The organism is Paraprevotella xylaniphila YIT 11841 (assembly GCF_900683745.1).
Classification (GTDB): domain Bacteria; phylum Bacteroidota; class Bacteroidia; order Bacteroidales; family Bacteroidaceae; genus Paraprevotella; species Paraprevotella xylaniphila.
In genome coordinates this window covers 1,954,718-2,012,388 of sequence record NZ_LR215980.1, presented here as the reverse complement: position 1 = coordinate 2,012,388, position 57,671 = coordinate 1,954,718, and the positions used below count along the sequence as shown (strand labels likewise).

Here is a 57,671-nt window from a genome sequence, read left to right as displayed (position 1 = left end):
TTCACGGGTTATGCGCTGTTGCTCACCCTTTTGGGCATACAGGTTTGCATTCGATGCCATCATGGCTACAATAAGCACAACTACTTTAATGATGTTCTTCATTTCTTTTGTCTTTATTCATTCATAAACAGATCATACTGATAGGTCGTAAACAGGTAATCCTGATCGCTGCTGCTCAGATTCGCAAATGCTTCTTCCACATCTTCGAACGATTTCTTCGTCTGTGTATGGAAGGGGGCAAATACAATCACCAGTGCGATGCTGGCAGCTACCAAACCTCCCGCCAGTGAATACCACAGCTGCAAGTTGCGTTTGGGTTTTAAGGGACGCACCTCCTGTTTGATGCACTGCATGATGCTGTTCTCCATATCGTCGAAGAATCCGTCTGGAGTGGTATAGGGCATTCGCTTTCCTATGCGGTCAAAATCAAATTTTTCTTTCATACACTTAATTATTAGCATTCATAAACTTAATAATCTTCTCTTTGGCAATATGATAGCTGGATTTTACTCCGTCTGCCGTAGAACCGATGATGGCGGCAATCTCATCATATCCCAACTCATTATAGTATCTTAGGTTAAAAGCCAGCTGCTGCTTGGTTGGCAAGGATAAAATGGCTTTTTGCAGTCTGACAGCCTCCAAATCGCTGTAATCCACGTACTCATCAGCCATCAGACCTCCCCACTCACCAGATGATTCATCCAGCGAAACCTGCTCGTCTTTGTAACGGCTGAGCAGCCGCAAGGCCTCGTTGGTAGCAATCCGGTAAATCCACGAACGCAATGAACACTCGCCTTTGAAATCGGACAAGGACCGGAACACCCTGACAAATGTTTCCTGGGTTGCGTCCTGTGCATCCTCATGTGCTACGACCAGCCTGCGTATATGCCAGTAAACGGCTTCCTTGTATTTCTTCATCAGACAGCGGAAGCCGGTTTCCGAGTCTTTGACTATCAACCTCACCAGTTCCTTGTCATCCATTACGTTCATAATTTATCGCAGGTTCTATTGTAGTATAAGCAGCAGACGCATTAAATGAGGCATTACCTATGTTCTGTTGGTAATAAAGCATACAATGTCTGTGATGGTGGTGATGGCGGGCTTTGCGCACAACCACACATGATTGCATCAAAAGCAGAACTGTCGCTCCAAATATCCATAATTTCCAGTTTCTCTTTTTCTTCATATTCTATTGCCTTTTGATATACACTTTCTTTTTTCCTCTGATTACAAGTCGTATCGGCTTTTTCTTATCTATAGCAAAAGCGTCAAGTTCCGCTTCCGCTGATGCCATGCTAAGTTGCGTCATTTTTGCATATTGCCTGATGGTAAGGTGCTCATGCGTTTCCAAATAAGCTATAGCCATTGCCAAACGCTCCTTTTGATTGAAACGGTTACTGACATGAGATACCACATTTGGTTGAACTACAACGGTAACAACCCGATTGGGGCGATAATACCGATGCCAATGTTGTGCATTTGCAGATCCGCAAACCAATATCATTGCGATTGCCAGTATTCCGGCTTTCCAGTTTCTTGTTGTACACATAGTATTTCTATTATTTCGTTATACTTTCATATTTCACGTACCTTTCGTGAGCTCATTTTAATGGACGTTCTGTAATAAAGACCTTCTGAAACCATAAATGTAAAATCAGACGGATATTTTTTTTCAATGCTCATTGTTTTAGGCATTTGGATGGCTTATCACATAATATCTTAATCCAAGGAGACAATGAATGTAGATTAACAGTAATAGAATCTTTTATCCTTGATACCTTAGTATTAGTGTTGGACAAAACAAAAGTATCTATATGCGAATATAGTAAGAACTTGCCTATTATGCTATCATGCTATTAGAGTCATGTGATTTGTAGAATCAAATATTGTAGGATACAGGAGTTGAGGAACTGTTCGTTTTTTTTAAAACGTCCTCTTTCGCAAAGCGAAACAGCGATTAATCGCTCCACTGCGGTAGCAGTCGGCAAGTCACTTTTGAGGGGGCAAAACGAATTTTGTACCCACAAAAGTACAACTTGCTTAACAAATCCTGCAAGCCTAAATTGACTACTAAAGGATAGTTTACCAGCCTGATTCTTCAGGCTTTTACCAAGGTGTAATAGACTCAGAAACTTGTTTCCCTCTTGTTGTTGACACCTTTGCTTGCTGATACCATGGTCGTGGCAACTTTGCGTATTGGGATGCTCAGTCAATCATGGCGAGCGTTCAATATACAAGAGTGCCATGCACTTTGTGTTCGAGTTATGTAAGTCTTAGGATAGTCTTGTATATGGGTTCGGAGTTCTGAAGGCTGATGGTTATCAAGATAAGGATTTTTTGTGTGTAGTTCCTGGTACATGGGAAACACAAGCTTTGTGCACAAAGAAACGGAAATCTATGATACTTGGTGTTTATGGTAAATTGAATTTTGAATCATCGGATTACTGTAAGATCTGAAAAGTAGACAATCTGGGAAAATCCCGAAAAGTGGTCGACGGCTATACGGGGAGGCGATAGCCTATTTTGCAGACAGAGCCAAGCAAGTTGTACCCTTGTCATTACAAAACGAGTTTGTCCTCACAAGGGTAACTTGCCGATTTCTGCGCAACGGAGCGAATAAATTCGTTGTTTCGCTTCGCGAAAGAGGGAGAATCAATGAATGTTGAATCTGTAAACTTAACTCTTTGGGGACTTCGGTCCTACGATGCAATGAACGGATAAAAAACTGCTTGATAAACCGGATGTCATCCGTTCAAAGTTCTGCCTTTATTTGTTGCAGCAGACAATAATTCAAGTTCTTTATGTTAGACGGAACATTAGATTTCGGGTAGATGAACCGGTGTTTGCCGTATTGAACGTAGAGTGTAAGCTGATCAATTGAGGTTATGGCAGACAAGAAAAGGAAATGGAGCAATTAGGAAATGTCTGGATATGGAATGGGAATATCATGATGAAAGGAAGCTATGGTTCATACTCTATTAGAATAATGAACTGAAATATTCCGGTCAGTGGTTTGCGTGTTCAGGGGAAGTGAATACGAGCATCATTGGAAAGGGTCAAAAGGTCAAAAAGTTCAATAGAGTTTATACAGAATAAGGAACATGGCTATTGGTTATCAGTGCACTAAAACCTTATTCGATATAATGTCTAATAAGGTCAAAGTGTCATCGTGTCATTGGGGTTATTGTGTTTTCTTTGTTTATGATGCACGTTCAAGGTGGTGTGTCTAATTTACGGGATTGTGCTTCTATGATGCTTTCGGAACGAGAGGGAAAAGAATGTACTACGAATAAGAAGGGTGTGAGTGCTGGCCTTTTTTTTATTGGCGCTTTAATCGGTTTGAAGATTAAAAGGAAGTCTTTAATGGTATTTAATCAAGGCGATTTAAACAGTTTCAGATGATTACCTTATAGGTAACTTTATAGGTAACTCAGCGCTATCTGCTAAAACGAAAAACTCCGAAACGCTTGATAATGAAGCATTTCGGAGTTTTGCAGGTGGTGCCACCAGGAATCGAACCGGGGACACAAGGATTTTCAGTCCTTTGCTCTACCAACTGAGCTATGGCACCGACTTACTTCGGTTTTGCGAGTGCAAAGGTAAGGCAAAAAGAGGTTCAAACAAAATATTCCAAGAAAAAACTACGAATATTTTTTTGTTTCAGAAAAAAACTCTATCTTTGCACTCGCAAAACGGAAAGTAGCGCAGTTGGTAGCGCACTACGTTCGGGACGTAGGGGTCGGGCGTTCGAATCGCCTCTTTCCGACATGAAGGCTTAATTCGTTAGGATTAAGCCTTTTTTGCTGATTTCCTAAAAGCTGAAATTGACACCTCCCATAAAAGTGGCTTTGGGCATCGGGTAGCCGGATATGATTTCGTAATGTTGCGCTAGTAAGTTTTCTCCACGAAGCCAAAGGGCAAGGTTGCGAGTGGCCTGGAACATTCCGCGAATATTCCACAAAACAAAATTTTCTGAGGTCTCATCGCCTTTCCCGTTTACCTTCACGTTCGTATAAAGACCTTGTATATATTGTACGCCGGAGGACAACAGCCATTTCTTTTTTGAAAAGGAAATGCCGACATATAACTTGTTTTCCGGTGCCGTTACGACAGGATGTTCCATGTGCAGGTAACTGTAGTTGGCGTCGGCCGACCATGTTTTGGATATACGGTATGCCATTTGTATTTCAAATCCGGCATTCTTGATTTTTCCCGTATTTACGTTCATCATGCGATGGTCAATGGAAGCCGTGGTAATCATGTTTTTACCGTTGATGTAGAAAAGGTTGAAGCCATAGGACAGGCGATTGTCAAGCAACCGTTGGTTGAATGCAAGTTCATAGTTCCACATGCTTTCTGCTTTCAAATCCGGGTTGGCTGTTCCCCACATGAACATTTCGCGGATGAGCGGATAACGGAAACCTTTGCTGGCTGTAAGTTTGATTTCAGCGTTTTTCGGAACTTGAAAGGCCAGGCCAGTTTGCGGAATCCATTCGGTTCCCGCCTGACTATGGTGGTCTATGCGGAGGCCGGCATTCCACGTCATCCACGAGCCGATTCTCTGGCGAAAGTCTATATAACCGGCGATTTCATCCTGTTGCTTGTCTACGATGTCCTTACGTTCTCCTTTTTGCGGACCTTCTATGAACTTGTTCCATGCTTCTCCACCAAAGTGGTACCAGTCTATTCCGGTGGTCAGCAGGTTGCCTCGGAAAAGCTGTGAATTTTGATACCACGATACCCCCATCATATTGTCACGGGAGTGGAAACGGTAAGGCAATTGGCTTTCTCCTTCGCTCGGGGCATAGCCGTCATTGATTTTATGACGTCCCCAGTTGTAGAAGAAACTCAATCTCCCGGAAGTCTTTTCATAATGGTTCTCCAAAGCGAAAGACGTCATTCCCCGCGTGATGTTTTGGTCGGCGTCCAGTAACGGTTGGCTGACTTCACCCGGTTGTGAAGCATTAAAGTGGGTGATGTTCACGTCCGCTTCGGCTTTCCACTTTGAGGACAGCTCATATCCGAGTTTGGCATACCCGCCATATTGCTCGAAACCCATGTCTGCACGGTGTCCGTCGGTACGATTGTACAATCCGCTGACGATGCTGGTGAATCGTCCTTTACGGATACGGTTGGTGGCTTCCGTTTGGAGCGTGTTGTAGGAACCGTAACCGACGTGGGCATGGGTGCTTATGCCTTCTGTCTGCATTTTCCGGGTGATGACATTGATAACCCCTCCCATTGCATTCGAACCGTATAGGACAGAAGCCGGGCCGCGCAGGATTTCCACTTTTTCTGCCATGAGGGATTGGTAGGCGTCGGCTATGGGGTGTCCCATTAGGCCCATGTACTGAGGATGTCCGTCTATCAAGACCATCAGCCTGCCGGAACTTCCGCTGATGCCTCTCAAATTTATTTCTCCGGCAGCTCCGCCTGATACGCCGTATCCCATGATTCCGCGTGAGGAGACGAAAAGCCCCGGAACTTGCTCCGTCAGTATCGGAAGCAGCGAGGGCGTGTTGGCCTGTTCTATTTGTTTACGGTCTATGACGGAAACCGTAGCAGGGAGTTGTGCGGCATCGGTCTCATTTCGCGTGCCTGTCACTACGACTTCGTCCAAGGAACGGTCCTTTGGGGCGTTGCCCGTTTCTATTTGTGCTGCTGCGAATGGGGAATATAACATTCCTCCGGCCAGCAGGGATATGGCGAATGGCCTTTTCATAACTTTTTGATTTTTAGATGAAGCAAAGTTAACCGGAACTATTGGATAATGTATTACCTCAGCCACGGATAGAACAACCATTTTTACCTTGTGGGATATGGTTTTGTCGTTTTGCTGAGGAGCGTATATATGCGGAGCGGATGGTCGTGGACGCATATACGCTCTTACCAGTCTATTTCTTGAATCCCGTTGCTTTTTAAATAGGCATTGGCTTTGCTGAAGTGCTTGCAGCCTAAAAAGCCATGTTCGGCAGAACGCGGTGAGGGATGTGCGGCTTCCAATATCAGATGTTTTTTCCCGTCAATCAGGTTCTTTTTGGCTTTTGCATAGTTTCCCCATAGCATGAAAACCAGATGTTCCCGTTCCTCGCTGAGCTTGCGGATGACGGCATCGGTGAACGTTTCCCATCCTACGTTGCGGTGGGAACCGGTTTTGTATGCCCTTACCGTCAGTACGGAGTTCAAGGAGAACACGCCCTGTTCGACCCAACGGTCTAAGTTGCCGGAAGCCGGGACGGGTTTTCCTAAATCCTGATGGATTTCCTGGAAGATGTTGGCTAAAGAGCCGGGGATGGGGATTCCGTCCGGGACGGAAAAGCAGACGCCATAATATTGCCCGGGAGTGGGGTAAGGGTCTTGCCCGAGTATGACAACCTTCACCTTTTCGAAAGGACAGGCATTAAAAATGTAAAAGATACGGGAGCCCGGAGGCAGCACATGGGCATGGGCATATTCGTTCCGCACGAAAGCGGTGAGTCTTTCGAAATAAGGCTTGTCGAACTCTTCCTGCAAGCGTAGCCGCCAACTTTCTTCAATTTTCACTTTCATAGTACGATGTGAGTTTGCTTGTTTCGGGCAAAGATAAGCAAAAATGTGTGTTTTCCTTGGTTTGTTTTTTAAAAAGAATGAAAATGATTCCATACGTTTTGCCAATGTGCCCTTTTTCCGTTAAATTAGAAGAATGAAACGGTTGTTTCGTTTTTTGTGTGTAACCCTAAAATAGAATATGTATGAAGCAAAAGAATAAAGCGGTTACCCTGCATGAGGTCAGGCTGTTATTCGAAAATAAATTTCCAGAATTGCTCGCCAGGGCTGTAGACAGCCCGGACGAGGCCTCTTTCCGTCAAAAGATAGACGCTTATTTGTCGGATGCGTCGTGGAATGCGGAAGGGGTGCGGGTGGTAAGGCGTTTGTTGGAGTATGACGGCCGGGTCGTTCATGAACTTTCGGTCGGGGAAGACGTGAAGGTGGAGAGCCTTGACTTGTTGTGGCGTTTCTTGTCCGGGCGTATGGAGGGAGAGGAGATTTCTCCGGATTTTGCACTCGAATTGTACCACCAGTTTTCCAGATTGCATGACGCCCCTTCCGGAGTGCCGGAGAAAGAGGATGTGCTCCGGTGGATGCGTCGTTGGCCGGACGGGCTGAATGAACAGGTGAGGGCCATCCGTGAGGCGAACAAAGAGAGGATTATGGCGTTGTTGGTCCGGAAGATAGAACATCGTCCGGCTTCTTCCGGACGCTATGTGTTTCCGGAAGGGTGTGGCGAGGCGGAAAAGCTCGGATGGGTGCGCCAGTGGTGGGGCGAAGCCCGTTTCCATTTGGCTATGGCCGTAAAAAGCGCCGCCGAACTGAACCGGATGTTGGGCGGTACGCTTTCTGGCGAGACGATGCGCGTTTACCAACAGGCGCAGGAAAAAGGGATTCCCGTTTTTGTTACGCCTTATTACCTTTCCTTGTTGAATCCTACCGGGAAAGGCTACGACGACGCGGCCATCCGCAGCTATGTCATTTATTCGTCCCGCCTGGTCGAGACGTTCGGTGGCATCCGCGCATGGGAACGTGAGGACATCGTCGAGGAAGGCAAGCCGAACGTGGCCGGTTGGTTGCTGCCCGGCGGGCATAACATCCACCGCCGTTATCCCGAAGTGGCCATCTTAATCCCCGACACGATGGGGCGGGCCTGCGGAGGCTTGTGTGCTTCCTGCCAACGGATGTACGACTTCCAAAGCCGGCGGCTGAATTTCGAGTTGGAGAAGTTGAAGCCGAAAGAGAATTGGAACACCCGCCTTCGGAAGCTGATGGACTATTTCGAACACGACACGCAGATACGCGACATCCTGATAACGGGAGGAGACGCGCTGATGAGCCGCAATGCCACGTTGCGCAACATCTTGGATGCCGTCTGCAAGATGGCCGTCCGCAAACGGCAGGCCAACCTGTCCCGTCCCGACGGCGAGAAGTATGCGGAATTGCAACGTGTCCGTCTGGGGACGCGCTTGCCGGTGTACTTGCCGATGCGTGTGGACGACGAACTGTTGGACATCCTGCGCGATTTCAGGCAGAAAGCCGCAGAGGCGGGCATCACCCAACTTTTCGTGCAGACGCATTTCCAGTCGCCTTTGGAGGTCACGCCCGAGTCGCGGGAGGCCATCCGGAGGATACTGTCTACCGGATGGGCGGTCACGAACCAGTTGGTCTACAACGTGGCGGCTTCGCGCCGGGGGCATACGGCAAAACTGCGGAAGGTGCTGAACAGCCTGGGCGTGATTTGTTATTACACGTTCACCGTGAAAGGCTTTGAGGAGAATTATGAGGTCTTTGCCCCGAATGCCCGTTCCTTGCAGGAAAGTGCCGAGGAGAAAGCATGGGGGCGTCTGGCACCGGAGGCTGAGCACGACTTTCTGGAAAGCCTGGGCGGCGCACCGAACAAGGCCGTGGCCGTCCGGCAGTTTTGTGTCGCGCACGACGTGCCTTTCCTGGCTACGGATCGTAGTGTGCTCAATCTGCCCGGCATCGGCAAAAGCATGTCTTTCGCTTTGGTGGGAGTGGACGCCAAGGGACGCCGCATCTTGCGGTTCGACCACGACCGCACCCGTAGGCACAGCCCGATAATCGACCGTGTCCGCGAAGTGTATATCCGGGAGAACAAGCCGGTCTACCGTTACTTGTTGCAGTTGCAGGACATGGGAGAAGATATGGGTGAGTATGAAACGCTTTGGGCATATACCGAAGGCGAGACCGAGCGTCGCTTCCCGTTTTTTGAATATCCGGTTCCGGATTTCAGCGTGACGAGCCGTTATACGAATCTGGATGTGGGGGAAGGCGAGGTCCGGGATCTACGGCCTGACAGGTAAGCAACCTCATTTTGTTCGAATCTTTTATTCTTTCGCGTATGGATGCCTAACTTGTTGTAAATCTGCACGGAAGATACTGCGGAGATTGATTTGGCGGCCTCCTGAGGCCCCGTTTTGTCCGACTTTGATACTTTGGCTTCGTGCCTGTAAACAAGCGTCCATGCCTCTTCGCCTTCGTAACCAGAAAGGCGAAAGGGCATGGACGCTTGATATGTTGCCGGATAGGCCGGAGCCGTAGGTTTACAAATCCTTAATCTCGTCCAGGTTATGCTGGATGTCTTCGTCTTTCAGTTCGTAGTTGGTCAGGTTTCCGGCCAGATACTGGTCGTAAGCGGCCATATCTATGAGGCCGTGTCCGGACAGGTTGAACAGGATGACTTTTTCTTCCCCGCTCTCCTTGCACGCCTTGGCTTCGTTGATGGCGGCAGCGATGGCATGACAGGATTCCGGTGCCGGAATGATGCCTTCGGCCTTGGCGAACAAGCAGCCCGCGTCGAAGGATTCCAGTTGCTGGATGTCGGTGGCCTCCATCAGTCCGTCTTTCAGGAGTTGGGAGACGATGACGCCCGCGCCGTGGTAACGCAGTCCGCCCGCGTGGATGTTGGCCGGGGCGAAGTTGTGTCCCAGGGTGAACATCGGCAGCAGGGGGGTATAACCCGCTTCGTCCCCAAAGTCGTATTGGAAATGCCCGCGCGTCAGTTTCGGGCACGATGCCGGTTCGGCTGCGATGTAACGTGTCTTTTTCCCTTCCTTGATGCTATGGCGCATGAACGGGAAACAGATGCCGCCGAAGTTGGAGCCGCCTCCGAAACAGCCGATGATGATGTCCGGATATTCACCCGCCATTTCCATCTGTTTCTCGGCTTCCAGGCCGATGATGGTCTGATGCAGGGTGACGTGGCTCAATACTGACCCGAGCGTGTATTTGCAATTCGGGGTCGTGCGTGCCAGTTCGATGGCTTCCGAGATGGCCGTGCCCAAAGAACCTTGGTAGTTTGGGTTCTTGGTCAGGATGTCCTTGCCCGCACGGGTGGACATGGAGGGAGAAGCGGTGACTTGTGCGCCGAACGTCTGCATGATGCTGCGGCGGTAGGGCTTCTGCTCGTAACTGATTTTGACTTGGTATACAGCCGCTTCCAACCCGAACACCTTGGCGGCATAGGAGAGGGCCGCTCCCCATTGGCCCGCTCCGGTTTCTGTCGTTACGTTCGTCACGCCCTCCTTCTTGCAGTAATAAGCTTGTGCCAATGCCGAGTTCAGTTTGTGCGAGCCGATGGGGCTGACGCTTTCATTCTTGAAGTATATATGGGCCGGTGTCCCCAGAGCCTTTTCCAATCCGTAGGCCCTTACGAGCGGTGTGCTCCGGTAGTATTTGTACATTTCGCGCACTTCCTCGGGAATCTCTATCCACGCGTCCGTCTGGTTCAGCTCTTGCCGGCTCAGTTCTTCCGCAAAGATCGGATACAAGTCTTCCGGTTTCAACGGCTGTTTGGTGGCCGGATTGAGTGGCGGCATGGGTTTGTTTACCATGTCGGCCTGGATGTTATACCAATAACGGGGGATGTCCTCTTCTGCCAGGAAATATCTTTTTTTCTTTTCCATAATGCTTGTTGTATTCGATGTGTTTATTGAATTTCTTGTTCTTTAGTTGCAAACTTACGCAAAAAGTTTGGAATATATGACGATTTGCAGGAAAATATGTAGGACATGCTTGATAAAAGTATTGGAAGTATGGTCGTGGCATACGGTATGGGGGTGGCGTGGGATGGTGTGGTCGTGTTGCATAAATATGCAGGAAAATCCGGGTCATTCAACTCTTCTTTCTTTTGGTAATAAGCGGAATATGATTTGTTTTGAATAAAAATAAGAAAATATCTGTATATTATGCATGCGGTGAGGCTTAAAATACATATCTTTGCATCGAAGTAATAAAGGATAGGGATTTATGAGGAATAAGGACAGCCGTTTGGAAGCCATTAAGATGGTCGTGTCTGCACAGGATATTTCAAGCCAAGAGGAATTGTTGCGCGAGTTGAAAAAGATGGGTTTCATACTGACTCAGGCTACGCTTTCCCGTGATTTGAAACAACTGAAAGTGGCCAAGGCGACGAATGCCTCTGGTAAATATGTATATGTATTGCCGGCTTCGCCTCTTTACAGAAGGGTCTCGGACACTCACCTGACCGCTTCTGCCGTACATCAGGCCGGTGCTTTGTCCGTGAAATTTTCAGGTAATCTGGCTGTGGTCCATACTTTGCCCGGTCATGCAAGTCATATCGCATACGATATAGACAACAAAAGGTTTGAAGAAATATTGGGGACATTGGCCGGAGACGATACCATCATACTGGTGTTGGCAGAAGGAGTTTCCTCCGAACTGGCCCTGCGGCGGTTGGCCGAAGTGATTCCCGACATACAATGAATATAAAGAACGTAGAAAATCGCGAGTAAGCGAGCGCAGACGGAGCTTGCTCCAGGTCTGCCGAGCGGGAGCGGTTTATGTAAACAGTATATAGTTTAAGAAAGAAGTGGAATACAACGATGGAATCAGAGTGGTTGTGGCAGATGCCAGCCACGAAAAGTATGTAGATGTTATTCTTGCGACCATAACGGATTCTGCGAAAAAGAGAGGCTCCGGGATAGCTTCCCGTACGCATGAATATCTGGCCACGAAGATGAAGGAACGCAAGGCGGTCATAGCTTTGGCCGGTGAAGGCGATGAAGAGGAGTTTGCCGGGTTCTGTTATATCGAAAGTTGGGGAAATAAGGAGTATGTGGCCAATTCGGGACTGATTGTCGTAGAGAAGTTCCGGCGTCATCATCTGGCTACCCGTATCAAACAGACGGCCTTCACGCTTTCGCGCCTGCGGTGGCCCCATGCCAAATTGTTCGGGTTGACGAGCCAGAGTGCCGTGATGAAGATCAATACGGCGTTGGGTTACGTGCCGGTCACTTTTGCCGAGCTGACGGACGACGAGGCGTATTGGAAAGGTTGCGGCACGCCGGAGCATCCGTGTTGCGTCAATTATGACATCCTGCAGCGCACAGGGCGGCGGTATTGCGTGTGTACGGCCATGTTGTATGACCCTGCCGCGCATCCGAACGAGAAACTTCCGGTGGAACTGCCGGAGGATGTGGTGAAGATGGCCCGCGAGGCGGCTGCAAAAAATCTGCGTTAATTGGAATAGACAAAATAAAAGGAATATTATGGCAAAAAAAGTAGTAGTGGCATTCAGCGGAGGTTTGGACACCTCTTATACGGTGATGTATCTGGCCAAGGAAAAGGGGTACGAAGTGTATGCGGCTTGTGCCAACACGGGCGGTTTCAGTGCCGAGCAACTGAAGGCCAACGAGGAAAATGCTTATAAGTTGGGCGCCAAGGAATACGTCACGTTGGACGTGACGAAGGAGTATTATGAAAAGAGCCTGCGTTACATGATATATGGCAACGTGTTGCGCAACAACTGCTACCCGATTTCGGTGTCGTCCGAGCGTATTTTTCAGGCCATCGCCATCGCACGTTATGCCAACGAGGTGGGGGCCGATGCGATAGCCCATGGCTCGACCGGGGCAGGCAACGACCAGATTCGTTTCGACATGACTTTCCTGGTGATGGCACCGGGGATGGAGATCATCACACTCACGCGTGACAGCAACCTGAGCCGCCAGGAGGAAGTGGATTATCTGAACCAGCACGGTTATTATGCCGATTTCACGAAGTTGAAGTATTCCTACAACGTAGGTATCTGGGGCACGTCGATTTGTGGCGGCGAGATTCTGGACAGCAATCAGGGGTTGCCTGAGAGCGCTTATCTGAAACATCCCACGAAGACGGGGACGGAGCTGTTGAAGCTCGGTTTCAAGAAAGGGGAGATTTGTAGCGTGAACGGTGTGGAGTATGACGACAAGATCAAGGCCATACAGGAGATAGAAAAGATAGGTGCTGCCTATGCCATTGGCCGCGACTGCCATGTGGGCGACACCATCATCGGTATCAAGGGGCGTGTAGGTTTCGAGGCGGCAGCTCCGATGCTGATTATCGGTGCGCACCGTTTCTTGGAAAAATACACGCTGAGCAAGTGGCAGCAATATTGGAAGGAACAAGTGGCCAACTGGTATGGCATGTTCCTGCACGAAAGCCAGTATCTGGAGCCGGTCATGCCGGACATCGAGGCCATGCTGACCAGTTCGCAGCGCAACGTGAACGGCGTGGTGACATTGGAGCTTCGTCCTTACGGCTTCACGACGGTCGGTGTGGATTCTCCGGACGACTTGGTGAAGAACAAGTTCGGCGAGTATGGCGAGACGCAGAAGGGTTGGACGGCAGAGGATGCCAAAGGCTTTATCAAAGTGACTTCCACTCCGCTCCGCCTGTATTATGCGAACCATAAGGACGAGGAACGAATCAAGTAAACCATGGCGGCGGAAGATAAAAAAAACAGATATTTCAAATGATAAGAGTTGGAATCATAGGAGGGGCAGGATATACGGCCGGAGAACTTTGCCGCATCCTGCTGAACCATCCCGAAGCGGAGATAAAGTTTATCAATAGTTCCAGTAATGCAGGGAATAAGATTACCGACGTGCACGAAGGACTGTACGGGGAAACCGATTTGGTGTTTACGGACCAGTTGCCTTTCGACGAGGTGGACGTGATATTTTTCTGTTTCGGGCATGGCAAGAGCGTGGAGTTCTTGCAGGCTCACGATGTGCCTTCCCGGGTGAAGATCATCGACTTGGCGCAGGATTTCCGTCTGGCGGCTCCGGGCAATGACTACGTGTACGGTCTGCCAGAATTGGACAAGGCGGCCATTGCCGGGGCGCAGCATGTGGCCAATCCCGGTTGTTTTGCCACTTGCATCCAGTTGGGGTTGTTGCCTTTGGCTGCCCACGGCCTGTTGAGTGGCGACGTGTCGGTGAATGCCATCACGGGAAGTACCGGTGCCGGTGTGAAGCCCGGTGCGACCACGCACTTCAGTTGGCGCAACAACAACATGAGCATATACAAGGCTTTCAACCATCAGCATGTGCCGGAAATTTGCCAGTCTCTCCGTGCCTTGCAGTCGGACTTCGACGGAGCGATAGATTTCATTCCCTATCGCGGCGACTTTGCCCGAGGAATTTTTGCCACCGAGGTGGTTCGTGTGGACGCGTCGGTCGATGCCGGGTATTTTGCCGGACTTTACAAGGAGTATTACAAGGACGCGGCCTTCACGCATTACGTGGACAAGGTCATCGACATGAAGCAAGTGGTCAATACCAACAAGGCTTTGGTGCATGTGGACAAGTTCGGCGATAAATTGTTGGTCACGGCCACGATAGACAATTTGCTCAAAGGCGCAAGCGGGCAAGCCGTGCAGAACATGAACCTCATGTTCGGGTTGGACGAAACGTCCGGTTTGCGCCTGAAACCGTCTGCATTCTAAACGGGGTGCGGCGGAATGTCATATTTAAAAAAGGAGGAATAAAATGAATCTGTTCGACGTATATCCGCTTTTCGATGTGAACATCGTAAAAGGGAAAGGATGCCATGTCTGGGACGACAAGGGGCAGGAGTATCTTGACTTGTATGGCGGCCATGCCGTAATCAGTGTCGGTCACTGCCATCCGCATTATATAGAGAAGCTGGCACGGCAACTTGGCCGGTTGGGTTTCTACAGCAATTCCGTGGTCAACAAGTTGCAGGTGGAACTGGCGGAGCGTTTGGGCAAGGCCTGCGGTTATGAGGACTATCAGCTCTTTCTGATTAATTCCGGTGCGGAAGCCAATGAGAATGCGTTGAAGTTGGCCAGTTTCTACAATGGCCGCAAGCGCGTGTTGTCCCTTTCAAAAGCGTTCCATGGGCGTACGTCTTTGGCCGTGGAGACAACGGACAATCCTAAAATCATAGCTCCCATCAACGCCAACGGGCATGTGACTTACTTGCCTTTGAATGATTTGGACGCTTTCAAGGCGGAGTTGGCCAAAGGCGATGTGTGTGCCGTGATTGTGGAGTGTATTCAAGGGGTCGGAGGTATCCGGTTGGCCACAGCCGAGTTCATGCAAGGCGTGCGGCAGGCATGTGACGAAACGGATACGGTGTTGATTTGCGATGAAATCCAGTGTGGTTACGGCCGTTCGGGCAAGTTCTTCGCCCACCAGCATTTGGGGGTGAAGCCGGACTTGATTACGGTGGCCAAAGGCATCGGCAACGGTTTCCCCATGGGGGCGGTGCTGATTTCGCCCAAGTTTACTCCGGTGTACGGCCAGTTGGGCACGACTTTCGGTGGAAACCATTTGGCTTGTGCCGCCGCCTTGGCCGTGTTGGACATCATGGAAGAGGAGCATCTGGTGGAAAATGCCGCCAAGGTCGGAAATTTCCTGATGGAAGGCATAAAGGCTTTGCACCTGCCTCATGTGGTGGATGTCAGAGGGCGCGGCCTGATGATAGGCGTGGAGTTGGACGTGCCTTACAAGGAAATCAGGAACAAGTTGCTCTTTGAGGAGCATTGCTTTACGGGATGCAGTGGCACGAATGTGCTGAGGCTCTTGCCGCCGCTTTGTCTGAGTGAGGTGGAAGCGGCTGATTTCTTGAAACGGTTGGAACGTGTAGTGAATAATTAATGAATAATCAAGCGGAGATAAACCGGTCGCAGGCGTATGCCGGAGACCGGTTTGTCTGCTTTTAAGGAGGAGAGTGACAATGAAGATTGCAATTATCGGTGCGGGCAATATGGGAGGAGCCGTTGCCCGTGGTTTGGCAAAGGGAAGCTTGGTCAAGACATCGGATATCACGGTGTCCAATCCCAGTCGGGGTAAGTTGGAGGCATTGAAGGTTGAGTTTCCGGAGTTGAACATCACTTGTGAGAATTCCCAGGCGGCGACAGGGGCTGATGTGGTTATATTAGCTGTGAAACCTTGGAAGATACAAGAGGTGATAGAGGAAATCAAAGGTGGTTTGGATTATGACAATCAGGCGATAGCCTCTATGGCAGGTGGGATTGGCACGGCGCAACTTTGTACTTATTTGGATCGTGGTGACGGAGAATACCCCGGAGTGTACTATTTGATACCGAATACGGCCATTGCGGTTATGAGCGGTATGACTTTTATGACTTCCGTTTGTTCCACGCCGGAATTGGACGCCCAAATGCTGGCGATGTTTAAGGAGATGGGGGATGCCATGTTGGTTGAGGAACGCTTGATGGACGCGGGAATGGCTTTGGCTTCCTGTGGCATAGCCTATGTGATGCGTTACATCCGTGCGGCTACCGAAGGTGGTGTGGAATTGGGCTTTTATGCCAAGGATGCGCAGCGCGTCATCATGCAGACCATGAAAGGGGCCGTGGATTTGTTGGAGGCCGGAGGATTGCATCCGGAAATGGAGATTGATAAAGTGACGACGCCCGGAGGCTTGACCATCCGTGGGCTGAATGCGATGGAGGAGGCCGGGTTCACCCAAAGCGTCATCAAAGGATTGAGGGCTTCGGTGAAGAAATAAGGAAAGGAGTGTCTTTATGTCACAACAATATAAACGCATAGCCGTCAAGATAGGAAGTAACGTTCTGACCCGTAAGGACGGGGCTTTGGACGTGACACGCATGTCGGCTTTGGTGGACCAGATTGCCGAACTGCGGGAAAACGGTATCGAAGTCATATTGATTTCTTCCGGTGCCGTGGCCAGCGGGAGAGGCGAGCTGAAAGAGGCCGTCTCGCGCAAGATGGACAGCGTGGACCAACGGCAACTGTTTTCCGCAGTGGGGCAGGCCAAGCTCATCAACCGCTATTACGAACTGTTCCGCGAGCACCGCTTGCCGGTGGGGCAGGTGCTGACGATGAAAGAGAGTTTCAGTACGCGCCGCCATTACCTGAACCAACGGAACTGTATGATGGTGATGTTGGAAAACGGGGTTATTCCGATTGTGAACGAGAATGACACAGTCAGCGTGACGGAGCTGATGTTTACGGATAACGACGAACTGTCCGGTTTGATTGCCACGATGATGGACGTGCAGGCTTTAATCATATTGAGCAATGTGGACGGCATATACAACGGCCTTCCCGGCGAACCGGGCGTGGAGGTTATCCGTGAGGTGGAACCGGAACGGGATTTGCAGGAGTATATCCGTACGGAGAAATCCGGTTTCGGACGCGGCGGGATGATGACCAAATGCTCCATAGCCCGCAAGGTGGCCGACGAAGGCATCGAGGTCATCATTGCCAACGGCAAACGCGACGACGTGCTTACGGACTTGGTTTTACGTCCCGGCAGCCGGGTGTGTACCCGTTTTGCTCCGCGTGAAGGCAATGTTTCGAGCGTGAAGAAATGGGTGGCTCACAGCACAGGGTTCACGAAAGGGAAGGTTTACCTGAACGACAAGGCGGTGGAAGCCGTTTGCGGCGACCGTGCCGTGAGTATCCTGCCGGTAGGAGTCACGCGTGTGGAAGGCGATTTTGAAAAAGGCGACTTGGTACGTATCATGTCGCCCGAGGGGCAGAATCTGGGAGTGGGGCGCACGGCATATAGCTGCGAGGAGGCCGTCCGGGTCATCGGGCAGCACGACTGCAAGCCTTTGGTGCATTATGATTATTTGTATTTGGAGTGAATCCATGCTTTCCGGTGTGGGGCGCACGTGTCCGGTGCCGGACGTGGAACCGTGTAGATGAAAAATCAATGAAAACAATAATAAAAGGAAAACTATGGATTTGACTTCTCTGTTTGAACGGGCAAGAGCAGCCGGCCGCGAGTTGCTGCAATTGCCGGTAGAACGTGTGGATGAGATACTGCGTGCGGTAGCGGATGAAGCTCTGGCACAGTCGGAATACATCCTGTCGGAAAATGCGCGCGATTTGGAGCGCATGTCTCCCGATAACCCGATGTACGACCGCCTGAAACTTACATCGGCGCGTTTGGAAGGTATTGCCGCCGACACGCGTCATGTGGCGGATTTGCCTTCTCCTTTGGGAAGGGTGCTGAAGCATACCGTGTTGCCCAACGGATTGGACTTGAAACGGGTGAGTGTGCCGTTCGGCGTGATAGGGGTAATTTATGAGGCACGCCCCAACGTGAGCTTCGATGTCTTTTCGCTCTGCCTCAAGGCCGGGAGTGCCTGCGTGTTGAAGGGCGGAAGCGACGCCGACTTTTCCAATCGTGCCATTGTGAAAGTAATCCACGGCGTATTGGAGCGTTTCGGTGTGAATCCAGATGTCGTTGTCTTATTACCGGCCGAACGTGAGGCCACGGCGGCTTTGCTGCAGGCACGCGGTTATGTGGATTTGTTGATTCCGCGTGGCAGTAGTGCTTTGATTCAATATGTGCGCGAGAATGCCCGTATTCCGGTCATCGAGACCGGAGCCGGAGTTTGCCATGCTTATTTTGACGTGGATGGGGATGTGCGGAAAGGTGCCGCGATTGTCAACAATGCCAAGACGCGCCGGGTGAGCGTATGCAATGCGTTGGATAGCGTGCTGGTTCATGCCTCCCGTTTGTCCGACCTGCCGCAATTGTGCGCTCCGTTGCAGGAGAGTCGTGTGCGCATTTATGCCGACAGCCGCGCCTTGGCCGCCCTACAGGGGCATTATCCGGCGGATCTGTTGGAAGCGGCTACGGAGAAACATTTCGGCACTGAGTTTATGGATTACAAAATGGCCGTGAAGACGGTGGACTCTATGGACGAGGCGTTGGCCCATATCGCCCGTTTCGGGTCGGGACATAGCGAGTGTATCATTACCGAGAACGCCGATGCAGCCGAAAAGTTCTTGCAGTTGGTGGATGCCGCCTGCGTGTATGCCAATGCGCCGACCTCGTTTACCGACGGGGCGCAGTTCGGACTTGGAGCCGAGATAGGCATCAGTACCCAGAAGCTGCATGCCCGCGGCCCGATGGCGTTGGAAGAAATCACGACCTACAAATGGTTCGTGCAGGGCGACGGACAGGTACGCCCGAAGTAGTCCGATTATCAATCATTAAACAACAATCTTATGAGAGTATTTCAAAACGTAGAAGACTTAGGCGATTTGAAAGCCGCCTTGCGCGAGGCTTTCGAGGTAAAGAAGAATCGTTTTCAATATCAGGAACTGGGGAGGAACAAGACTGCCCTCCTCATCTTCTTCAACAACAGCCTGCGCACACGGTTGAGTACGCAAAAGGCTGCCATGAATCTTGGCATGAACGTCATCGTGCTCGACGTGAACCAAGGGGCATGGAAACTGGAGACGGAGCGCGGCGTGATTATGGATGGCGACAAGAGCGAACATTTGTTGGAAGCCATTCCCGTGATGGGATGCTATTGCGACCTTATCGGAGTACGTTCGTTTGCCACCTTCGAAAGCCGTAAGGACGATTATGAGGAAAAGATACTGAACCAGTTTATCCGTTACTCCGACAAGCCCGTATTCTTTATGGAGAGTGCCACGGTGCATCCCTTGCAGAGCTTTGCTGATTTGATTACCATCGAAGAGTATAAACGGACGGCGCGCCCCAAGGTGGTGCTCTCGTGGGCTCCTCATCCCAAGGCGTTGCCGCAGGCCGTACCCAACAGTTTCGCCCAATGGATGAACGCCGCCGATGTGGATTTTGTCGTGACGCATCCTGAAGGTTATGAACTCGATCCGAAGTTCGTAGGTGACGCCCGTGTGGAGTACGACCAACTGAAAGCCTTCGAAGGAGCCGACTTCATCTACGCCAAGAACTGGAGCTGTCCCGGTGTGACCCGTCCGGCGGACTACGGAAAGGTGTTGAACAAGGACATGAGTTGGACGGTGGATGCCGCTCACATGGCTGTGACGAACAACGCTTTCTTCATGCATTGCCTGCCTGTGCGCCGCAATATGATTGTGACGGACGATGTGATAGAAAGCCCGCAATCGTTGGTCATCCCCGAGGCTGCCAATCGTGAGATTTCAGCCACAGTAGTGCTTAAACGAATGCTTGAGGCATTATAGCCTTGACACATCTGGCCGGCAAGCGTAGGGTGTCCTTGTTTGCCGGTCAGGTTAAAAGGAATACAAAGGAAAGCCAAGGTCTTTTTATGAAGACTATTTGGGCGTGAAGTACTAAAAGCCGAACTGCCACGTTTTCCGCCCGTCGAAAGTCAGAACCGTGAAGGCGATGCTGTCACCTTCTTGTAGGCCGAGAGGAAGAAGGGGGAGGCTGGCATATACCGTGGTGGAATATGAATACGGGTCGCCGGGCTGTCGGTGATAAAGTGACAAGTGGTAAATTGTTCCGGTGTAGGAAGAACGGGTGGAATCCGTCCGGTATCCCCATTCCTGCCTGCCACCTTGTGTTTTAGGTGCGAGGTGAAGGTTGAGGTAATCTCCTCCATGCCATATACTGTTGATTGCCAATGGAGCGTCATCGTCCGACGGTTCTTCTTTCGGTTTCAAGAGGTTGACCGTCTCGGCTGTATAGACTTTAGCCACAGGATGCCCTTCTTGGTAGTCGGCTGTCACTTCGTAGCCGTATACGAGACGGTAGGCGGCATCAGGCTGCAAGCCTTGTATAGGGCTATTGATGGCATATATTTTACCGTCGTCGGTGACAAAATGCGTGCCGTTGCCTCTTGCATCGGTGTAAACCTCGACGAATTCCGTCAGAAGTGAGGGATATACGTATCCGTCTTCTTCATCGTCACTACATGCTGTACAGCACAGGCAGCCTATAAGAAACAGACAGGCTTTCCCCCTTTCCGGCAGGAACCGGAAAAGCGGAAAGCCTGTTTTTAATCCCCAATGCCTTTTCATATCCTTATTTCTGATGGGTGGCCATATAATTAAACACCGGATTGGCATACATCGTGAGCAGGCGTTCGCGTAAGAAAGCCGTGTCAGGGTTGGGTAAGGTTACTTTTTCCAGACGGTTTTCGAGGTAAGTTTCAAAACGCGCTTTTTCATCAGGAGTGTAATGTGCTGCAAACTCTTGTGTGCCCCGTAGCAAGTCGGCAGCCACATAATTTCCGGCGTATAACTTGTAATTGCGGTGAATCTCCTTGTCGATATGAGATGCCACGGCCGTGAACAGTTCCGTCTTGGGCATATCGGCGGGTAATGTGCCCAACCAATCGTTCAGCGGGCCTGCCATCCGGAAGCATATCCTTCCTTTGTATCCGAAAATCCCGGTCTGCATGTTCACCAGGTCGTCTTTCGGACTCTTCTTGAAACCTTCAATGTCGCGCTTCTGTTGGAATTCCTGTGCTTTCAAATAATCACAAGGGTCGTATTCGTACGAAAGTGCAGTCGGTACGAGATTCAACTGCTTCAGGCGGTCGATGGTGCTTCCTTCTCCTCCCATGGCCATCATTTTGAGGATGGAATCCTGCGTGCGGTCGTTTGAATCCTTGGCGCGTCCTTCCCGTTGGGCAATCCAGATGTTCTCATGTTTTGTAGCGATGGCATAGTGCATGTAGCGGCTCAACCGTGTGCTGGAAGCTAGCATTTGGCGCAGGCTCACAGAGCGTTGCACGATGAATGCCTTGTCCACCCTTACCAGTTTTTTAATCCATGGGCGTATCAACAGATTGTCGCCGATGGCAATTTCCATAGTGTTGCCGAAACCGTTGTCCAAGAGACTGATGGAAAGGAAAGCAGAGTCCATCACGATGTCGCGGTGGTTGGTGATGAAAGTATGCGGTACACTTTTGTCTACCGACTGGCTGTTCTCCAACACCAGGCCGTCGCTGCATTTGCCGACAATACCGTGAAGCAAAGGGTAGAAGAAAGTCTGTTGCACTTCTAAGTTTGTCCGGCAACGGCGAAGACGGTTGCATGCCACTTCGTAAGGTACTTCGGGCAAGACCTGTTCGGTGGCGGCGCGGAATTCCGGGTCGGCTATCAGTTCTTCAAAAACGGCCGGGAGTTCTTCCGGGTCGTATGGACGGATTTCGTCGAATTCTTCAGGCGTACGCATAAGCGGATAATTGAGTTATGACAGTTTGTTTTCGATGATGTCGGTCAACACGTCTTTCATGTCCATTCCGGCAGCCCGTACCTGTTGGGGAATGAAACTGGTGGCGGTCATGCCCGGTGTGGTGTTGACTTCCAACATGTTGATTCTTTCTTTCTCTTTGCCGTTTTCGTCGGTGGTGTGCGTGATGATATAGTCCACCCGGATGATACCGTTGCATCCCAATATGTCATATATCATGGAGGTGATGAGGCTTACGCGCTCGGCGGTTTCCTCTTTCAGGCGTGCCGGCGTGATTTCCCTGACCTGTCCGTTGTACTTGGCGTTGTAATCGAAAAACTCGTTGTCGCTCACTACTTCGGTGGCGGGCAGCACCACTTCTTTTTCTTGTGTCTTGTAGCAACCTTGGCTGATTTCCGTTCCTTCCATGAACGCTTCCACCATGACTTCGTCACTTTCGTGCATGGCTTTCAGGATGGCTTCGTGTATTTGGTCTGCACTTTTTACTTTCGTCACACCGAAACTGGAACCGCCCGCATTGGGCTTCACGAAACAGGGTAGGCCTATTTTCTCTATGATTTCGTCGTCGGTGACCAAATGCTCGAACCCTTTACGGACGATGAGGCTTTCGCTGACACAGACACCGAATCCTTTCAGGTACTGGTTCAGGGTGAATTTATTGAACGTCATGGCCTCCACGAGCACGTCTGATGTGGAGTAAGGCAAATGGATGAGGTCGAAATATCCTTGCAGGATGCCGTTCTCGCCCGGAGTGCCGTGTATGGTGATGTAGGCGAAATCAGGCCGGATACGCTTGCCGCCTTCCATGAAACTGAAATCGTTGCGGTCCACGTTCGAACGGCTCCCGTCTTTCAGGTGAGCCTCCCATGCCATGCCTTTGATTTCGATGATATAAACTTCATATCTTTCCTTGTCGAGAAAGGAATAGATACCTTCGGCGCTCCGAAGGGAAACGTCGTGTTCGGAGGAATCCCCTCCGGCTACAATCGCGATTGTTTTTTTCATTTTTTGCCGATATTATAAAAGCTTATGTTCTTGTTTATTCCATACCCCTATGCGCGGTGTAACTACGCCACCGTTCCAATAGTGCCGTCATGTCTGCCGGGAGTTCCGAAGTGAAATACATCTCCTGTCCGCTGCGCGGATGTATGAATCCCAACGTCCGGGCATGGAGTGCCTGACGCGGACATACGGCAAAGCAGTTCTGTATGAATTGCTTATATTTGCTGAATTGTGTGCCGCGCAGGATCTCGTTCCCGCCATAACGTTCGTCGTTGAAAAGCGGATGGCCGATATGCTTCATGTGGGCACGGATTTGATGGGTACGTCCGGTTTCCAACCTGCATTCCACGAGCGTGACATAATTGAAATTCTCCAGTACGCGATAGTGGGTGACGGCATGTTTCCCGATTCCGCTGTCCGGTGGAAATACTGCCATCTGCATCCGGTCTTTCGGGTGACGGGCGATGTTGCCTTCGATACGTCCTTCTTCATCCTGAAAGCTTCCCCAGACCAAAGCATTGTACAGCCTTTGGGTGGTTTTGTTGAAGAACTGCCGCCCCAGATGCGTTTTGGCATCGGCATTTTTGGCCACTACGAGAAGTCCGGAGGTGTCCTTGTCTATGCGGTGTACCAACCCTACAGTCGGGTCGTTCGGGTCATAGTCCGGATTGTCTTTCAGATGCCAGGCGATGGCATTGACCAACGTGCCGGTATAATTCCCACAGCCGGGATGTACCACCAATCCCGCAGGTTTGTCCACCACCATCAGGTCTTCGTCTTCATACACGATGTCGAGGGGAATGTCTTCCGGGATGATTTCATTTTCATATTTAGGCCGGTCCAGGAGAATGACGATTTCATCGAGCGGTTTCACCTTATAGCTGCTTTTCACCGGCCGTCCGTTTACGAGGATGAATTCCTGCTCGGCAGCCCGTTGCAGCCGGTTGCGCGACGTATTGTATAGATGTTCCATAAGGAATTTGTCTATTCTCATCGGCTTTTGTCCGCTGTCCGCTGTCAGGCGGTGGTGTTCGTACACCGATACGCCTTCTTCGTCTGGTTCTTCGTCCGTGAACGGAATGCCGTTCAATGGTAGCCTGTCTTTGTCGTTGCTACAGTCCGTATTCATTGTGTCATGAGGGAACGTGTGTTAAAAATCATCCGGGGCCGTGACATCCCGGTCTTCGTCATAAAGCTCTTCTTCCGTGACGGGAATAGAGTCGTTGCCGGAAACGTAGAGCGAATCGTCGCCAAAGCTTCCGCTTCCTACCTGTAGGGTCAATTCGGCATCAATAGGGATACGGTCGCCCCCGAAGATATTCTTTCCACGGTATTTCACACCGTACACCCAATCTCTTTCACCGTCTACGTATTCACACGGGCTGAGTTTGAATCCCATGGCCGTCAACCGCGCTTCCGCCTCGCGCAGGGAGCTGTTGTCGGCAATGTCCGGCATCGGGAGGGTGGGAGTGCGTGTCGTATTGATGGTCAGGTAGATTTCCCGCCCGGGTTTCACTTGGCTGTTGTTGGCCGGAGTCTGTTCCAATACCGTACCGGAAGGCAGCGTCTTGTTATATCCGGAATCCGTGACGACAGCCACTAACCCTTGCCTTTCCAAAGTCTGGCGTGCGTCGTACACACGCATGCCTTTCACGTTCGGCACGGTGATTTCCACCCCATGCATGGTGTAGCGTTCCAGTCCGATCCAGATGCCGGCAGCGATGGCTACTATGATTAGGAACATCGCCAGCAGATTCACCCAAATGATTTTGCTAGTCAGTTTGCCGAAGAATTCTTTTATGGTCATTGCGAGTACCTGTGTATGTTCGGGGGACAAAGGTACTAATAAAAAAGAAAAAAGAAGTAAGGGCTTCCTTACTTCTTTCAATTTCTTTCGGAAAAAGATGGCTATAACTTATTTACCGTGTCTTTCGTCGGATACGGAAAGTTTCTTACGGCCTTTGGCACGGCGTGAAGCCAATACTTTGCGACCGTTTTTCGTAGTCATTCTTTCACGGAAACCATGCTTGTTCTTTCTCTTTCTGTTGTGGGGTTGAAATGTTCTTTTCATTGTTATATTCTGTTTTTATTTGTTTCTTATCGGGTTCGGGGTGCAAAATTAGGCACTTTTTTTAAATTAAGCAAGAGATAAGTCATTTTCTACCAAAACTTTTGTGTTTTTTTTCTTTTTTCCATTAACTTTGCAGCGCAAACGGAAGTGTGCATTGATTATATACATTTAAAATAGAATACAAAGCAAGATTTTTATGATTAACGCTCAAGACATTAAAAAAGGTACTTGCATTCGTATGGATGGCAAGTTGTATTTCTGTATCGATTTCCTGCATGTGAAACCGGGTAAGGGCAATACCTTCATGCGTACGAAGTTGAAAGACGTGGTCAACGGTTATGTGCTCGAACGTCGTTTCAACATCGGCGAAGCCTTGGAAGACGTGCGTGTGGAGCGTCGCCCCTACCAGTATCTTTATCAGGAGGGCGAAGATTATATTTTCATGAACCAGGAAACTTTTGAGCAGATACCTATCGCCAAAGGACTGATTAACGGTGTGGATTTCATGAAGGAAGGCGAAGTCGTGGATGTGGTTTCGGATGCTTCTACCGAGACGGTGCTTTACGCTGATGTGCCGACCAAGGTGGTATTGAAGATAACCTATACGGAACCGGGACTGAAAGGCGATACGGCCACCAATACCCTGAAGCCTGCCACGGTGGAGACTGGTGCGACGGTGCGTGTGCCTTTGTTCGTGAACGAGGGTGAGATGATAGAAGTCGATACTCGCGACGGTTCGTATTTGGGCCGTGTGAAGTAACGGAAGATATTTTAGTTTTTAATGACGGAAAGTGAATAATAAGGTGTTTTGCACCTTGTTGTTCACTTTTTTTTGTTACATTTGCCTGACGATGCCGTGGCGCGTCCCGTCGTGGCTCGTTTGGAAGATAGGATGTCCAATGAGGGTTAGTCTCTCGTAGCGTGAGTTGAAACAATGAAATATTCTCTGATTATACCGGTTTATAATCGTCCTGATGAGGTGGATGAACTGTTGGAAAGCCTTACCGGGCAGACGTTTACGGACTTTGAAACGGTCGTGGTGGAGGACGGTTCTTCCCGCCCGTGCCGCGATGTGGTGGAGAAATACGCCGGACGTCTGTCGGTGAAGTATTATGACAAACCTAACTCTGGGCCGGGCCAGACCCGTAACTACGGGGCGGAACGCAGCAGCGGCGAGTACCTGATAGTGTTGGATTCGGACTGTGTGCTTCCGGCGGGATATTTGCAGGCCGTAGATGACGAGTTGAGGAGCGAGCCTGCCGATGCTTTCGGCGGTCCCGACCGGGCACATGAATCTTTCACGGACGTGCAAAAGGCCATCAGCTATGCCATGACCTCGTTTTTCACTACGGGAGGCATCCGGGGGGGGAAGAAGAAAATGGATAAGTTTTATCCGCGTTCCTTCAACATGGGAGTGCGGGCGGAAGTCTACCGTCGGTTGGGAGGCTTCTCCAGAATGCGTTTCGGCGAGGATATAGATTTCAGCATCCGGATATTCAAGGCCGGGTGCAGTTGCCGTTTGTTTCCCTCTGCCTGGGTATGGCACAAGCGGCGCACGGACATGAAGAAGTTTTTCAAGCAAGTGCATAATTCCGGCATTGCGCGTATCAATCTGTATAAGAAATATCCCGAATCGCTGAAGTTGGTGCATCTGTTGCCCATGGTGTTTACCGTGGGGGCATGCTGCCTGCTGTTGGCCGCTCTTGTGGGATGGGTAGGTTCGGTTTGGATTTTCCAGATGGCCCACCGTTACGTCTATGCCGTGGAGATGCCGGGCTTGGTGCAGCATGCGGCTGTGTTCCATGCCTTGTCGTGGATACCCTTGTTGCCCTTGTTGTTGTTCGCCCTGTTGATTTGCACGGATGCCACGGTGGCCAACCGCAGTTTGAAAATCGGCGTACAGGCCGTGGGGGCTTCTTTTGTCCAACTGGCGGGTTACGGTACGGGATTCCTCCGTGCATGGTGGCAGCGGTGTGTGCGCGGTAAGGATGAGTTTTCGGCTTTCGAGAAGAATTTCTATAAATAAAGCTATGGAGACGGCGAAACTGAACATCAAGCAATGGGCCGAAGACGACCGTCCGCGTGAAAAATTGATGCAGAAGGGGCCTTCGGCGCTGAGCAATGCCGAGCTGTTGGCCATCCTTATCGGTTCGGGCACAGTGGAGGAATCTGCCGTGGGCTTGATGAAACGTGTCATGGCCGATTGCGACAACCGTTTGAAGGCGTTGGGGCGCATGTCGCTCGAAGAACTGACTGGGAATGTAGAGGTATGGGACAAGGAGACCGGGAAGAAAAAGAGGGTGCGCCGTTACAAAGGGTTGGGCGAAGCCAAGGCCGTGGCTATCATGGCGGCTTGCGAACTGGGACGCCGCCGGATGGAGGAAGATGCTGCGGAGCTGCCTTCCATCCGTTCCAGTGTGGACTTGTACCATTATTTCCTGCCGCAGATGCAGGATTTGTTCCACGAGGAATGTTATGTGCTTCTGATGAACCAGGCTTGCCGCATTTTGGATAAGATACTCGTAAGTAAAGGCGGGTTGACGGAGACGGCGGTCGACATCCGCCTGATTTTGCGCGAAGCCCTGTTGCACCGTGCGCCTGTCATTGCGCTTTGCCACAACCACCCGTCGGGGCAGGTGCGCCCCAGCATGGAGGACGACCGGCTGACCGACCGGCTCCAGAAGGCTTGCCGGATGATGAATATCCGTCTGTTGGACCACATCATCGTGGCCGAAGGCGGTTTTTACAGTTATTGTGAAGAAGGTAAATTAGTATAACAAGATAAATAAAGATCGATATATGGAAGAGGAAAAGAAAATGCCGGAGAAATTGCAGGTGGAAGAGAAAGTGATCGAGATGCTCAAGACGGTGTACGACCCTGAGATACCGGTGAATGTGTACGACCTCGGATTGATATATAAGATAGACTTGGCAGACGATTATGCCCTGAGCGTGGACATGACGCTTACGGCTCCGAACTGCCCGGCTGCGGATTTCATCGTGGAGGACGTGCGCCAGAAGTTGGAGAGTATAGAGCAGGTAAGGTCGGTGGAGGTCAATCTGGTGTTTGAACCCGAGTGGGACAAGGACATGATGACCGAGGAAGCCAAAATGGAATTGGGATTCTTGTGATGAAAAGCGTATATTTTCTTTCGGATGCCCATCTGGGATGCCGTTCCATCCCGCATGACCGTACGCGGGAACGCCGGTTGGTGCGCTTTCTGGACGGCATCAAGGATAAGGCTTCGGCGGTTTACCTGTTGGGGGACATCTTTGATTTCTGGTATGAATATAAGACGGTGGTGCCCCGTGGCTATACCCGTTTCCTCGGGAAGCTCAGCGAATTGGCCGACCGGGGAGTGGAGGTACACTTCTTTACGGGCAACCACGACATCTGGTGCGGCGATTACTTGGTGAAGGAATGCGGCGTGACGCTGCACACCGAGCCGATGACGGTGGAGATGGGCGACAAGGTGTTCATGTTGGCGCACGGTGACGGTTTGGGCGACCCCGACCGCAAGTTCCGTTTCCTGCGTGCCGTGTTCCGCAACCGCCTTTGCCAACGCATGTTTTCCTGCATCCATCCCCGTTGGGCTGTGGATTTCGGCCTGTCGTGGGCGGCGCACAGCCGCCTGAAGCATGGCGTGGAAGGCGGTGACCCTCCGTATCTGGGTGAGGACAAGGAGTATCTCGTCCGTTTTGCCAAGGAATACCTGAAAGCCCATTCCGAAATCAACTATTTCATTTTCGGCCATCGCCACATCGAGCTGGACCTGATGCTGACCCGTTCGAGCCGTGTCCTGATTCTGGGCGACTGGATTACGCAGTTCACTTACGCCGTGTTCGACGGGGAGAACCTGTTTATGGAGAACTATGTAGAGGGCGACACTTGCCTGTAACCTTTGTAGCGTGTCTGTCGCTGTTTCCGCCGGACGGTTTGCGGAAATGAAAGTTCTGTAAAATACATGACAGAATCTGCTCTGTGCTGTCCGGAAAATCAATCTCCGCAGAACGGAAAATCAGTCTCAGCCGATTGAAAAATCAATCTCAGCCGAACGATTTCCCGTTCTGCGGAGATTGATTTTGTTTTGTATTTTATTGAAAATTAGCGGATTGCTTTTTGGTGCAGAAAAGTAAGATGTTTTGTCACCACCACACCTGTCTTCCCTGCTCGTAGGTGAAGATGCGTTCTTCCTTTCCTTTGGACAGGTCGCGCAGCCAGTACAGCCCGCCGGACGGGACGTTGCGGAACCGCAGGCAGATGTTCGCGGCTTCCTGTTTGCCCAAAGAACTCCATCCCTGCCCGTTCCAGTAGAACAGCTCGTAAGTGTCGCCGATGTCTATCGTGTTGCCGTCGCCCCGTGCGGTGTAGATGATGCGTTCCAAGGCCACGGGGCGGCCAAAGTCCATGCCGGCCCATGCCCCGGCCGGGAGGGGCGCGTCGAAGAACGTGAGCAGGTCGTCGTCGAACACCTTGTCCTTCGTGCCCTCCGGGTTCCCCTCCCAATGGCCGTCCGTGCCGATGATTTTGCCCTTTATCTGTTTGTGGCTTCCCCTTTCATAAAAACGGATGTCGGCGATGTTGCAGTATGAGCCTTCCTTGGGTTGGTAGAACCGCCAGTAGCGGTAGGGGCGTACGGTGTCGGACAACAGGATTTCCTTTCCTGTGGCCGAGCAGTCCGTCACGCGATGGAGTACGGTTTTCTCCTTGAAACGGGCTTCGTTGGAGGCTTGGAACTCCCCGCTGTCGATACGCATGATGACTTCCTGTACATGGGGCAGGACGGGATATTTGCGCCACAGCACGAGGTCGGTACGTCGCGTCGTGTCGGCTATGACGGGACGTACCTTGCCGCCGTAGGCAAAAAGGAACGGGGCGGCCAAAGGTTTCATTTTTCCTCCTTCCTCATAACATACGGGCAGGTAGACCGTGTTCATTCCCACTTTATGGAATGTGGCTTTCCCGTCTTCCATCCGTGCAAAGTCCACCGGTACCCATTCCTTGTTGTCGAACACCGTGAGGAAGGCGTAATGCCCTTCTTTTCCTTCCGGTGCGGGGACGACCGCATCCCGGCAGTCTATGTATTCTTCCGTCACGTCCCTGACGAACGGGTTGCGGAACACGTCCGGCACGTATTCTTCCGTTTGGAGCATCCGGCGGAGTTCCGGGTTCATGGCGTATGTGCGCCGGAACACCTTGGGCATGCGTTCGCCCAACTTGTGGGGCTGTCCGGGGTTGCTGCATGCACCGCTGAATGGGATGTGCCGCCCGTCCTCGGCCAATAGGGCGTTCCAGGAATGTCCCAAGCTGCGGAAAGCCCATTGCGGAGTGAAATCCATTACCACGGGGATTCCCTGGCTCCGGAATACGGACGTGGCTATGGTGCCGTAATCCGCACAAGTACCGATGGGAAGCCTCAGGCGGGTACGCCAACGATGGACGGGCAGCAGGATGGTTTCGTCCGTGATGCCCGGTTTCATGTAATACCACAGGTTGTCGTTCAGCTTGATGGCTGCCTGCAGGGCGGAATTCCTGTACAGGTCGCAATAGGCCAGTTCGTCGAGATGGTCGGGGTGGAACGAGCGCAGATTCGTGCGCCAACCGTCCAAAGGCTGAAGTTCCTCGGCCTTGTAAGGTAGCAGGTATTCACAGAAATCCTCAAAGTCCAGATGCCGTGCCCATGGTCCTTCCTTCCATTGTACGAACGCGCTGTCTATGTTTTGGATGAGGAAACCGGCGGTGACGATTTTCACGTCCTGCATTTTTTGTGGACGCAAATGGCCGAACCTCCGGCTGAGGGCTACCAGAGAGTCCCGCACCACCCATTTGTCCGTCGTGTCCTTCATGGCCGTGAGCAGGGAGTCCACGGCGTCATAATACGGCGTGAATGCCGCCGTGTCGGTTTGCGAGTAATGCCCCGGCATGTGCCGGATGAGGTATTTGGCGGCCTCCAGTTTCAGGGAGTCACCGGCATAATGCGCCAGCACTTTTTCCAGTTCCGTGCGGTTTTCCCCGGCCATTTCCAAGGCTTCCTCAAGCAGGGGGGCGTGCGTGCGGTCGCAGGCCGGGAATGCCATGCCGCATGTGATGGCCGCAAAAAGGATGTATCTTCTCATAAGGCTTTGTCTTTTCTATGTGTTTTTGGAGTGTGGGTTTGCCGGAGCAGTCCTTCCGCTTCTTCTTTCATTTTCCGTACGGCAGGCGAATCCACCTTGGCACGGAAGGCTACTATCCGCCGCGCCATGTCCCGTGCCTTTCCACCTTCGCCCGTGGCTTCGTACAGCTTCATGAGGCGGTAGAGGGGATAGGCGCGGTCGGGCAACAGGCTGAAAGCCTTGCGATAGGCCGTTTCGGCCTCACGGGCGGCTCCGAGGTCAAGGTAATTGTTCCCCATCATGACATGGAACATGGGGTCGCAACTTACGAGCGTGCCTTGTCGCAGGGTGGCGTTACTGTCGTTATACCGCCCCAGTTCGCGCAGGGCCTTGCCGTAGGTGAACAGGTACTCGGGCCGGTTTTCCAACAGATTGTAATTCTTTCGGAAATCATCCACGAAGGCGGCATCCTGTATGCCGGAGAGGGCACGGTATTCCCTGTAGGCTTCCACCCGTGTCCTTGTTCCTGCCGTCCACCATGCGGCAGGTACGGCCAACGATACGGCCACGACGGCTCCTGCGGCCTTTTTCCACCAGACGGTCCCCATGCCGGTTCCGGCCTGCAGGCTTACGGCGTAGGCCGCCCATCCCGTAGCCCACAGGCGGAACGGCCATAGGGCGAACGGATAGGAAAACATTGAGGCCACGAGCAGGGCTATATAGCCGCAGGCCGACACTTCGCGTTTTCGCACGAGGATGAAAGCCGTCCACGAAGTAATCGTGAGCGCGCAGGCCATGCCGATGAGGCCCTGCTCCACGCCCACTCCGGCCAGACCGTTGAAGGCATATTCCGGACTTCCGGCCACGGACAGCAACGGGGAATCCGGATGCCCGGCGAAGAAGGCGGCTTGCGCTTCCCCGTAGGCGTGGGCGAAACCGCCCAGTCCGTGCCCTGTAAGCCATTCCGCCATCCATGCCTTTCCGGCCACGATGGCCATCAGCAGGCGGCCGTCGGCCGAACCTTGTTTCATGAAATAAGCGCATGCACCGAGGATGGCGGCTGCGGCCAGCCCTCCAAGCACCATGCGGCGGTGGCCACGCCATAGCATGACGGCAAGGGCTACCGCCAGAGCCACCCATGCCGTGCGGCTCCATGTGGCGGCCAACACCGGCAGTCCGGCTGCCCATAGGGCGTATACGGTTGCACGGGATACTTTGTCTGGCCGGGACAATCCTGTCCATGCTCCTTTATGGTTGTACAGCCATGCGGCGGCTACGGCCAACGCAATGGCCACCAGAATGGCGTACGGGCCGGGATTGAAGAATGTGCCCGTCAGGGCATAACGGTAGTGGTGTGAAGGTTCCCAACCGGCCAGTTGGGCGATTCCGGTATAGGTTTGGTAAAGTCCGGCCAAGCATAGTCCGGCGGTCCATACCTGCCCGAATGCCTTTCCGCAAAAAGGGATGGCGAGGCGCAAGGCCGCATAGGCAAGGCACAAGGCTTCGGCTTCGCGGAAGTCTTCCGTGGCCGGATAAGGGGAGAGGAACCAATAGTTGCAGGCCATGTAAAGTGCCCATAGCAGGACGATGGCATCCAAGGCGTGCGGCCTTGGCCACTGCTGTGCCCGGAGGGAGGCACAGGAAGCCGCGATGGACAACATGGCCACCATCCCGTAACACCATACGTCGGAAACAGACGGGTAGGCCACCGTCTGCCATACCGCCGGGAGGCACAGGCAGGTCGTCAGGATGGCGGCCATGCCGTATCGTGTCAGGTCATGCCGCTTCATTTTCGTCAGTTTGGGGAGATTGGGGATAGAGCAGGTTCAGTCCGGCGCGTTCCTTGCGTTCGCGTCCGGTAGTGCGGTCTATGGATTCCACCACTTCCGATACCACGCCCACGATGTATTCTTCCGGCACGAAGCCCCAATAGCGCGAGTCGCGTGAGTTGGCGGCATGGTCCCCGCATACGAAGTAGTAATTCCTTTGGAACCGGTAGTAGGGCAGGGGCTTCCCGCCGGAGAGGCAAACGTTCCGTTCCCCGTTCCAAATGAGCGGTTTGCGGGTCTCGAACTCGATGGCCATGCGGTAGATGTCCGCCTTGCGCCAGTCGTCCATCCGGATGATGTCGTCGCGTCTCGGCACGTAGAGCGGCCCCATGTTTTTCGCGCTCCATCCCAAGCGCGGGTCGCCCGTCAATATCGGCCACATTACGCCCCACGGCAGTTGGTCGTCGGGCACGCTTTCCAGTTGTTGCTGCATGTCGGGCACGCCTATCGTGCCGTGGTAGTTGTTGTTGACGGGGCGGCTGTGTACGAACGAGATGGTGTCGCCCGGCAGGGCCACACACCGTTTCACGTACACATAGTTGATTTTGAATCCTATTTTCCCGTCGTTGACAGGGTAGTTGAAGACGATGATGTCGTTCGGGCGCAGTCCGCGCCGTCCCCTTGTGCGCCAACACTCCAACCTGCCGTCCGTGAAGTCGAGGGATTTGTATATCCGCGCCCCGAAGATGAGCTTGTCCACCTTAACCTTATCTCCCGGCATCAGGGTGGGTTGCATGGAGTCCGACGGCACGATGAAAGTGTCTGCCACGAAGGCGCGCCAACCGTAGTGTATGCCCACGGCCAACACGGTAGCTACACACAAAAGGCTAAGGGCGAATATACCTTTATATATGTAATCTCCTACTTTCATGCTTGTACGGCTTGTTTTTCTTTTTTTCTTATCCATCCGATGAGGAGTAACCCGGCCATCAGGCAGAAGCCATACCGGTATGCGATCCAACTGTTCCATGCGGCGAGCTGCTTAAGCCCCGTGGCATGGCGTATAAGTTTGGCCGGATAGGTGTCCAGGTTCCATTTGGCACGGATGATATTGTTTTCCACGATGAGGATGCCTTTTTTGCTGCGGAGTATGGACTTCAGGGTCACTTCATCAGCATAACAGTTTTCCACAGTGCTTTTGTTCTCCAAGCCGGGTAGGGAAAGGAGGCAAAGGGCAATGTCTCCTTGCTTCGCCAAGGTGCTGAAAGTCTTCAGTTTCTCCCAATCCTCCGCTTTCAGTTCTTTCCTTGCCGTAATGATGGCCAATGGCTTGTTTTCCGACAGGTTGAGCAGCGAATCCGTCACTTCTTCGTATTGTCCGTTGAAGGTGGCGAAGTCGGGATGCCCGTCAAGGTTTGTTCCCCGGTTGTAAGGCAGGAAGTCCACCGGGGGAAGGAACAAGGCGGAGTGTACAGGGATGGCCGTAGCGAAAATGAGGCAGGCCAAAGCCGTCCATTTTCCAAACCCATGTTCCGGTAGAAGCTTTTCGTGTCGCACGGCAAGGGTATTACCGATGGCCAAAGCCAATAGCAGGAGGTTCTTGAAGAATGTGGCTTCATGGCTGATTTTAAATGCTTCGCCGAAGCATCCGCAGTCTTGGATGGCAGTACCTGTCGCCGTAAAAGCCAAGTTTCCGGTGACGGTCGTAAAGAAGACCATCAGGAGGCATACCGCCCAAGCTGCCGGTTTACGGAAGATGCCGAATACCAACAGCAGTCCTAAAAACAACTCTCCGGTGCAGAGGAGTATCGCCCACGCCATGCCGTATTTGCTCCACATACCGTCCATACCCCATACGCGGAAGTATTCCTCCATCTGCAAGGACGTGCCGTAAGGGTCAACGCCTTTGAGCCATCCGGAGATGAGGAAGATGGTTCCTAAGAGGGTGGGAAGTAGGTGTGGGTTATGGTGTTTTCTAAGCATGGTGGTCTATCATAAAGGTGGGAGCAATAATGTTTATCGCCCCACAGAATCTTTCGGTTCTCCTAACTTCTCTTTCACGATGCGCCAAAACATTTCTTCGATACGTGGATTTTTTGTCGGGTCTCCAACTAAAATAACATTATTTTGGTCATCTAATAAAAAAGTATGCATTAGTGGATCATTGGGAATATGTGGGTTCTCTTTTGAAAAACAATTTAATGTATCTATGTATATGGGGACTGGGAAATGCAATCCCTTTGCTGTTAAATATAGTGATTCTTTATTTTCAGATTGCAATGGATGAAGTATAAAGTAGAAGTATAAAGATTCTTTATATGTTTTTGCTTTATTCATCAAATCGTGCCAAACATACATGTTTCTTAATGTACAAGTTGAACAATTTACAGAGTCAAGATATACAATCAACTTTAATTGTTTTTTTTGCATCGCAATCTGCTCTATCGAACTTTTAATACAAAACATGGAATTCAATGGCATTTTTATTTGTTTTGATTTTATTTGTAACATTTTGTCTCCTATATTTTGTTTATGTGTGCATCCAATATTAGATAAGCATATGAGAAGAAGTAGATATATTCTATGCCATTTCATATATAAATTCATTTGACTTTTAATCTTAACAATAGATAATTGTCTCCGGCAGAAATAAGTTTGTTATATCTTGTTTTTACTTTCTTTTTCCAATTAGACAAGTAGCTTTCTGCACTAATAGGGTATATCATTTCATTATCTTTTCCATTAAAAAGAGTTGGGATAATTTCTTTATAAGACCCATTTATTTTTACCTTACCATTATCGTTTACAATGGCTATATGTTGTTTTGCGTTGTGTATATATGCAATGATATGTTGTTTTCCACATGTAATAGCTTCCATTATAAAATCGTATTTGAATTGATTTTCCATGAATTTTTCCCATGAACAAAAGTATTCTTCTGGCATAGGATTGGAAAATTCTATGGTATATTCTTTTTTCATGCCTCTTTTTATATCATTCATTGTAAAGATTGAATTGGTATAATTATCCCAATAGTAAATCTGTCCGTTTTGATGTTGTAGCACTGTAGAAACGCATGCAGGAGAATACATTTGTTGTTCCAAAACATTTTCCCATTTTCCTATTTCATTAAAGTCTTTATCAAAGCCAAAGAATAGGAATGCTTCATTTCCCTCAGTGTAAGTTAGATAATTAGTGGTTCCTATAAATCCGTCTTTAGTGCTGATGATATTCCAGATAAGTGATTTGCTTATTTCTTTTGAGAATTGGAATTTTCCATTTAAATCATAGACATACACACGGGAGGGGGCCGATAAAATAATTATTCGTTTTTTTTGTTCGTCTATGGTGAAGTCTGTTATACTAGGATATTCTCCATGACCATGTCCTAATATGCCTATTTTACGAATGAATTTTCCATCATTGTTGAATACAAACACACTTTTTTGTACTTTTCTATCCAAGATGTAATATTCATTTTTGAAAAATATCACTTTGTTGATATCTGATAGCAAACATTTGTTGTTTGTTTCTAATGGAATACATTCGATAAAATTAAAGATGTCGGAATTCTTAATTCCATCGTCTGTGTATTTTTGTAAATCAATGATATTAGTTTCTGTATCTTCTTTTGTGCATACGCACGAAGCAAAAATAAGTGATACAATGATATAATGTAAAAACCTCATTTCTGTATAATTAGTTAGACAATGATGGAATCTTTTTCTTTTTGATAAGGAAAGTGATTCCTAAAACCAGGAATCACTTTTTGTTAACCTTCTATTACGTCACCTTTGTGAGTTCCAGGAGGACAAGATTGTTTTGAAGCATGTTGGCAAGTTATGGGGGAACCTAATGCTACTTCATAAACTTCTACTTCATCTATAAAAGTACCTCTCCACATGTTGTCTTCATCGTAGCAACTTCCGTATTTAACGGGGCGTGTACATTTTAACATAATTTCTGTTTGTGCTAATGCTTCAATGTTTTCAAAAAGCAAATCATTTTCATTGCTTTTTTCATAAGGTTCATAAGTTTGATACCCCACGTATCCCGTAGTACCAATTACCATTGCACCAATCAAAGATACTAAAGTTGTTTTCAATTTCATAGTTCTTATTTTAAGTTCGTTTATAATGTTTCTTTGTGAGACTCTCCCTCCCAAAGTGTCATTGCAAATATATGTGGTTTGGGAATAAACTGCAAACTTTTTGAATGATTTTTTTAAATTTCGTTTTTAACACAAAAATGTATTATTAAGCATATTTCTATTCAAAATAGCTTGAAGAGTGTAAAAATTATATCTTGTAAAAGGTATTGTGAGAAATGCCCCAAGGAGTCGGAAAGACACTGTAGAAACAACCGTCAAACGATTCTCCGATGTGCTCCAAACGATTTTTTGTTCTGCTGTGAACGGAGGACAGGGCTAAGGCCAACGGGATAGAGATGCCTGCTTCCATATACAATGTGTTCATTCAAAAAAAGGTTCGCATCCTTCATACTTGCTGTAATTCAGTTTGTTAAGGTGAACTTTCTCGGGGATTAGCCTTCACCGGGCCTTCACTCGGGCTTCATCGGGGGACGGTGTGGGACAGGAACGAAAATCGGGCGCGGAAGCGATTCCACGCCCGATTACATCAGGGGTAATTCTCATATCAATATGAGAAAAGCATATTGGGCATAATTAAGGCTCACACCAAAGCCATGGTGTCTTTGGCAATCATCAGTTCCTCGTCTGTCGGGATGACACATACCGTCACTTTGCTGTCCGGTGTGGAGATGATGGCTTCTTCGCCACGTACGGTGTTGTTTTTGGCTTTGTCGAGCGATACGCCCAGATAGTCCAGACCGTTGCAGAAAGCTTCGCGCATGTCGGCCTGGTTTTCTCCCACGCCTCCGGTGAAAAGGATGATGTCCACCCCGTTCATGGCCGCAGCGTAAGCACCGATATACTTTTTCACGCGGTAGGCGTACATGTCGAGAGCCAAGCGGCAGCGTGGGTTGCCTTCGTGGGCTGCGGCAATCACCTCACGCATGTCCGAAGAAACTCCCGTGACACCGGCCACGCCGGATTTTTTGTTCAGGAGATTGGACATTTCAGAAGGAGCAAGCCCTTCCTTGTCCATGATAAAGGTTACCGCGCCGCCGTCTACATCGCCGGAACGGGTACCCATCATCAGGCCTTCCAGCGGAGTCAGTCCCATGGAGGTGTCGATACATTTGCCGTCTTTTACGGCCGAAATGGAACCGCCATTGCCCACATGGCAAGTGATGATACGTTTGCCGGCAGGGTCTACGCCAAGGTATTCGCAGACACGTTGGGATACATAACGGTGGGACGTGCCATGGAAGCCGTAACGGCGGATGCCGTATTTTTCATACATCTCGTAGGGCAGGGCATACATATAGGCATAGTCGGGCATCGTCTGATGGAAGGCTGTGTCGAATACGCCTACCTGGGGAATCGAAGGCAGAAGGGCCGATACGGCATTTACACCTTTCAGGTTGGCGGGATTATGTAGCGGGGCCAAGTCGTTGCAGGCTGTGAAGGCTTCCAACACTTCGGGAGTGAGCAACACGCTTTGGTTGAACTTTTCTCCTCCGTGTACCATACGGTGTCCTACGGCGCCAAGCTCTTCCAACGATTTCAAGGCACCGAGTTCCGGGGCGGTCAGGATGTGGAAGATGAATTGTACGCCTTTGGTATGTTCGGGGATGTCTTCCTCGATGATTTTCTTCGTCCCGTCCGGCAAGGTCATTTTCAGGAAAGAACCGGGCAGGCCTATTTTTTCTATGCCGCCCTGTGCCATGACGGAATGGTCGGTCATGTCGTATAATTTATATTTGATGGAGGAACTTCCGCAGTTCAATACTAAAATCTTCATATTATATAAATAGGTGTAATTTTAAAGTTTCCGTTTATTTTTGTTCTTTTGCCGCGATGGCCTGATTGGCCGTGACGGCTACCATGGTGTAAACGTCCTCAATGGAGCATCCTCGGGAAAGGTCGTTGACCGGACGTGCTATGCCTTGGAGGATAGGGCCGATGGCTTCGGCATGTCCCAGACGTTGTACCAATTTATAGGAGATGTTGCCGACTTCAAGGTTGGGCACAACTAGCACGTTGGCATGTCCGGCGATTTCGGAACCCGGGGCTTTGCTTTCGCCTACGCTCGGCACAAGCGCGGCATCAGCCTGGAGTTCACCGTCGATGCTGAGGCCTGGAGCCATTTCTCGTGCCAACTTGGTGGCTTCCACTACCTTGTCCACGACTTCATGTTTGGCCGAACCTTTGGTGGAGAAGCTCAGCATGGCTACTTTCGGGTCGATTCCGGCCACGGCTTTGGCTGTGCGGGCGGTACAAACGGCAATCTGTGCCAACTGTCCTGCATCGGGTACGGGGGTGACGGCTACGTCGCCCATGACCAAAATGCCGTTCTTTCCGTAATTAGGAGCTTTGGTGAGCAACAGCATGGCTCCGGAAACGCAGGTGATGCCCGGGGCGGTCTTGATGATCTGGAGGGCAGGGCGCAATACGTTGCCGGTCGTGTTGCGTGCACCGGCCAACTGTCCGTCGGCATCACCGGCCTTAATCATCAGGCAACCGTAGAACAAGGGGTCCTGCACTTTTTGGTGGGCTTCTTCTATCGTCATGCTTTTTTTCTTACGCAATTCGAAAAGCAATTGGGCATATTCTTCTTTTTTCGGGCTGGTAGCCGGGTCTATGATAGTAGCCTTGGATATGTTTCCCAATCCCCATTTTTTTGCCGCTTCTTCTATTTCTGAAGGGTTTCCTAATAAAATCAAGTCGGCCACCTCGTCGGTAAGAATCTGGTTGGCAGCCTTTAATGTGCGCTCTTCCGTACCTTCAGGAAGAACGATGCGCTGCTTGTTAGCTTGAGCGCGTGAGACAATCTCTTTGATTAAGTCCATATTTAAAATCTTTAAATTGATAACTCTACATTGCAATTAGTAGGATTGTGCAAAATTACTGCTTTTTGACCGAATAACCGTATGATTCCTATTTTATTTTTTTATATTCCGGAATGGTGTTCCTCTCATAATTTTTATGTTACTTTGGTATCAAAAAATATTTTATGTCCCTTGATTTTCGTCCTTTGTCTTTAGCAGACCGTTCGCTTGTATGGAAGTATACTGAAAACGCAGGTCGCCGCAACTGTGATTTGTCTTTTGCCAATCTTTATGCCTGGAGAATGCTTTATCGCACGGAAGTGGCGGAGTGGGGCGGTTTTCTGGTGTTTCGTTTTTATGCAGATGGGCATTTGGCTTATCTTATGCCTGTGGGCGAGGGGGATTGGTGTGCCATTCTGCAGGCTTTGAAAGAAGATGCGTGCCGGTTGTCTCATCCTCTTTTACTGTTAGGCGTTTGTGAGGATTTGATGCCGCAGGTGGAAAGGTGCATGGGGGAGGACTGCCGTGTGAATGTCAATCGGGACCATGCGGATTATGTCTACTTGCGCGAGTCTTTGGCTACCTTGTCCGGTAAGAAGTTGCAGCCCAAACGTAATCATGTGAATCGTTTTAAAGCCTTGTATCCGGATTATCGTTATGAGGAACTGGCGGAGCAATGGGTTCCGGCTTGTTTGGATTTGACTCGCCGTTGGGTGGAGGCGCGTCAGGACGAAGCGGAGAAAAGGGCGGTGGCAGCGGAGTCGGAAGCCATTCAACGTGCATTGGCACATCGGGATGAACTGGATCTGAGGGGAGGTGTATTGTTGGTTGGGAGACAGGTCGTGGCATTTACTTACGGGGCCCCGATTTGTCGTGATACCTTTGATGTGTGCGTGGAGAAAGCCGATGTGGAGTTTGAGGGGGCTTATACGGTAATCAACAAGGAGTTCGTTTCACGGTTGCCGGCACAATATAAATATGTGAACCGGGAAGAAGACTTGGGGATGGAAGGCTTGCGAAAGGCTAAACTGTCTTATCAACCGGAAATGTTGTTGGTGAAATACAGTGTGTGGTCGTCTTGTACGGTGAAGGCGGAGATTGAAGAGGGTAGGCTGACACCGGAACAGCATTTGATAAAATGGCAGACCCGTGCATTGTGGAGCTTGTGTTTCGGTGATACGGAAGAGTTTATGAAACTTTATTTTACCCGTAAATATACTCCTGAAAGAAACAGTTGCCTCGTAAGGGACGGGCGTGTGGTTGCGGCTTTGCAACGTTTGCCATACCGGATGATGTTTGGAGGAGAGGTTGTTCCTGTGGCTTATGTTTCAGGGGTTTGCACGCAGCCGGAATGCCGAGGCAAGGGACTGATGACGGAACTGATGGGGCAGGCTCACCGTAAAATGTATGCCGACGGGTGTCTGTTCAGCCTTTTGATTCCGGCTGATGAGGGCTTGTTTGCTTTTTACCATCGTTTTGGCTATTATACTTGTCCTGGGGTGGCATTACCGAAGCGAGAGGAATCATGCGATGCCGATAAGGTGGTATGTGAAGTTTATACCGCTATGCATGAAATTGAACCAGTGTTGGGGGATTTGCAGTTTGATTTGGATGTTTTTTTGCGCCGTGCCCCTTATGCTGTGTTGCATGATGAGACAGACTTGTATACAGTGTGTGCAGATTTGTTCCTTGGGAACGGTTGTGTCGTGGTGGCGCGTTGCGACGGACATTGCGTCGGACTGGTTTGGGCCGTCCCGCGTGAAGGGAAACTATGGGTTTTGGAGTGTTTTTCCGTTTCTGCGGTCGTTGAGAATATTTTGTATAAGCAGGTGCGGGAGGCATTCGGCTTTGCCGGGAATGTCGCAATGATTCGTCAGGAAAACAGGGGGCAGTTGCGTGTGATACATGTGTATGAGGTCTTGAAGTTGTATGCGCGGCAACATGCGGACACGGCCGGTCGGATACGTGTGGTCGGAGATGAGGATATCACGGAGAATAACGGAGTTTACGTGTGGGGCGATGGGCAATGCCGGAAAGAAGGGTACGGTGCCTTTTGTTGTTCGGAAAGCGGCGGGGTTTGTCGTAGCATACATATTCGGGAGCTGCCGGAAATGCTTTTGGAAGACGCCTGTCCTTATTTGGGTTTGATGATGAACTGATTATGTGCGTTCTTCCGTGAGAAAACGTTCCAACTCTTCAGCGGACAGGCGGAGATGGAATGTGTCTTTGTAGGCTACGGAGATATTGCCCGTTTCTTCGGAAACGATGACGGCCAAGGCATCGGTTTCCTGCGATATGCCTTTGGCGGCACGGTGGCGCAAGCCTAATTCTTTCGGAATGTCCATGCTGTGGGATACCGGCAGGATGCAGCCTGCTGCTTTGATACGTTTCTTGCTGATAATCATGGCTCCGTCGTGCAGCGGACTGTTTTTGAAAAAGATGTTCTCGATAAGCCGTTGGTTGATGTTGGCATCGATGAGTTCGCCAGAGCGTATGATGTCGTTGAGGGGCAAGTTACGTTCGATGACGATTAATGCCCCGACCTTTTGTTTGCTCATGCTCATGCAGGCCATGACGATGGGCATGATGTCGTCCTTGTTTGTCTTTTTATTGTCTTTCTTGTTGCGCCGGATGAGTTTGAGGAGGCTTTCCACTTGCCGGTGTGTACCAATCGTGAAAAAGAAGTTGCGGATTTCTTCTTGGAACAGGATAATCAGTGCCAGTGTACCGACGCTGACCAGCTTGTCGAGGATGGACCCCAAAAGCTTCATTTCCAATATTTGGGAGACAAACAACCAGAATACGACGAAAATCAGCACGCCGAAGAATACGTTCAGTGAACGCGACTCTTTCATGACCTTGTAACAATAGAACAGCATCAGCGCGACAAGGAAGATGTCGATAAAGTCTTTCAGTCCGAATTCTAATGGCATGGAAATGTTTTTTTTATTTCTGTTCGTTCATTTGATTGAATATTCTCACGGCTTCCACACACGCTTTTACGTCATGCACACGCAAAATGTCTGCCCCTTTGGTCAAGGCGATGGTGTTCAATACGGTAGTTCCGTTCAGTGCTTCTTCGGGGCTGCTGTCGAGCAGTTTGTATATCATTGATTTGCGCGAAATGCCCACTAATAAGGGAAGTCCGAATAGCTTGAAGTCTTCCAAATGCTTGAACAGCTCGTAGTTGTGCGCCAAAGTTTTTCCGAATCCGAATCCAGGGTCTATAATGATGTCTTTGACGCCTCGGGCGTACAGCTCTTGCACCTTGAGAGCAAAGTATTGCATGATTTCCATGCGGAGATGGTTATAATGTATATGTAGCTGCATGTCTTGGGGAGTGCCTTGCATGTGCATCATGATATAGGGGACGTTCAGACGAGCTACGGTGTCGAACATCCGCTCGTCCATTTGTCCGCCCGATATGTCATTGATGAGGGCTGCGCCGTATTCTTCCACACACATGGAGGCCACGTCTGCCCGGAATGTATCGACGGAAACGATGGCTTCGGGGGCGACTTCGCGGATGATTTCGAGACCTTTTCGAAGGCGCGCCATTTCTTCCTTCGTGCTGACGTGTTCCGCATTGGGACGCGAAGAATAGGCACCAATGTCAATCATGTCGGCTCCCTCCGTAATAATCTGTTCCACCCGGTATGCGATGTCGGACGTGGTTTCCTTGCGGCTTCCGGCATAAAAGGAGTCGGGCGTGACGTTCAGGATGCCCATGACTTTCGGTGTGGAAAGGTTCATAAGTTGTCCGTTGACTCTTATGGTACGTTCTATATGTCCTTCCATTGTTTTTGCAGTATTTACATGCAAATGTACACAGAATAATCCGTTTTTTCGTGCTTCTTGGATTATATTTATATAACATAGGTGGCATCTCGGCAAAATATTTCAAGCAAGTTTGATATTTTGCTCTCGATTTACATTATATTTGTGGGGTAAAATACAGAATTATGAAGATAGCAGAACTTTATGAAATTTATAAGCAGCATCCGGTGGTGGCCACCGATAGCCGCAAGTGCCCGCAAGGGGCTTTGTTCTTTGCACTGAAAGGGGATTCTTTTAATGGAAATGCTTTTGCTGCCCAAGCTTTGGAGCAAGGGTGTGTTTACGCGATAGTGGATGAAGCTGAGTACGCAGTAGGGGACGACGAGCGTTACATTTTAGTGGAAGATGTACTGGCGACATTGCAACAACTGGCTCACTATCACCGGAAACAATTTAAGATTCCGGTAATTCAGGTGACGGGGACCAACGGAAAGACCACGACAAAAGAACTCACAGCGTCGGTGCTTTCCCAAAAGTACAACGTGTTGTATACGCAGGGAAATTTGAATAATCATATCGGGGTTCCGAAGACTTTGTTGGAGCTAACTTCGGAACATACTATTGCCGTCATTGAAACCGGGGCAAGCCACCCCGGGGAGATTAAGGCTTTGGCTGAAATTGTGGATCCGGATTTCGGATTGATTACCAATGTGGGCATGGCACATTTGGAGGGGTTCGGTTCTTTCGAGGGGGTCGTGTGTACGAAAGGAGAGCTTTATGACTATTTGCGTGCCAAGCATGGTACGGTTTTCATCAACCATGATAGTGAAGACTTGAAGCGCATAGCCGGGGGCTTGCACCAAATTTGTTATGGGAGCCCATGTGACGAGGTTTTGAGCGTGGAAGGAGAGGTGCTCGAATGTGCTCCCTTCCTGAAGTTCCGTTGGCGGCCTGCCGGAGGTGAGTGGCAAGAGGTGCAGACCGGATTGATAGGTGCCTATAACATGCAAAATCTGTTGGCCGCAGCAACGATAGGACGTACTTTCGGGGTAGAAGTGGATGCTGTTAACCGGGCATTGGCGGCATACGAGCCTAAAAACAATCGTTCCCAACTCACGGAGACGGATGATAATAAGCTCTTGGTGGATGCTTATAATGCCAACCCTACCAGTATGAGAGCTGCCATAGAAAATTTCCGGGATATGAAAGTGGAACGCAGGATGGCTATACTCGGGGATATGGGTGAGTTGGGGGACTGCAGTTGGAAAGCCCATCAGGCCATTGCCGATTTATTGGTGGAATCCGGTTTCGAGCATGTGTGGTTGGTAGGGCCGAAGTTCAAGGCGGCGCGTCATCCTTTCCGTACGTTTGATAATGTGGAGCAGGTAAAGAAGGCTTTGGAAATCAAGAAACCCAAAGGGTATTATATATTGATTAAAGGCAGTCATAGTACGAGGCTTTACGATTTGCCGGATTACCTTTAATGAAGTATGTTTTTATATGAAAAGAGACAGTGTGTCAAAACTCAATTTTAGTCTATATGAGTTTTTGATTTGAAACTTGAACATCCTTAAAGGCAAAAAGAAGAGTCGTATCATTCTCAAAATAGAGCTTGGTATGACTCTTTTCGGCTTTGTGGTTGCAGTATGTAACTTTTTGGGGTGTGGGGAGTTATGATATGCCTTTTCGTGTATTGGTGTTAAAAACCGAATAAATCATCAGTCCATTCTATTTGGGCACATAAATTACCATTTTCTTCTTTAAACGTCACGGTGAGAATGTCACGACCGGTCACATGTTCTCTTTCCTTTACCAAAACGTGGTATTGCCTCATGTTCCCATATCAACTTCTCTGGTTTCACATTCATTTATAATATATTTAAATGAACTATTTAAATTTTTACCAGTTTCAGTTTGAGGGCATCAGGTATTTCTATGCCTACCATTCTGTCATATTCTTCTATGGTCTCAACATTGTTGGATACATAACTTAGAAGCAATTTCACTGTCATCCGGTTTAGTCTGATTTTAATGGGTACTTCTCCATGGTCGTATGATTTCCCTCCTGGGGAGTTTGCAAAAACATCCTTCATCTTTTAGGCAATATTCCAACTTGTTGTCATATAGTGGGTTATGTCCTTAAATATTCTACAATATGTAACGTCTGTATCCTGAGCGGATTATCTTGCATCCTGAAGGATGTTTTTATAAATTCCATGTGTAGGGGTAGTCTGCGGGAAGGACGGCATTCCTTATAGAAGGCTTCCGTGCCCCCATTCTGCCCCACAGCGGTGAATGTTTGGTGAATCCGTGGTGAAGGCTGGAACATGGCATCCTTCACCGTAAGCGATTGATGGTGAGAGTGTCTGAAAGATGCGAATGTGGAACCGGATAGACTTCCTGTATGGAGGGGAGGGCGGCTAAGGGCTGCCTGAGGATGAGGTTTTACGCGGCAGTGAAGCTTTGTCACGGTTCCTCCCCTGTTCGCGTTTGGACGGAAAATTACTTTCAGCTGAAAAGCATAACGATTAATTAATATACAATGAAAGATCATTCGGCTTAGAATGACTTCCGGTCCTGCCCCGGCCGGTGCGTCACAAAGATGTGCCGGAGGGCAACGCGGATGCACTTCCCGGTACTGCAATCCCCCCAACCCATGCAAATCTCATTTCTGGAGCAAAAAAATGTAGTGTCTTTCTCTCTGCCTCTTTCTGCTGTAAAACACGTGTTTTACAGCGTGTTTCTTGTCCATGTGGTTGTGTTTGTGTGTCCTTGCGCCGGGGTTGGCCCGGAAAAAAGTTGGTAAAACGTTTGGCAGTTATGGTAAAAGGTTGTACCTTTGCACTCGCTTTCGGGAAGCAAGGCCTTGTGTGGCCGTTGCGGAGCGGGGGCGGTAAATGAAAGAGTTCATTGAAAGTCTTACATAAAGAGAGAAAGTAGTACAAGAGCTTGGATGTTTTTTTGGAGGTTGTTTCCTCTTTGAGAAATGTCCAAGGGTAAAAAAGAAACGAACCGTCATACCCCTCATTCGAGTTGAGGGGGAACCAGGAGCGGCACGCCGGTAGGCGTGACAAGTTCGGGGAGTCCGGAACAGACGATATGCCCCGCCGTAAGGCGGGTCAAAAAGATATTCTACAATGGAGAGTTTGATCCTGGCTCAGGATGAACGCTAGCTACAGGCTTAACACATGCAAGTCGAGGGGCAGCATGAACTTAGCTTGCTAAGTTTGATGGCGACCGGCGCACGGGTGAGTAACGCGTATCCAACCTGCCCTTTACCCGGGGATAGCCTTCTGAAAGGAAGTTTAATACCCGATGAATTCGTTTAGTCGCATGGCTTGATGAATAAAGATTAATTGGTAAAGGATGGGGATGCGTCCCATTAGCTTGTTGGCGGGGTAACGGCCCACCAAGGCGACGATGGGTAGGGGTTCTGAGAGGAAGGTCCCCCACATTGGAACTGAGACACGGTCCAAACTCCTACGGGAGGCAGCAGTGAGGAATATTGGTCAATGGGCGCGAGCCTGAACCAGCCAAGTAGCGTGGAGGACGACGGCCCTACGGGTTGTAAACTCCTTTTATAAGGGGATAAAGTTGGCCATGTATGGCCATTTGCAGGTACCTTATGAATAAGCATCGGCTAATTCCGTGCCAGCAGCCGCGGTAATACGGAAGATGCGAGCGTTATCCGGATTTATTGGGTTTAAAGGGAGCGTAGGCGGGCAGTCAAGTCAGCGGTCAAATGGCGCGGCTCAACCGCGTTCCGCCGTTGAAACTGGCAGCCTTGAGTATGCACAGGGTACATGGAATTCGTGGTGTAGCGGTGAAATGCTTAGATATCACGAGGAACTCCGATCGCGCAGGCATTGTACCGGGGCATTACTGACGCTGAGGCTCGAAGGTGCGGGTATCAAACAGGATTAGATACCCTGGTAGTCCGCACAGTAAACGATGAATGCCCGCTGTCGGCGACATAGTGTCGGCGGCCAAGCGAAAGCGTTAAGCATTCCACCTGGGGAGTACGCCGGCAACGGTGAAACTCAAAGGAATTGACGGGGGCCCGCACAAGCGGAGGAACATGTGGTTTAATTCGATGATACGCGAGGAACCTTACCCGGGCTTGAATCGCAGGTGCATGGGCCGGAGACGGCCCTTTCCTTCGGGACTCCTGCGAAGGTGCTGCATGGTTGTCGTCAGCTCGTGCCGTGAGGTGTCGGCTTAAGTGCCATAACGAGCGCAACCCCCCTCCCCAGTTGCCACCGGGTAATGCCGGGCACTTTGGGGACACTGCCACCGCAAGGTGCGAGGAAGGTGGGGATGACGTCAAATCAGCACGGCCCTTACGTCCGGGGCGACACACGTGTTACAATGGGGGGTACAGAGGGCCGCTGCCCGGTGACGGTTGGCCAATCCCTAAAACCCCTCTCAGTTCGGACTGGAGTCTGCAACCCGACTCCACGAAGCTGGATTCGCTAGTAATCGCGCATCAGCCATGGCGCGGTGAATACGTTCCCGGGCCTTGTACACACCGCCCGTCAAGCCATGAAAGCCGGGGGTGCCTGAAGTCCGTGACCGCGAGGGTCGGCCTAGGGTAAAACCGGTGATTGGGGCTAAGTCGTAACAAGGTAGCCGTACCGGAAGGTGCGGCTGGAACACCTCCTTTCTGGGGTCCTTCCCGCAAAACGGTCCATTCCGCGTCCGCTCCCGGGTAGTTTCCTCTTGTACGGCTGTCTTTCTTGTTTTGGTATGTGAGGCTTAAAAAAGGATAAGTGAGGGATGCAGGAGGCTCAGCTTCCGCCCGGTGGCGTTTCCGCCGCCCGCCCGCATCCGGGTCACAGGGTCACGCCAGTCCCATAGCTCAGTTGGTCAGAGCGCCACACTGATAATGTGGAGGTCGGCAGTTCAACTCTGCCTGGGACTACGCGGGTATTTTCGGGGGGATTAGCTCAGCTGGCTAGAGCACCTGCTTTGCAAGCAGGGGGTCAACGGTTCGAATCCGTTATTCTCCACCCGGCCCCGAGGGGGCATGCGATCATTGACATGTTGGACAGACAAAACGTAAAGAAAGCGAACGAGGTATGTTTTAACGAACATGTGCAGGCAGGCCCGCCTGCCGTATCTTCCCTGGTGGAAGGCGGCCGGCGGCCGAGGCGAAAGTATTCAAGGGCGCACGGCGGATGCCTAGGCTCTTACAGGCGATGAAGGACGTGATAAGCTGCGACAAGCCGCGGTGAGGCGCAAATGGCCATTGACCCGCGGGTATCCGAATGGGGCAACCCAACGTTTTGAAGAAACGTTATCCCGCGAGAGCGGGAGGCGAACGCGGGGAACTGAAACATCTTAGTACCCGCAGGAGAAGAAAATAAATAATGATTCCCCCAGTAGTGGCGAGCGACCGGGGAATAGCCCAAACCGGCGTTGTCCAGGCATCGCCGGGGTTGTAGGACCGCGATGTCGCAAGAGTGATGGCGAGTGGAAGGAACTGGAAAGTTCCGCCATAGAGGGTGACAGCCCCTTACACGAAGCCATGCGAAGCGTAGCGGAATCCTGAGTAGCGCGGGACACGTGTAATCCTGTGTGAATCAGCCGGGCCCATCCGGCAAGGCTAAATACTCGTAAGAGACCGATAGTGAACCAGTACCGTGAGGGAAAGGTGAAAAGCACCCCTGTTAGGGGAGTGAAAAAGATCCTGAAACCGTGCGCCTACAAGCGGTCGGAGCGCCCATTGGGCGTGACGGCGTGCCTTTTGCATAATGAACCTACGAGTTGCCGTCACCGGCAAGGCCAAGGGGCATGAGCCCCGCAGCCGCAGCGGAAGCGAGTCTTAAAAGGGCGCAGGAGTCGGTGGTGGCAGACGCGAAACCGGGTGATCTACACTTGTCCAGGATGAAGTCCCGGTAACACGGGATGGAGGTCCGCACCAATAAGCGTTGAAAAGCTTCTGGATGAGGTGAGTGTAGGAGTGAAAGGCCAATCAAACTCGGAGATAGCTCGTACTCCCCGAAAGGCATTTAGGTGCCGCCTGTGGAGTTCCCGGCGCGAGGTAGAGCGACTGATAGGATGCGAGGGCTTCACCGCCTGTCAAGTCCTGACAAACTCCGAATGCGCGCCGGCCAATCCATGGAGTAAGGGCACGGGTGCTAAGGTCCGTGCCCGAGAGGAGAAGAATCCAGACCACCGGCCAAGGTCCCGAAATGCTGGTTAAGTTAGACTAACGCAGTCCGTCCCCCCAGACAGCTAGGATGTTGGCTTGGAAGCAGCCATTCATTCAAAGAGTGCGTAACAGCTCACTAGTCGAGGGGATGGGCGTGGATAATAATCGGGTATGAAACCAGTTACCGAAGCCGTGGGATATGAGAATATCGGTAGGGGAGCATTCCATCCTGCGTCGAAGGCGCCGCGCGAGCGGCTCTGGAGCGGATGGAAAAGCAAATGTAGGTATAAGTAACGATAAGGAGGGTGCGATCCCCTCCCGCCGAAAGACCAAGGTTTCCTGAACAACGCCAATCGGTTCAGGGTGAGTCGGTCCCTAAGCATAAGCCTAAGGGCGAGGGCGATGGATCAAACGGTTAATATTCCGTTACTGTCTTGGTGTGTGACGCGGCGACGGAGAAGTGACACGGCCGCCCCCTGACGGAAAAGGGGGTTTAAGCGCAAAGGTTACGAGGGAGGCAGGCAAGCCCACCTCCCGAGCCGAAGCGCGAAAGTACGCGGCGCCCTTCTGGGCAACGCGACAGCGCCGGTAACCATGCTCCCGAGAAAACCCGCTAAACTCCAGCACCAAGTCATCCGTACCGTAAACGGACACACGTGGTCGGGTAGAACATACTAAGGCGCTTGGGAGATTCACGGTTAAGGAACTAGGCAAATTGACCCCGTACCTTCGGAACAAGGGGTCCTCGTGTAAACGAGGCGCAGAGAATAGGTCCAGGCAACTGTTTAACAAAAACACAGGGCTGTGCAAATTCGAAAGAAGCCGTATACAGCCTGACACCTGCCCGGTGCCGGAAGGTTAAGAGGAGGGCTCATACTTATGTAGAAGGCCCGAATTGAAGCCCCGGTAAACGGCGGCCGTAACTATAACGGTCCTAAGGTAGCGAAATTCCTTGTCGGGTAAGTTCCGACCTGCACGAATGGTGTAATGATCCGGACACTGTCTCAACCGTGATCCCAGTGAAATTGTAGTATCGGTGAAGATGCCGATTACCCGCGATGGGACGAAAAGACCCCGTGAACCTTTACTACAGCTTAACGTTGTACCCGGGCCGTCGATGTGTAGGATAGGCCGGAGGCGTAGAATGAGGCACGCCAGTGCCTTTGGAGCCGTCGTTGAAATACGGCCCTTTGGCCGTCTGGGTACTAACTTGTTGGATACAAGGACCGCGTTTGGCGGGTAGTTTGACTGGGGTGGTCGCCTCCAAAAGCGTAACGGAGGCTCCTCAAGGTGCCCTCAGGCCGATTGGTAACCGGCCGCAGAGTGTAATGGCAGAAGGGCGCTTGACTGGGAGGCCGACAGGCCGCACAGGCAGGAAACTGGAGCATAGTGATCCGGCGGTTCCGCATGGAAGGTCCGTCGCTCAAAGGATAAAAGGTACTCCGGGGATAACAGGCTGATCCCTCCCAAGAGCTCATATCGACGGAGTGGTTTGGCACCTCGATGTCGGCTCGTCACATCCTGGGGCTGGAGAAGGTCCCAAGGGTTGGGCTGTTCGCCCATTAAAGTGGCACGCGAGCTGGGTTCAGAACGTCGTGAGACAGTTCGGTCTCTATCTATCGTGGGCGTTGGAAATTTGCGTGGTTCGGGCACTAGTACGAGAGGACCGTGCCGGACCGACCTCCGGTTTGCCGGTTGTGCCGCCAGGCGCACCGCCGGGTATCCGCGTCGGGTATGGATAAGCGCTGAAAGCATCTAAGCGCGAAGCCTTCCACAAGATTAGATTTCCTTTTAGAGGGCCGTCAAAGACGATGACGTGGATAGGGTGCAGGTGTAAAGGCGGCGACGCCAAAGCCGAGCACTACTAATAGCCCGAAAGCTTTCGCCGTTCGTGGTATCCCTGCCCGCACATGGCATTCCTGTTCGTCATCCTTTCGTTTTGTTTGTTTGACTTGTGTCCCACACTCGGTCCGCGCCCCGGCGCGTGCCGCAGTTCGAATCCATCATGGTGGCTATAGCGGCGGTGTCCCACCTCTTCCCATCCCGAACAGAGAAGTTAAGCCCGCCCTCGCCGATGGTACTGCCCGCAAGGCGGGAGAGTAGGTAGCCGCCTTTTTCCATTCCGTTCCCCCGCGCACGGCCCATGCCGGGCGGGGGAACGGGTTTTTTTATGGCCGTTGCGAGGTTCCCCTTTCACATCCTCCGGCGCTCATATGCTGTATAGGCATAAAGGGGGGGAGCCACTGTGTAGAGAGAATTTGTAAAATGACCTCACTTGCTTCCATTCCATCTCAAGGCGTAAAGACGGTGTTACATTGAATTTGGATGTAACAATGATGCAATAAAAAGGAGGATTGCACGTTTTGGGAAAGGAGTATAGAAAGTTAAATGTTATGCAGTGGTATGACCGGATAAGGCAGGTTAAGTTTTTGTTAGTAGCCACGGCCATCGTGATAGCCGTGGGTTCTCTCATTATATCCAACTATTTAGTACGTGATTTGGCTTTGGGTGAACACCAAAACATGGAAGTATGGGCGGAAGCCATGCGAACACTGAACAATGCGGATGAAAACACCGATGTCACCTTGGTTTTGAAGGTTTTGAATGGAAATAATACCATTCCGGTTATTGTGCAGTATAAATCAGGAGAAATACACAGCTATCGGAATTTGTCATTGAAAGCAAGTAATGCTGCCGACAGTACGAGAGAAGTAAAGCAAATGGCAGAAGACATGCGGCAGGGAGGCCGGGTGATTCGTATTTATCTGAATGAAGGGGCTTCTCAAGGCGTTGATGGTGATTTTATGGAAATCTGTTATGATGATTCCATTATGTTGAAACGGTTGTCTTCCTATCCTTATATACAGTTGGGGGTAGTTCTTATTTTTGTCATAGTGGCTATTTTTGCTTTGTTGAGTTCCAAAAAGGCAGAGCAGAATAAAGTTTGGGTGGGTTTGTCCAAAGAGACAGCCCATCAGTTAGGGACCCCGATATCTTCGTTAATGGCATGGGTAGAGATTTTAAAAGAGACTTATCCCCATGATGAGCTTATCCCGGAGATGGACAAAGATGTGAAACGATTGGAAATGATAGCCGAACGTTTTTCTAAAATAGGTTCTTTACCGGAACCCCGTGAGGAATTGTTGGGCACAGTGCTTGAACACGTGATAGATTATATTTCTCGCCGTACATCCAATAAAGTGTCTATCCGTTGCCTGTTGCCGGAATATCCGTTGAAGGCTTATATGTGTGCTCCGCTTTTCGAGTGGGTGATAGAGAATCTTTGTAAGAATGCGATAGATGCGATGGGAGGACAAGGATGTATCACGGTAACAGCTTTTGAAGATGCGGGGAAAGTGGTTGTTGAAGTTACAGATACCGGGAAAGGTATTTCGAAAAATCATTTCCAGACGGTCTTTAGTCCCGGTTTTACGACCAAGAAAAGAGGTTGGGGGTTGGGTTTATCCTTAGCCAAACGTATAGTGGAAGAATATCACAAAGGACGAATTTTTGTGAAACGTTCGGAAGTCGGTGTGGGGACAACCTTTAGAGTGGAGTTGAAAAAGTATTAAAAAGAGCGTTTTTTGTGCTTTCTATTGTGTGCCATCGCTTATTTTTTGTAAATTTGCAACCCAAATGGATGTACTTGACAGTTATAAGATTGATTTGAAGAACATGCGGACTGATGTCGCTGAATATCAGTTTGCATTGAATGATGCATTCTTTGAAGCTGTGGAAGGGACTTTAGTGAAGAGGGGTAAGGCAGACGCAGACCTGAAGATAAGAGAAAGCGGGGGAGCTTATGTTTTTACCTTTCATATTAAAGGAACGGTACATGTGCCGTGCGACCGGTGTCTTGACGATATGGACGTGGAGATAGAGACGGAACGTATGCTTACCGTAAAGTTAGGGGATGAGTATGCGGACGAAGGGGATATGATGATACTACCATACGAAGATGCCATATTGAATGTCGCATGGATTATTTACGAATTTATTGTGCTAGAAGTTCCGCTCACACACGTGCATGAACCTGGACATTGCAATGTGGAAATGATGGAGGCATTGGCGGCACATTTGGTGACTTCGTCTGAGAACCCAGATGGTTCCGAGGACGAGAAAGGCGCGGATGAAGAAAGTGGCAAACCGGTAGATTCGCGTTGGGATAAATTGAAAAAAATATTGGATAATAATTAAATACTTAAGAAAATGGCACATCCTAAAAGAAGACAGTCAAAAACGAGAACCCGTAAGAGAAGAACTCATGATAAGGCCGTAGCGCCTACATTGGCAGTTTGCCCGAATTGCGGTGCATTCCACATTTATCACACTGTGTGCCCCACTTGTGGCTATTACAGAGGTAAGGTGGCTATCGTGAAAGAAGCAGCTGTTTAATCGTCAGTGAGGAAGATATAGCCAGAGAGCATCCGTGTTCTCCGGCAACTTTTTTTAGAAAGCAGAATTAAGAATGGAAAAAATAAATGCGGTAATCACCGGTATCGGCGGTTACGTTCCGGAATATGTCTTGAACAACGACGAGTTGTCGCGAATGGTTGATACAAACGATGAGTGGATTATGACTCGTATCGGCGTAAAGGAAAGGCGTATTTTAAATGAAGAAGGTTTGGGTACGAGCTATATGGCCCGTAAAGCAGCGAAACAGTTACTGCAGAAAACGGGAGTAAATCCTGAAGACATTGATTGTGTGATTGTTTCTACTTCTACTCCGGATTATCATTTCCCCTCTGTGGCTTCTATTGTCATTGGCAAGTTGGGGTTGACGAATGCTTTTGCATACGACTTGCAGGCAGCTTGCAGCGGATTCCTTTTCGCCATGGATACGGCTTCCGCTTTGATTCAGAGCGGCCGTTATAAGAAGATTATTGTTATCGGTGCAGACAAAATGTCTTCAATGGTCGATTATACAGACCGTGCGACTTGTCCGATTTTTGGAGATGGAGCTGCTGCCGTATTGGTTGAACCTACTACGGAAGACTTGGGTTGGAAGGACTCCTATTTGCGTACGGATGGCAAGGGGTTGCCGTTCTTGTGCATGAAAGCGGGCGGTTCCGCTTGCCCTCCTTCGTATTTTACCATAGACCACCGCTTGCATTATCTCCATCAGGAAGGACGTACGGTGTTTAAGTTTGCCGTCACTAACATGAGCGACGCTTCGGCCTTGGTGGCCGAACGTAACGGATTGACCAAGGACAATATTGCTTGGGTTATTCCCCATCAGGCTAATGTACGCATTATCGAGGCTGTAGCACACCGTTTGGAGTTGCCGATGGAAAAAGTAATGCTTAACATCCAACGTTACGGTAATACAAGTGCAGCTACTTTGCCTTTGGCTTTGTGGGATTACGAACAGCAGTTGAAGAAGGGAGACAATTTGATTTTTACCGCTTTCGGTGCCGGATTCACATGGGGAGCCGCTTATATGAAATGGGGCTATGACGGAGCTGGTAAATAAGTGATAAAAGGGAAACCTTCAAAAAAAGAAACATCATAAAAAAGAACGCATCCGTTTATAGATGCGTTCTTTTTATTCAAAGAAAAAACGGAACAATTATGGCGCATAAAGCAGGTTTTGTAAATATCGTAGGTAATCCGAATGTCGGCAAGTCCACATTGATGAATCTTCTGGTTGGAGAGCGTATTTCTATTGCAACTTTTAAGGCACAGACTACGCGCCATCGTATCATGGGGATTTTGAATACGGAAGACATGCAGATTTGTTTTTCCGACACCCCCGGTGTCTTGAAGCCCAATTACAAGTTGCAAGAGTCTATGTTGAACTTCTCGGAATCAGCTTTGCAAGACGCCGATGTGCTGTTGTACGTGACGGATATGGTGGAGACCCCCGATAAGAATGGAGACTTCTTGGAGAAAGTGTCCAAGATGGATGTTCCCGTGTTGGTGCTTATCAATAAAATCGATGTGAGTAACCAGCAGGAACTGACTTCTAAGGTGGAAGCTTGGCATGCCGTCCTGCCCAAGGCCGAAATCATACCTATTTCAGCTTTGTGCAAGTTTAACATAGATACGGTGTTGAATCGCATCAAGGATCTTTTGCCGGATTCCCCTCCATATTTCGGCAAGGACCAGTGGACCGATAAACCGGCCCGTTTTTTCGTGACTGAAATTATCCGTGAAAAGATTCTGTTATATTACGATAAAGAGATTCCGTATTCTGTGGAAGTCGTAGTGGAACGGTTCAAAGAAGCGGCGAAATCCATTCATATCAATGCCGTTATTTACGTGGAACGCGAGTCGCAGAAGGGTATCATCATAGGCCATCGGGGAGTGGCATTAAAGAAAGTTTCCACAGAAGCCCGGAAGTCTTTGGAGAAATTCTTCGGTAAGAGTATTTATCTGGAGACTTTTGTGAAGGTGGATAAGGATTGGAGAAGTTCGGAACGGGCTTTGAAAAGTTTTGGATATAATTTAGATTAATAATCAGGCTGTGAAGCCGAAATTCGATAAATTATGGGAAATATAGTGGCAATAGTCGGACGCCCGAATGTGGGTAAGTCCACTCTTTTTAATCGTTTGACCCAGACACGTCATGCGATTGTCAGTGATGAAGCCGGTACGACGCGCGACCGCCAGTATGGGAAGTCGGAGTGGACAGGATGTGAGTTCTCCGTGATAGACACCGGCGGTTGGGTGGTGAACTCGGATGATATATTTGAGGAAGAAATCCGCAAGCAAGTGACGTTGGCGACGGAAGAAGCCGATGTGGTGCTGTTTTTGGTGGATGTCCGGAACGGTGTGACGGATCTGGACGAAGCCGTGGCCAATATCTTGCGGCGTACCAAGAAGCCGGTTATCCTTGTGGCCAACAAGGCCGATACGAACGAATGGATATACAGTTCCGCAGAGTTTTACGCTTTGGGGTTGGGCGATCCCTATTGTATTTCGGCGGCAACCGGAAGCGGTACGGGGGAATTGTTGGACCAGATTGTCTCAAAATTCCCTAAAACTATTGATGACGAAACAGATGAGAATATCCCCCGTTTTGCCGTTGTGGGTCGTCCGAATGTCGGAAAGTCCAGTTTGATTAATGCGTTCATCGGAGAGGAACGTAACATCGTGACCGATATCGCCGGGACTACCCGGGATTCCATTTATACCCGTTACACTAAGTTCGGGTTTGATTTCTATTTGGTCGATACGGCTGGTATCCGCCGTAAGAACAAGGTGACGGAAGATTTGGAATATTATTCCGTCATGCGTTCCATCCGGGCCATTGAGAATTCCGATGTCTGCATTCTGATACTGGATGCGGAGCGTGGCATAGAAGCCCAGGACTTGAACATATTCCAATTGATACAACGGAACAACAAAAGTTTGGTTGTGGTGGTCAATAAATGGGATTTGGTAGAAGAAAAAAACACGGTAGTCATGAACGAATATGAATATGCCATCCGCAACCGCATGGCACCGTTCGATGATTTTCCGATTATATTTGCTTCCGCTTTGACGAAGCAACGCATTTTCAAGGTGCTTGAGACGGCCAAGGAGGTTTACCAGAACCGGAAGAAACGCGTTCCTACGTCAAAGTTGAATGAAGAGATGCTACCGCTGATAGAGGCTTATCCGCCCCCTTCCATCAAAGGCAAATACATCAAGATCAAGTATTGCATGCAATTGCCGGATACGCAAATTCCCTCTTTTGTGTTCTATGCCAATTTGCCGCAATATGTGAAAGAACCCTACCGTCGTTTCCTGGAAAACAAGATACGCGAACGTTGGGACTTCAGCGGTACTCCTATTAATATCTTTATGCGGCAGAAGTAATGAGGAAAATCATTCCCCTATGGATGGCCTTTTTAGGACTTTCCCTATGGGTTTCGTGTGGTAAAAGCGATAAAAGCGAGGTAAGCCGGGCGGCCGAGACCTATTACAATTATTTGATAGAGGGAAAATATGAAGATTATGTCCGCTCTATCGCTTATAGCGACAGCATGACGGACTCCTATCGCAGCCAGATGGTCGATCTTGTGGCTCAGTATGCCGCCCGTGAGAAGGAACGTAGGGGCGGGTTGGCTTCCGTCCGGGCATTAGGAGATACGGTTTCTGGAGATGTCGCTAGCGTTTTTCTGGAAGTGCTGTTCAGAGACAGTAC

General features: G+C 50.1%; 50 protein-coding genes, 4 tRNA genes and 3 rRNA genes (2 of these 57 running past the window's edge). 31 read left to right on the top strand and 26 right to left on the bottom strand.

The genetic code is table 11. The features are described from left to right. The 6 genes from E0E47_RS08590 to E0E47_RS08565 all read right to left on the bottom strand — a co-directional run. Window positions 1-102, bottom strand: partial view of a hypothetical protein gene (locus E0E47_RS08590; protein ID WP_130893463.1) — the 5' end (the start) only. Its footprint begins 342 nt before the window's first position; 102 of the gene's 444 nt are visible here — the first part of the coding sequence; the start codon lies at window positions 100-102; its stop codon lies off the left edge, out of view. 11 nt (window positions 103-113) lie between these two features. Further along, window positions 114-443, bottom strand: a complete 330-nt coding sequence (locus E0E47_RS08585; protein WP_130893462.1) for a hypothetical protein — start codon at window positions 441-443, stop codon at window positions 114-116. 4 nt (window positions 444-447) lie between these two features. Next, window positions 448-990 (bottom strand): RNA polymerase sigma factor, encoded by a 543-nt coding sequence (locus tag E0E47_RS08580; RefSeq protein WP_130893461.1) that lies wholly within the window; start codon window positions 988-990, stop codon window positions 448-450. Next, window positions 974-1,186 (bottom strand): hypothetical protein, encoded by a 213-nt coding sequence (locus tag E0E47_RS08575; RefSeq protein WP_130893460.1) that lies wholly within the window; start codon window positions 1,184-1,186, stop codon window positions 974-976. Before E0E47_RS08575 ends, E0E47_RS08580 begins: the two co-directional genes overlap by 17 nt. A gap of 3 nt (window positions 1,187-1,189) precedes the next feature. Beyond that, the gene (locus E0E47_RS08570) at window positions 1,190-1,549 is read right to left on the bottom strand and encodes a hypothetical protein (RefSeq protein WP_130893459.1); all 360 of its coding nucleotides are present in this window, start codon (window positions 1,547-1,549) and stop codon (window positions 1,190-1,192) included. A 1,949-nt stretch (window positions 1,550-3,498) separates the two neighbouring features. Beyond that, a tRNA-Phe gene (locus E0E47_RS08565) sits at window positions 3,499-3,571 on the bottom strand. Between the two features lie 122 nt (window positions 3,572-3,693). Between E0E47_RS08565 and E0E47_RS08560 the strand changes: the two genes are divergently transcribed. After that, window positions 3,694-3,766: transfer RNA gene (locus E0E47_RS08560), tRNA-Pro, on the top strand. Window positions 3,767-3,811: 45 nt separating this feature from the next. Here the strand turns inward: E0E47_RS08560 and E0E47_RS08555 are convergent. Both E0E47_RS08555 and ung read right to left on the bottom strand, forming a co-directional pair. Further along, complete coding sequence (locus E0E47_RS08555; RefSeq protein WP_130893458.1) at window positions 3,812-5,722, bottom strand: TonB-dependent receptor; 1,911 nt, start codon at window positions 5,720-5,722, stop codon at window positions 3,812-3,814. A gap of 164 nt (window positions 5,723-5,886) precedes the next feature. Beyond that, entirely contained in the window at window positions 5,887-6,549 is a 663-nt protein-coding gene (ung, locus tag E0E47_RS08550) for a uracil-DNA glycosylase (protein WP_130893457.1), read from the bottom strand. A gap of 182 nt (window positions 6,550-6,731) precedes the next feature. On the opposite strand from ung, the gene E0E47_RS08545 reads away from it, so the two are divergent. Beyond that, window positions 6,732-8,855 carry a KamA family radical SAM protein gene (locus E0E47_RS08545; RefSeq protein ID WP_130893456.1) on the top strand — a complete coding sequence of 708 codons (2,124 nt, stop codon included), beginning with the start codon at window positions 6,732-6,734 and terminating at the stop codon, window positions 8,853-8,855. Window positions 8,856-9,095: 240 nt separating this feature from the next. On the opposite strand, the gene E0E47_RS08535 is transcribed toward E0E47_RS08545, so the two are convergent. Beyond that, window positions 9,096-10,460 carry a TrpB-like pyridoxal phosphate-dependent enzyme gene (locus E0E47_RS08535; protein ID WP_087943174.1) on the bottom strand — a complete coding sequence of 455 codons (1,365 nt, stop codon included), beginning with the start codon at window positions 10,458-10,460 and terminating at the stop codon, window positions 9,096-9,098. Between the two features lie 102 nt (window positions 10,461-10,562). Here E0E47_RS08535 and E0E47_RS17780 point away from each other — a divergent pair, with 102 nt between their 5' ends. The 10 genes from E0E47_RS17780 (at window position 10,563) to E0E47_RS08490 (ending at window position 19,778) form a co-directional block, all read left to right on the top strand. Next, a complete protein-coding gene (locus tag E0E47_RS17780; protein ID WP_262708099.1) occupies window positions 10,563-10,688 on the top strand; it encodes a hypothetical protein in 126 nt (41 codons plus the stop codon). Between the two features lie 112 nt (window positions 10,689-10,800). Continuing rightward, on the top strand, window positions 10,801-11,277 hold the full coding sequence (locus tag E0E47_RS08530) for an arginine repressor (protein ID WP_130893454.1): 477 nt from the start codon (window positions 10,801-10,803) through the stop codon (window positions 11,275-11,277). A gap of 106 nt (window positions 11,278-11,383) precedes the next feature. Continuing rightward, window positions 11,384-12,034, top strand: a complete 651-nt coding sequence (locus tag E0E47_RS08525) for a hypothetical protein (protein WP_008625491.1) — start codon at window positions 11,384-11,386, stop codon at window positions 12,032-12,034. 28 nt (window positions 12,035-12,062) lie between these two features. Then, window positions 12,063-13,268 (top strand): argininosuccinate synthase, encoded by a 1,206-nt coding sequence (locus E0E47_RS08520; RefSeq protein WP_008616600.1) that lies wholly within the window; start codon window positions 12,063-12,065, stop codon window positions 13,266-13,268. A 38-nt stretch (window positions 13,269-13,306) separates the two neighbouring features. After that, the gene (gene argC / locus E0E47_RS08515; protein WP_130893453.1) at window positions 13,307-14,281 is read left to right on the top strand and encodes an N-acetyl-gamma-glutamyl-phosphate reductase; all 975 of its coding nucleotides are present in this window, start codon (window positions 13,307-13,309) and stop codon (window positions 14,279-14,281) included. Between the two features lie 43 nt (window positions 14,282-14,324). Then, complete coding sequence (locus E0E47_RS08510) at window positions 14,325-15,458, top strand: aspartate aminotransferase family protein (protein ID WP_130893452.1); 1,134 nt, start codon at window positions 14,325-14,327, stop codon at window positions 15,456-15,458. Window positions 15,459-15,537: 79 nt separating this feature from the next. Next, window positions 15,538-16,335, top strand: a complete 798-nt coding sequence (locus E0E47_RS08505) for a pyrroline-5-carboxylate reductase family protein (RefSeq protein WP_130893451.1) — start codon at window positions 15,538-15,540, stop codon at window positions 16,333-16,335. A 16-nt stretch (window positions 16,336-16,351) separates the two neighbouring features. After that, window positions 16,352-17,440 (top strand): glutamate 5-kinase, encoded by a 1,089-nt coding sequence (gene proB, locus E0E47_RS08500; protein WP_008625495.1) that lies wholly within the window; start codon window positions 16,352-16,354, stop codon window positions 17,438-17,440. Window positions 17,441-17,534: 94 nt separating this feature from the next. After that, complete coding sequence (locus E0E47_RS08495) at window positions 17,535-18,785, top strand: glutamate-5-semialdehyde dehydrogenase (protein WP_130893450.1); 1,251 nt, start codon at window positions 17,535-17,537, stop codon at window positions 18,783-18,785. 30 nt (window positions 18,786-18,815) lie between these two features. After that, window positions 18,816-19,778, top strand: a complete 963-nt coding sequence (locus E0E47_RS08490; RefSeq protein ID WP_130893449.1) for a Rossmann-fold NAD(P)-binding domain-containing protein — start codon at window positions 18,816-18,818, stop codon at window positions 19,776-19,778. A gap of 111 nt (window positions 19,779-19,889) precedes the next feature. Here E0E47_RS08490 and E0E47_RS08485 read toward each other — a convergent pair whose 3' ends face one another. The 6 genes from E0E47_RS08485 to rpmH all read right to left on the bottom strand — a co-directional run bounded on the left by E0E47_RS08485 (window position 19,890) and on the right by rpmH (window position 24,832). Next, on the bottom strand, window positions 19,890-20,579 hold the full coding sequence (locus E0E47_RS08485) for a NigD1/NigD2 family lipoprotein (RefSeq protein ID WP_130893448.1): 690 nt from the start codon (window positions 20,577-20,579) through the stop codon (window positions 19,890-19,892). Window positions 20,580-20,583: 4 nt separating this feature from the next. Then, the gene (locus E0E47_RS08480; protein WP_130893447.1) at window positions 20,584-21,741 is read right to left on the bottom strand and encodes an acyltransferase; all 1,158 of its coding nucleotides are present in this window, start codon (window positions 21,739-21,741) and stop codon (window positions 20,584-20,586) included. A 15-nt stretch (window positions 21,742-21,756) separates the two neighbouring features. Further along, the gene (locus tag E0E47_RS08475; RefSeq protein ID WP_130893446.1) at window positions 21,757-22,764 is read right to left on the bottom strand and encodes a D-alanine--D-alanine ligase; all 1,008 of its coding nucleotides are present in this window, start codon (window positions 22,762-22,764) and stop codon (window positions 21,757-21,759) included. A gap of 34 nt (window positions 22,765-22,798) precedes the next feature. Then, window positions 22,799-23,890, bottom strand: coding sequence for an RluA family pseudouridine synthase (locus E0E47_RS08470; RefSeq protein WP_008625501.1), 1,092 nt, complete (start codon window positions 23,888-23,890; stop codon window positions 22,799-22,801). A 21-nt stretch (window positions 23,891-23,911) separates the two neighbouring features. After that, entirely contained in the window at window positions 23,912-24,568 is a 657-nt protein-coding gene (locus E0E47_RS08465; protein ID WP_008625502.1) for a PASTA domain-containing protein, read from the bottom strand. A gap of 108 nt (window positions 24,569-24,676) precedes the next feature. Continuing rightward, complete coding sequence (rpmH, locus tag E0E47_RS08460) at window positions 24,677-24,832, bottom strand: 50S ribosomal protein L34 (RefSeq protein WP_008625503.1); 156 nt, start codon at window positions 24,830-24,832, stop codon at window positions 24,677-24,679. Between the two features lie 196 nt (window positions 24,833-25,028). On the opposite strand from rpmH, the gene efp reads away from it, so the two are divergent. The 5 genes from efp to E0E47_RS08435 all read left to right on the top strand — a co-directional run bounded on the left by efp (window position 25,029) and on the right by E0E47_RS08435 (window position 28,731). Continuing rightward, on the top strand, window positions 25,029-25,592 hold the full coding sequence (efp, locus tag E0E47_RS08455) for an elongation factor P (RefSeq protein ID WP_008625504.1): 564 nt from the start codon (window positions 25,029-25,031) through the stop codon (window positions 25,590-25,592). 174 nt (window positions 25,593-25,766) lie between these two features. Beyond that, on the top strand, window positions 25,767-26,858 hold the full coding sequence (locus tag E0E47_RS08450; protein ID WP_130893445.1) for a glycosyltransferase: 1,092 nt from the start codon (window positions 25,767-25,769) through the stop codon (window positions 26,856-26,858). Window positions 26,859-26,862: 4 nt separating this feature from the next. After that, complete coding sequence (locus E0E47_RS08445) at window positions 26,863-27,609, top strand: JAB domain-containing protein (RefSeq protein WP_130893444.1); 747 nt, start codon at window positions 26,863-26,865, stop codon at window positions 27,607-27,609. A gap of 22 nt (window positions 27,610-27,631) precedes the next feature. Further along, on the top strand, window positions 27,632-27,964 hold the full coding sequence (locus E0E47_RS08440; RefSeq protein WP_008625509.1) for a metal-sulfur cluster assembly factor: 333 nt from the start codon (window positions 27,632-27,634) through the stop codon (window positions 27,962-27,964). Continuing rightward, complete coding sequence (locus E0E47_RS08435) at window positions 27,964-28,731, top strand: UDP-2,3-diacylglucosamine diphosphatase (protein ID WP_008625510.1); 768 nt, start codon at window positions 27,964-27,966, stop codon at window positions 28,729-28,731. The genes E0E47_RS08440 and E0E47_RS08435 overlap by 1 nt, the downstream gene beginning before the upstream one ends. 247 nt (window positions 28,732-28,978) lie before the next feature. Here the strand turns inward: E0E47_RS08435 and E0E47_RS08430 are convergent, their stop codons facing one another. The 9 genes from E0E47_RS08430 to pta all read right to left on the bottom strand — a co-directional run bounded on the left by E0E47_RS08430 (window position 28,979) and on the right by pta (window position 39,630). Further along, a complete protein-coding gene (locus E0E47_RS08430; protein ID WP_130893443.1) occupies window positions 28,979-30,949 on the bottom strand; it encodes a hypothetical protein in 1,971 nt (656 codons plus the stop codon). After that, window positions 30,946-32,718: a tetratricopeptide repeat protein gene (locus tag E0E47_RS08425; RefSeq protein WP_130893442.1), complete on the bottom strand. Its 1,773-nt coding sequence runs from the start codon at window positions 32,716-32,718 to the stop codon at window positions 30,946-30,948. The genes E0E47_RS08430 and E0E47_RS08425 overlap by 4 nt, the downstream gene beginning before the upstream one ends. Beyond that, entirely contained in the window at window positions 32,705-33,628 is a 924-nt protein-coding gene (gene lepB / locus E0E47_RS08420; RefSeq protein ID WP_130893441.1) for a signal peptidase I, read from the bottom strand. Before lepB ends, E0E47_RS08425 begins: the two co-directional genes overlap by 14 nt. Then, window positions 33,625-34,680: a MauE/DoxX family redox-associated membrane protein gene (locus E0E47_RS08415; RefSeq protein ID WP_130893440.1), complete on the bottom strand. Its 1,056-nt coding sequence runs from the start codon at window positions 34,678-34,680 to the stop codon at window positions 33,625-33,627. The genes lepB and E0E47_RS08415 overlap by 4 nt, the downstream gene beginning before the upstream one ends. Window positions 34,681-34,713: 33 nt before the next feature. Then, window positions 34,714-35,292 (bottom strand): hypothetical protein, encoded by a 579-nt coding sequence (locus tag E0E47_RS08410; protein WP_130893439.1) that lies wholly within the window; start codon window positions 35,290-35,292, stop codon window positions 34,714-34,716. A gap of 8 nt (window positions 35,293-35,300) precedes the next feature. Beyond that, complete coding sequence (locus E0E47_RS08405) at window positions 35,301-36,386, bottom strand: 6-bladed beta-propeller (RefSeq protein ID WP_130893438.1); 1,086 nt, start codon at window positions 36,384-36,386, stop codon at window positions 35,301-35,303. Between the two features lie 83 nt (window positions 36,387-36,469). Then, window positions 36,470-36,808, bottom strand: coding sequence for a hypothetical protein (locus E0E47_RS08400; RefSeq protein WP_130893437.1), 339 nt, complete (start codon window positions 36,806-36,808; stop codon window positions 36,470-36,472). A 580-nt stretch (window positions 36,809-37,388) separates the two neighbouring features. Next, window positions 37,389-38,582, bottom strand: a complete 1,194-nt coding sequence (locus E0E47_RS08395; protein ID WP_130893436.1) for an acetate/propionate family kinase — start codon at window positions 38,580-38,582, stop codon at window positions 37,389-37,391. 34 nt (window positions 38,583-38,616) lie between these two features. Further along, window positions 38,617-39,630 (bottom strand): phosphate acetyltransferase, encoded by a 1,014-nt coding sequence (gene pta, locus E0E47_RS08390; RefSeq protein WP_130893435.1) that lies wholly within the window; start codon window positions 39,628-39,630, stop codon window positions 38,617-38,619. A 164-nt stretch (window positions 39,631-39,794) separates the two neighbouring features. Here pta and E0E47_RS08385 point away from each other — a divergent pair, with 164 nt between their 5' ends. Further along, window positions 39,795-41,768 (top strand): GNAT family N-acetyltransferase, encoded by a 1,974-nt coding sequence (locus E0E47_RS08385; RefSeq protein WP_087944067.1) that lies wholly within the window; start codon window positions 39,795-39,797, stop codon window positions 41,766-41,768. Here the strand turns inward: E0E47_RS08385 and cdaA are convergent, their stop codons facing one another. Together cdaA and folP are read right to left on the bottom strand one after the other, a co-directional pair. After that, entirely contained in the window at window positions 41,769-42,542 is a 774-nt protein-coding gene (gene cdaA, locus E0E47_RS08380) for a diadenylate cyclase CdaA (protein WP_008625529.1), read from the bottom strand. It abuts the gene before it with no gap. Between the two features lie 13 nt (window positions 42,543-42,555). Continuing rightward, window positions 42,556-43,407: a dihydropteroate synthase gene (folP, locus tag E0E47_RS08375; protein WP_008625531.1), complete on the bottom strand. Its 852-nt coding sequence runs from the start codon at window positions 43,405-43,407 to the stop codon at window positions 42,556-42,558. Window positions 43,408-43,571: 164 nt separating this feature from the next. Here folP and E0E47_RS08370 point away from each other — a divergent pair, with 164 nt between their 5' ends. The 13 genes from E0E47_RS08370 to E0E47_RS08310 all read left to right on the top strand — a co-directional run. Next, the gene (locus tag E0E47_RS08370; RefSeq protein WP_130893434.1) at window positions 43,572-44,870 is read left to right on the top strand and encodes a UDP-N-acetylmuramoyl-tripeptide--D-alanyl-D-alanine ligase; all 1,299 of its coding nucleotides are present in this window, start codon (window positions 43,572-43,574) and stop codon (window positions 44,868-44,870) included. A gap of 1,650 nt (window positions 44,871-46,520) precedes the next feature. Then, window positions 46,521-48,049, top strand: a 16S ribosomal RNA gene (locus E0E47_RS08365). A gap of 184 nt (window positions 48,050-48,233) precedes the next feature. Further along, window positions 48,234-48,307, top strand: a tRNA-Ile gene (locus E0E47_RS08360). Between the two features lie 14 nt (window positions 48,308-48,321). Then, a tRNA-Ala gene (locus E0E47_RS08355) sits at window positions 48,322-48,395 on the top strand. Window positions 48,396-48,535: 140 nt separating this feature from the next. Then, window positions 48,536-51,429 (top strand): 23S ribosomal RNA (locus E0E47_RS08350). Window positions 51,430-51,544: 115 nt separating this feature from the next. After that, window positions 51,545-51,656, top strand: a 5S ribosomal RNA gene (gene rrf, locus E0E47_RS08345). Together the 16S, 23S and 5S rRNA genes with 2 tRNA genes alongside form the textbook arrangement of a ribosomal RNA operon. A gap of 277 nt (window positions 51,657-51,933) precedes the next feature. Beyond that, window positions 51,934-53,112 carry a sensor histidine kinase gene (locus E0E47_RS08340; protein ID WP_008628865.1) on the top strand — a complete coding sequence of 393 codons (1,179 nt, stop codon included), beginning with the start codon at window positions 51,934-51,936 and terminating at the stop codon, window positions 53,110-53,112. Between the two features lie 64 nt (window positions 53,113-53,176). Further along, window positions 53,177-53,737 (top strand): YceD family protein, encoded by a 561-nt coding sequence (locus E0E47_RS08335; RefSeq protein WP_008628863.1) that lies wholly within the window; start codon window positions 53,177-53,179, stop codon window positions 53,735-53,737. A gap of 12 nt (window positions 53,738-53,749) precedes the next feature. Next, entirely contained in the window at window positions 53,750-53,935 is a 186-nt protein-coding gene (gene rpmF / locus E0E47_RS08330; RefSeq protein ID WP_008622359.1) for a 50S ribosomal protein L32, read from the top strand. A 73-nt stretch (window positions 53,936-54,008) separates the two neighbouring features. Next, the gene (locus E0E47_RS08325) at window positions 54,009-55,013 is read left to right on the top strand and encodes a beta-ketoacyl-ACP synthase III (RefSeq protein ID WP_130893433.1); all 1,005 of its coding nucleotides are present in this window, start codon (window positions 54,009-54,011) and stop codon (window positions 55,011-55,013) included. Window positions 55,014-55,111: 98 nt separating this feature from the next. Further along, window positions 55,112-55,996, top strand: a complete 885-nt coding sequence (gene era / locus E0E47_RS08320) for a GTPase Era (RefSeq protein ID WP_008628857.1) — start codon at window positions 55,112-55,114, stop codon at window positions 55,994-55,996. Between the two features lie 33 nt (window positions 55,997-56,029). Continuing rightward, window positions 56,030-57,343 (top strand): ribosome biogenesis GTPase Der, encoded by a 1,314-nt coding sequence (der, locus tag E0E47_RS08315; RefSeq protein ID WP_130893432.1) that lies wholly within the window; start codon window positions 56,030-56,032, stop codon window positions 57,341-57,343. Continuing rightward, window positions 57,343-57,671, top strand: the 5' portion of a protein-coding gene (locus E0E47_RS08310; RefSeq protein ID WP_130893431.1) for a nuclear transport factor 2 family protein. The gene runs 58 nt beyond the window's last position; only the first 329 of its 387 coding nucleotides appear in the window; the start codon lies at window positions 57,343-57,345; its stop codon lies off the right edge, out of view. The genes der and E0E47_RS08310 overlap by 1 nt, the downstream gene beginning before the upstream one ends.

Bases quoted from the DNA above. Each gene is read 5' to 3' on its own strand.
- E0E47_RS08335 (WP_008628863.1), top strand. From the start codon at position 53,177: ATGGATGTACTTGACAGTTATAAGATTGATTTGAAGAACATGCGGACT.
- era (WP_008628857.1), top strand. From the start codon at position 55,112: ATGGCGCATAAAGCAGGTTTTGTAAATATCGTAGGTAATCCGAATGTC.
- E0E47_RS08580 (WP_130893461.1), bottom strand. From the start codon at position 990: ATGAACGTAATGGATGACAAGGAACTGGTGAGGTTGATAGTCAAAGAC.
- efp (WP_008625504.1), top strand. From the start codon at position 25,029: ATGATTAACGCTCAAGACATTAAAAAAGGTACTTGCATTCGTATGGAT.
- cdaA (WP_008625529.1), bottom strand. From the start codon at position 42,542: ATGCCATTAGAATTCGGACTGAAAGACTTTATCGACATCTTCCTTGTC.
- E0E47_RS08445 (WP_130893444.1), top strand. From the start codon at position 26,863: ATGGAGACGGCGAAACTGAACATCAAGCAATGGGCCGAAGACGACCGT.
- E0E47_RS08470 (WP_008625501.1), bottom strand. From the start codon at position 23,890: ATGAATACGGACTGTAGCAACGACAAAGACAGGCTACCATTGAACGGC.
- E0E47_RS08435 (WP_008625510.1), top strand. From the start codon at position 27,964: ATGAAAAGCGTATATTTTCTTTCGGATGCCCATCTGGGATGCCGTTCC.
- E0E47_RS08450 (WP_130893445.1), top strand. From the start codon at position 25,767: ATGAAATATTCTCTGATTATACCGGTTTATAATCGTCCTGATGAGGTG.
- rpmF (WP_008622359.1), top strand. From the start codon at position 53,750: ATGGCACATCCTAAAAGAAGACAGTCAAAAACGAGAACCCGTAAGAGA.
- E0E47_RS08520 (WP_008616600.1), top strand. From the start codon at position 12,063: ATGGCAAAAAAAGTAGTAGTGGCATTCAGCGGAGGTTTGGACACCTCT.
- E0E47_RS08575 (WP_130893460.1), bottom strand. From the start codon at position 1,186: ATGAAGAAAAAGAGAAACTGGAAATTATGGATATTTGGAGCGACAGTT.
- E0E47_RS08370 (WP_130893434.1), top strand. From the start codon at position 43,572: ATGAAGATAGCAGAACTTTATGAAATTTATAAGCAGCATCCGGTGGTG.
- E0E47_RS08410 (WP_130893439.1), bottom strand. From the start codon at position 35,292: ATGAAATGGCATAGAATATATCTACTTCTTCTCATATGCTTATCTAAT.
- E0E47_RS08505 (WP_130893451.1), top strand. From the start codon at position 15,538: ATGAAGATTGCAATTATCGGTGCGGGCAATATGGGAGGAGCCGTTGCC.
- E0E47_RS08440 (WP_008625509.1), top strand. From the start codon at position 27,632: ATGGAAGAGGAAAAGAAAATGCCGGAGAAATTGCAGGTGGAAGAGAAA.
- folP (WP_008625531.1), bottom strand. From the start codon at position 43,407: ATGGAAGGACATATAGAACGTACCATAAGAGTCAACGGACAACTTATG.
- E0E47_RS08485 (WP_130893448.1), bottom strand. From the start codon at position 20,579: ATGAAAAGGCATTGGGGATTAAAAACAGGCTTTCCGCTTTTCCGGTTC.
- E0E47_RS08495 (WP_130893450.1), top strand. From the start codon at position 17,535: ATGGATTTGACTTCTCTGTTTGAACGGGCAAGAGCAGCCGGCCGCGAG.
- E0E47_RS08400 (WP_130893437.1), bottom strand. From the start codon at position 36,808: ATGAAATTGAAAACAACTTTAGTATCTTTGATTGGTGCAATGGTAATT.
- E0E47_RS08510 (WP_130893452.1), top strand. From the start codon at position 14,325: ATGAATCTGTTCGACGTATATCCGCTTTTCGATGTGAACATCGTAAAA.
- E0E47_RS08530 (WP_130893454.1), top strand. From the start codon at position 10,801: ATGAGGAATAAGGACAGCCGTTTGGAAGCCATTAAGATGGTCGTGTCT.
- E0E47_RS08325 (WP_130893433.1), top strand. From the start codon at position 54,009: ATGGAAAAAATAAATGCGGTAATCACCGGTATCGGCGGTTACGTTCCG.
- argC (WP_130893453.1), top strand. From the start codon at position 13,307: ATGATAAGAGTTGGAATCATAGGAGGGGCAGGATATACGGCCGGAGAA.
- E0E47_RS08395 (WP_130893436.1), bottom strand. From the start codon at position 38,582: ATGAAGATTTTAGTATTGAACTGCGGAAGTTCCTCCATCAAATATAAA.
- E0E47_RS08555 (WP_130893458.1), bottom strand. From the start codon at position 5,722: ATGAAAAGGCCATTCGCCATATCCCTGCTGGCCGGAGGAATGTTATAT.
- E0E47_RS08405 (WP_130893438.1), bottom strand. From the start codon at position 36,386: ATGAGGTTTTTACATTATATCATTGTATCACTTATTTTTGCTTCGTGC.
- E0E47_RS08480 (WP_130893447.1), bottom strand. From the start codon at position 21,741: ATGCGTACGCCTGAAGAATTCGACGAAATCCGTCCATACGACCCGGAA.
- E0E47_RS08465 (WP_008625502.1), bottom strand. From the start codon at position 24,568: ATGACCATAAAAGAATTCTTCGGCAAACTGACTAGCAAAATCATTTGG.
- ung (WP_130893457.1), bottom strand. From the start codon at position 6,549: ATGAAAGTGAAAATTGAAGAAAGTTGGCGGCTACGCTTGCAGGAAGAG.
- E0E47_RS17780 (WP_262708099.1), top strand. From the start codon at position 10,563: ATGCTTGATAAAAGTATTGGAAGTATGGTCGTGGCATACGGTATGGGG.
- E0E47_RS08570 (WP_130893459.1), bottom strand. From the start codon at position 1,549: ATGTGTACAACAAGAAACTGGAAAGCCGGAATACTGGCAATCGCAATG.
- der (WP_130893432.1), top strand. From the start codon at position 56,030: ATGGGAAATATAGTGGCAATAGTCGGACGCCCGAATGTGGGTAAGTCC.
- E0E47_RS08545 (WP_130893456.1), top strand. From the start codon at position 6,732: ATGAAGCAAAAGAATAAAGCGGTTACCCTGCATGAGGTCAGGCTGTTA.
- E0E47_RS08430 (WP_130893443.1), bottom strand. From the start codon at position 30,949: ATGAGAAGATACATCCTTTTTGCGGCCATCACATGCGGCATGGCATTC.
- pta (WP_130893435.1), bottom strand. From the start codon at position 39,630: ATGGACTTAATCAAAGAGATTGTCTCACGCGCTCAAGCTAACAAGCAG.
- E0E47_RS08340 (WP_008628865.1), top strand. From the start codon at position 51,934: ATGCAGTGGTATGACCGGATAAGGCAGGTTAAGTTTTTGTTAGTAGCC.
- rpmH (WP_008625503.1), bottom strand. From the start codon at position 24,832: ATGAAAAGAACATTTCAACCCCACAACAGAAAGAGAAAGAACAAGCAT.
- E0E47_RS08475 (WP_130893446.1), bottom strand. From the start codon at position 22,764: ATGAAAAAAACAATCGCGATTGTAGCCGGAGGGGATTCCTCCGAACAC.
- E0E47_RS08415 (WP_130893440.1), bottom strand. From the start codon at position 34,680: ATGCTTAGAAAACACCATAACCCACACCTACTTCCCACCCTCTTAGGA.
- E0E47_RS08490 (WP_130893449.1), top strand. From the start codon at position 18,816: ATGAGAGTATTTCAAAACGTAGAAGACTTAGGCGATTTGAAAGCCGCC.
- E0E47_RS08385 (WP_087944067.1), top strand. From the start codon at position 39,795: ATGTCCCTTGATTTTCGTCCTTTGTCTTTAGCAGACCGTTCGCTTGTA.
- proB (WP_008625495.1), top strand. From the start codon at position 16,352: ATGTCACAACAATATAAACGCATAGCCGTCAAGATAGGAAGTAACGTT.
- E0E47_RS08425 (WP_130893442.1), bottom strand. From the start codon at position 32,718: ATGAAGCGGCATGACCTGACACGATACGGCATGGCCGCCATCCTGACG.
- lepB (WP_130893441.1), bottom strand. From the start codon at position 33,628: ATGAAAGTAGGAGATTACATATATAAAGGTATATTCGCCCTTAGCCTT.
- E0E47_RS08585 (WP_130893462.1), bottom strand. From the start codon at position 443: ATGAAAGAAAAATTTGATTTTGACCGCATAGGAAAGCGAATGCCCTAT.